We start from the raw sequence: 57203 nt of genomic DNA, 5'->3' as shown, positions 1-57203 counted from the left end.
CCGAACACCTGCGCCCAGTTGCCCGGCTGCTTGTTCAAGCGCTTGAGCAATGCGTCCGGTACCGGGCCGTCGAACAGTTTTTGCGCCATCGGCGAGAAATCGCGCACGCTGCCGTAGGTGCCCGGCTCGTTCTCCGGCTGGATCATGATCACGGTGTGTTGCGGGTCGACCTTCTTCAGGTGCTGCATGAAGGCGACGAACGCCTTGCGGTCGGCGTCCAGGGTGGCCTGTGCGTGTGGCGACAGCGAGCCGATCGCCTTGCCCTCGCGGGTGATCACGCGCGGGAAGCGCTGGTTGTCGGCCTTGACCCACAGCGGGGCATACGCCGGACCATTGTTCTTCCAGGTAGCGAACCACAGCAGCACCAGCCGCACCTTGTGTTCGCGCGCCTGGGCGAGCAGCGTATCGACGAAGGAGAAATCGAACTTGCCCTCTTCCGGCTCGACCTGTTCCCAGGCGATCGGCACTTGCACCGTGTTGGGACCCAGCACCTGCATGGCCGGCCACACCTTGTCCATCACGCCGGGGTAGTTGCTGGAATTGTTGACCTGCGCGCCCAGGATCAGGAATGGCGCGCCATCGACCATCAACGCATGCTTGCCGTCCTTGCTGACGAACTGCGGCATCGGTGTCTGCGCTGCCGGCGCCGCCGCAGTGGCAGGTGCCGTCGCTGCGGTGCCGGCAGCCGGTGCGGGGCCAGCAGGTTTGGCCTGTTCGGCCTGCTCGCCGGATTGGCATGCAGCCAGGGCCAGTGTCAGCGCGGACAGCAGCAGCGGACGCAGGCAGCGGCGTGCAGTGGAAGGAGTAATCACACGTGCAACGGGGGAATGCATGGACATAAGACTCCTGGTCACCAGGTATCGGTGCGGAAGGGGGAAACAGGAAGTGCGTCGCGATTGATCAGGTTGGCGTCGTCGGGGTTCTCGCTCCAGCCATAGCGCACGGCAACCGGTGCAGGCACCGCATCGCTGCGCACGATCACGCGGTCGCCCTCGATCTGCGCGGTCGCCGGATGAAAGCGCTGATCGGCACCGGCGATGCGCAAGCCCTGCACCGCGCCACCACCACGGACCTGCAGCGCACTGCCCTGCAGATCGAAGGTCAGCACCGCCTTGCCGCCTTCAAAGCTCGCGCGCTTGAATACCGGTGCGCTGTAGACGAGCGTCTGGCCGTAGGCCACGTGCCGCGCGGCGAGCGCCAGGCGGTGGCCGACATCGCGCTTGTTGGTGGGATGGATGTCGGTGGGGTTGCCGATATCGATGATCACTGCCTGGCCAGTCGCCGGTAGCGCCAGCGTCTTGGACTGCGACTCGCGCAACAACGCCCACGGGCTCAGCTCGCCCTTGTCGCCACCGGCCTTGAAGTTGGCCAGCTGCACCCACAGGAACGGCAGCGTTTTCGCCCCGCGTTCGGCGCGCCATTGCTGGATCATCGCGGCAAATTGTTCGCGGTACTTCACCGCGCCGGTGTCGCTGGCATTGGTTTCGCCCTGGTACCAGATCACGCCCTTGACCGGGAACGGCTGCAGCGGATGGATCATCTGGTTGTACAGCAGCGTGGGCAGCTGGTTCTTGTTGTCGGTCAGCGACACGCGCACGGCGGCGGGACGGAACTTCCAGCCGCCCAACGCGCGCTTGGCACCGGCGCTGGTCTGCACGAAGCGCTGCTCGTCCGGGCCATGCATGCCGCCGCCGCCACTGAGATCTTCCACCCGCACCGCGATGTGGTTGACGCCTGCATGCAAGGCAGAGGCAGGCACCTGGTAGACGCGCGGCAGGTTCCACTGTTTTTCGGTCGTGCCGACCTGCTGGCCATTGACGTAGGTGATGTCCGAATCGTCGATCTGCCCCACGCCCAGCGTGAGGCCGGCCTTGGCCTCGGCCGCGCTCAGTGTCACCGTGGTGCGGTACCAGGCGATGCCGTCCATGCCGTCGTACCCGCTGGATTCCCACTGCTGGGTGGTCGGGATGCTGTCCCAATCGCGGTCGTCGAACGTCGGTTCGCGCCACTGCGGCATGTCGCCATCCACCTTGGGCCAGCGCGCGATGCGCTTGCCGGTGGCGGCCTGTGCGGCAGCGTCGCGTTGCTTGATCGCCTCGATCGCGCCCTGGTTCTGCTCGGCATTCAAACCCAGCGACGCGGCGTCCATCCACGCCTCGATCGAACTGCCGCCCCAGGTGCTGTTGACGATGCCGATCGGCACGCCGGTGCTGGCGCGCAGCTCCCTGGCGAAGAAATACCCCACCGCGGTGAACTCGCCGGCAGTGTCCGGCGTGGCCGCTTTCCACGCGCCACCGGTCAGGCGCGTTTCCGGCTGCAACGACCACGACTTGGGCACCTTGAAGTGGCGCAACTGCGGGTCGTTGGCGGCGGCCATCGCCTGCGGACCATCGCTGGCCTGCGCCAGTGGCCATTCCATATTCGATTGCCCGCTGGCAAGCCAGACATCGCCGACCAGTACATCGCGCACCTGCAGCTGCCCGCCATCGCCCTGCACGCTCAACACGTACGGGCCGCCGGCGGTGTGCGCCGGCAGTGTGACCTTCCATGCGCCCTGCGCGTCGGCCCTGGCGGTGGCGCGCTTGCCATCGAAGCTGACGGTGATCGCGGCATTCGGCGATGCCCAACCCCACACCGGCATGGGCTGGTCGCGCTGCAACACTGCGCCATCGGCAAACAACAGCGGCAGGGTCGGCTGGGCCAGCGCGAGTGGGCTGGCCAGCGCCAGAGCCAGCAGGCAGGCGCGGCAAACGAGACGTGCGGTCATACGGTGATCTCCGGCAGCGGCGCGGCCAGTCGGCGCGCAGCGAGGCGATGGGGGATAAAGCGGGTCAAGGTACGGCAGCGCGATGCCGCGCGCAGGCACGCAGCGCTCATCGTGGGTCGCCATAAAAGATGCCACGGCCACCGGTGGCGAAGTAGACGCGACCAGCAAGTCGCGGGTCGCCGGTGACGCTGTAAGGCTTGCCGAAACGGTGCGCGTCGTCGTTGATGCGCAGCCACTGCGCGCCCTCGTCGTCGGAACGGAACACACCATCCACACCGGCCACCCGCCCGGCCAGATACAACGCCGGCGGTGCACCCGCGCGCAGCGGCTTGCCGATGCCCAGCGAGCGCGCTTCATCCGGCTTGGACACGGTCTGCATGCGTGCGTCCTGCCAGCGCAGCACGCCCAGCGATGGACTGGCCAGATACACCACGCCGGCACGCCAGGGGTCGGGCCGCAGCTGCGGACGCGCGCGCTCATCGCGCGCAGGGTTGCCTACCTGTTGCCCGGTATCGCGGAAGCTGGCCGCGCCGTCGGTACTTTCATAAAAGCGTCCGCTGACGGTGTCGGCGGCATACCAGCGCTGTGCATCGACACGGTCGGCCACCACCACCGCAGTATCAGGAAGCCCTTGCACGCGCTGCCAGCGCTTGCCGAAATCGGCCGTGCGCCAGTTGCCGCCGTTGGCGGGCGCCCAGACCACCTGCGATGCATCGGCTGCGATGGCAATGGTGCCCGCACCCTGCCCGGCCGGCGGTTCGCTGGTGAAGGCGCTCCAGTGCGCGCCGCCATCCTGCGACACCAGCGCGCGGATCTCGTTGTTGCGACGATCGCGCACGGTGCCGCTACGCACCACGGTCAGCGGCGCCTGCCCCGCAGCATCGATGCTCTCGCCGTTGGTCAGACGCGGGCCACCATACTGCAGCTGCGCGGTGTCCAGCACGTCGTGGCGGAATCCATCGATATCGCCCAGCGCGCTGAGCAGATGCGCACCGCCCATCGGGCTGAGCAGGTCCAGGGGCACGGTCTCTTCCAATCCACGGTCCTGGAACCACCACTGCAACGGCTGCCGCTTGACGGCGAAATCGCGCAGGTTGCGCGAGGCCCAGATGCCGTAGCCGGTGACGAACAGCGCGTGGTTGCCGTCAAACGGATCGATCGCCAGCGCGCCCATCCAGTGCGGTGTGGCATGCGCGGTCCACGGCGCGGCGCTGTGATCGAACACCGCATCGGCCAACAGCGGCGTCCAGTGCTTGCCGCCGTCGACGCTGCGGAACAGCTCATCGCGCGGCGCACGCCGGCGGAAGGTGCTGGCCAGCAGCACCTGCGGATCCTGCGGGTCCACCGCCACCGCGCCCCAGCCGAAACCATCGCCATCGGCCGGTTGCGGAATCGGGCTGATCTCGCTCCAGCGCCCCTGCGCCGGGCTGTACTTCCACAACGCCCCCCCGGCCATCAAGTCCGGGCCGGGCTGATCGCCATAACTGAGATACCACTGCCCATCGCGGCCGCCGTCCATATGGCTGGGGCGCAAGCCCTGCGGCTGCCCGGCCACCGCCGACCAGGTGCGACCGGCATCGTCGGAGACATACAGGCTGGTCTGCGCGGTGGAGACGCCGACGTAGATCCGTGGCGTGGGACTGCCAGCTCGGCCGCTGGCGGGGTCGAACACGACAAAGGCGATCCCCACCGCCTGCTCGCGTCCGACATGGTTGCGCGCAGTGGCAGCGGCCAGCGCCTCGGCAGGAAATCCTTCCACCCGCGCCCAGTGCGCGCCGCGATCATCGCTGCGCCACAGGCCTGCATCACGTGAGCCCAGCAACAGCACCCGGCCATCGTGCGGGTCCACCGCCAGCCGCTCGCCATTGGCGCGGCCAAGCTGATTGCCACCAAGCTTGAACGGCAGCTCGGCGCGCTCGAAGTTTTTGCCGCGATCGAACGAACGCAGCACCGCCGCAGTGCCGGCGCGCGTGTGCATGTAGGTGCCCGCCGCCAGATAGAGGGCATCGGGATTGCCGGGGTCGATGGCGAACGCATCGATGCCCATCAGGTTCCAGTCGTCGGCGCCCAACCAGTCGGTCAGCGCCACCCACTGCTGCACATGCGCATCCCAGCGATACGCACCACCGACATCGGTGCGCGCATAGGCAAGATCGCGTTCGGCGGGATGAAACACTACACCGGTGACAAAGCCGCCACCGCCAATGGCCACGCTGCGCCAGTGGTAAGGCCCCTGCGTGACGGGCTCGGCCGCGTACACGTGAGACGTCATGAAGAGCAACACCAGCGTCAGGCAAACGGCAGTCGGCCACGCGTGTGCTGCGAAAAAGCGGCGCTTAGTAGGCGGATCGATCATGGCGATCATTCCTCCGGCTCCCTTCGCGATCGACGGCAACCCCATCGATAGGAAAAACACCGGCCCAGCGAACTGCCTGCACAGCTCGCCGGACCGGCGACGCACTTCCTACGGCGCGTTCTACAGGCTGGCCCGCAAGGTCAGGCCATACCGACGATCGTTGATCACGAAGTCGCGGTAGCGCGACTCGTTACCCAGGTAGCTTTCACGGCGGGTATCGAGCAGATTCACGCCATCCAGCGAAATCGACCACACATCATTGATGTTGAAACGCAGCGAGGCGTCCAGCTGGCCGAAGCCCTTGTTGTAGACCGGCAGATTGCCGGTGCCGTTGCCTGCGGTGGTCACCAGCCAGTCGCTGCGCCAGTTATAGGCCACACGGCCCTGGAAGCGCGAGGTTTCGTAGCTCAGGATCGCGTTGTAGCTGTTCTTGGACAGGCCTTCCAGCGGCACCGTCAACGACTGGCCGTTGGTGTCGGTGGCAGTCGGGCTCGGCGCCTCGCTGTCGACGTAGGTGTAGTTGGTCTGCAGGCCGAAGCCGCTCAGCCAGCCCGGCAGGAAGTCGAAGAACTGCGTGTAACCCAGTTCCGCACCGCGGATCTTGCCCGAGTCGCCATTGACCGGACGGGTGATCTGCCACACCTGGCCGTCGTACACCTCGTTGAAGACGGCATTGGCGATGAAGCCTTCGACCTTCTTGTAGAACAGGGTGCCGTACATCATCGAGCCCTGACCGAAGTACCACTCCAGCGCGGTGTCGAACTGGTCGGCCTTGACCGCTTCCAGGTTCGGGTTACCTGCGGTGCCGGTGAAGGTCGAGGCGCCGTTGGAGGTGCCGGTGCTCAGGCTCAGGTTGGGGTTGAGGCGATCGAAAGTCGGGCGCGAAATACCGCGCGAGGCCGCAAAACGCCACTGCAGCTGGTCGCTCAGCATCCAACGCAGGTTCAGGCTCGGCAGCACGTCGGTATAGGTCTGCTGCGCGTCGACCGGAATCAGGCCGCCGCCTTCGGCGTCGGTACCGGTACGCACGCCCTGCGAGCCGACTTCGGTCCGCACCACGCGCACACCGATGTTGCCGTCGAACGGGATGTCGCCGTCCACGCCGAAGCGCAGCACGCCGTATGCCGCGTAGGTCTTTTCGTTCTGCGTATTGATGTTGTTGGGCGCAAATTCCAGCGGAGTGCCGCCGAAGGTGGCCAGCGTCTCCTCGTAGTTGGCCACGGCCGCATCGGAGGCGGTCAAGGTCGGGCCGAAGGTGCTGCTCTTGCCGCGGAAGAAGTCGGTGATCGGGTTGGTCACCACGCCCACTGTGGGGAACTGCGAGAACGGCGTGCCGGCGCAGCCATTGATGCACATGAAGCGGTAGACGTTGCCCTTGGTCTCGGCATCGCGGTCGGTGTAACGCACGCCAGCCTTGAAGCTGCGCACGAAATCGCTGTCGAACGCCAGATCCATGTCCGAACGCCAGGCGAACTCGGTGCCCTTGTTGTCGTCCTTGTTGTCCAGGTGCCAGCGCCAGCCGTTGTAGTTGTTCTGGTCGGCCAGGAAGCCCTCTGCCCCGCTGGCGTCGGTCACCGACAGCTTGGGCAGGTCGCCACGGAAGTCGACGTTGAAGAACGGCGTGTTGTTCAGGCCGGTCGCCACGATGTAGCGCGTGCCGGTGGTGGTGGCGTCGACGTACTGGAAGTCGGTGCTCAGGGTCAGCTTTTCGTTGACCGTCCACTTGGCGCCCAGCGAGTAATCGGTGGTCACCGAATGCCGCTCGGTCAGGCTGGTATTGGAGTCGGCCGGCACGTTCTGGAAGGTGCCGTTGACGAACTCGTTGCGGTCGTTGACCTGGATGCCGGGCGTGCCCTGCATCGGGTTGGCGCCGGTCAACGCGAAGAACGAATAATCGTGCCAGCTGAAGTCGTAGTCCGAACGCAGCACCTGCGTATAGACCTCGACCGCATCGTTCGGGCGCCACTGCATCGCAAACGCGCCGGTCTTGCGCTCGCGCTCGCCGACGGTGGTGTTGATGCCGGCGCCATGCGGCACCGAGATCTCCTGGCCTTCATAGCCGGGCAGATCGGTCTGGGTGTACCACGGTTCGATCGAGATGGTGTCCTGGCGGAACGGGCTCTTTTGCTGCGAGTAGTTCACCAGGATGCCGATCTCGCCGATCCCGGTCTGCCAGCGATCGCTGAACAGGCCCGAGAACGCCGGCTTGCCGTCGTCTGCCAGGTCGTAATAGTTGTACTGCACGCTGCCGGCGATCTTGCGGCCGTCGTAATCGAACGGCAGACGCGTGCGCAGGTCGACGGTGCCGCCCAGGCCACCTTCGATCATGTCGGCAGACGGATTCTTGTAGACATTGACGCCGCCGAGCAACTCGGCCGACACGTCTTCGAAGCTCAGGCCACGGCCGTCGTTGGCAGTGAAGATGTCGCGGCCATTGAGTTCGGTACGCACCTGGGTCAGGCCGCGGATGGCGATCGAGCTGCCTTCGCCGTAGTTGCGCGAAATCTGGATGCCGGAGATGCGCTGCAGCGCCTCGGCCACGTTGTTGTCGGGCAGCTTGCCGATGTCTTCGGCGACGATCGAATCGACGATCTGCTCGGCGTTCTGCTTGACCAGCTGCGCCTTGGTGACGCTGCTGCGCGTGCCGGTGACCTGCACGGTGTCCAGCTGCTGGGTCGTCGCGTCCGATGCGGGCGCGGCAGTGGTGGTCGCATCCTGCGCATAGGCCTGCGCGCTCAACAGCGTGGCCACACTGATGGCCATCACGGAGCGGCGGAAATCACGGATCGAACGCTGACCCACAGCCCGGCCTGCCGGAATGTGGCGATTTTGCACTGACATGGTGCTCCCTCCCAGGACGCATGTACTACTCGTTTTAGCGGGCCGGTGCGCGAACGCCCTGCCCGTCGTTGTTGCTGGCCCGCATCCGCCACCGGAAGACCGGCAGGTGTGGATGCGCGGTCGCCCTGGCGGGCAGACCTGCGGCTGCGGCGGGAGCATAGGGCGCTGCCGTCATGCCACACCAATGAAATATTCCTGGAAAGGTATTCGTTAAAACTATATCAAGCACGGCAAACCCGGTAGGTCCGGCATTACAGGCCAGACCTACCGAATCCCGGGCAACGGGCTCGACCATGCCGATCAGCGCACAGCCGGGCCGTGACCGGGCGCACTTACCAGTTCATGCGCAGCACCAGCGAATAGCGGCGGTCGTTGACGAAGGACGAGCGCGTGTAAAGGCGCGGGTCCACTTCGCCATCGGCGTACGAGGTCGGGCCCATCAGCACCTTGGTCACCGTGTTGGTGAGGTTGTTGGCCTGCACGCCCAGCTGCAGATGTTCGTTGAAGCGATAGAAGAACGAGCCGTCGAGCTGGCCGTAGTCGTCGGCCCAGGTCGGCAGGCGCGTGGCCGCGTCGCTGGTGGTCAGCAAATACCGTGAGCGCCAGTTGTAGGCCAGACGCAGCGACAGCGGGCCTTTTTCATAGATGCCGGCCAGGTTGTAGCTACGCCGCGACAAGCCTTCCAGCGGCAGCTCGACGCCGGTCACCGTGGTGCGGGTGTACGGGTCGATGGCGGTATTGGCCCCGCCCTTGCTGTCGACGAAGGTGAAGTTGGCATTGATGCCGAAGCCGCTCATCCAGCCCGGCAACTGGTCGAAGAACTGCGTGTAGCCCACTTCGGCACCGCGGATGGTGCCTTCGTCGGTGTTGTAGGGGCGGGTCACCAGCCACTCGCGGTTGTCGTAGGTCTCGCTGCGGGTCTGGGTGGAGAAGTAATCCTTGACCTTCTTGTAGAACAGCGTGGTGTACAGCATGTCGCTGGTATCGAAGTACCACTCCAGTGCGGTGTCGAACTGGTTGGCGGTCATCGGCTTGAGGGTCGGGTTGCCCGCAGTGCCGACGAAGTTGGTCGCATTGCCGGCGTCGTCGGTTTCCACGTTGAGCAGCACGTACGGCTGCAACTGGGTGTAGTCCGGGCGCGCCATCGCCTTGGACGCGGCAATGCGCCACTGCAAGGTGTCGGTGAAGCGGAAACGCATGTTCAAGCTCGGCAGCACGTTGGTGTAGCTGCCCTGCGAGTTGTTGTCGAAGTACTGGCCGGTGTAGCGGGCCTGCAGCTCCGGCGACACGTTCAGACCGGACAGATCCTGAAACTGACCGAAGCCTTCGGCCTGGGTCTTGGTCTGCACGATGCGCACGCCGATATTGCCGTCCACCGGCACGCCCCATGCTTCGTCGTTACCAAAATACAGCGCAGCGTAGGCGGCCTGGGTGCGCTCGAACTGGCGGTTGGTGTCCTGCGGCTGGTAGCTATCCGGCGCCCAACCCCATCCACGCAATGCCACGATCTGCTGCTGCAGCAGCTCCGATGCGCGCCGGTAGTTCTTGACCAGCCCACCGTTGGGCACCACCAGCGTGGTGGGCACGTTCACCCCGCCACGAAAGAAGTTCTTGAAGGTGAACTGCGACGACTCGTCGGGCAGGTACTGCGACATGTCCGCCAGCCCCGTGGCGCTGCCGGGGATCGCCGCCCAGTTGTCCGACAACACGCCCCAGTTGTAGCCGGAGTTCTTGTTGGTCTGGTTGCGGTCGGTGGCGCGCATGCCAAAGCGCGCAAACCGCAGCCAGCTGCTGTCCTGGAAGGTGTATTCCAGGTCCACCCGCGTGGAGAGCTGACGTCCACGGTTCTTGCCCAGGTGATCCATCGCCGCCGCCCAGAAATAATTGGACGGGTCCTGGGGGAAGCCCTGGTTGGCGATGTCCACGCGCGGGTACTTGCCCGACACGTCATAGGTCAACCCGGGCAGGTAGGTCGCGCTGAACACGGTGAAGTCCAGCTGGTCGTTGTCCGACTGCACCAGCTGCACATCGCCCTTGATCTGCAGGTTGTCGTTGAAGTAATGGCTGAAGCCCACCGACAGATCCGAGGTGGTGGTCTGCTGATCGGAGTAGCGGTTGTCGGTATTGAAACGCACGCCATCGCCGGTCAGCACGCCGCGCCAGGAATTGGACACCGGCGAACCGCGCTGGAATACGCCGTCCTGGTCGTACTGGAAGGTGGTGCCCGGTGCCGGACTGATGCTGTTGTTGCTGTCGTTGAAGAACGCCGCGCGCTCCTGCCAGTTCATGTCGTAACGCGACCGCAGGTATTGCGCGTAGATCTCGGTCTGGTCGCTGGGCTTCCACTGGAACGCTGCGGCGATACCGTCGCGCTTGCGTTCGAAATCCAGCTGACGCCAGTTGACGCCACCGGGCACGTAGACCTCGGTACGCCCGCTGCCGGCCAGCACCGCGTCGTCGGTGCGGCGCACATACGGCTCCACCTGGATGCCGTCCGAGCGCGTGGCAAGTTCCGAATGCGCGATGTCGATCATGAAGCCCATTTCGCCGACGCCGGTCTGCCAGCGATCGCTGAACAGGAACGAGGCCGAGGGCTTGTACTTCTTGCTCATGTCGCCGTAGTTGACGTCGACATTGCCGCCGACAATGCGGCCCGGATTGTCGAACGGCATGCGCGTGCGCAGATTGACCGTGCCGCCCAGGCCGCCTTCGATGATTTCCGCCGAGGGGTTCTTGTACACGTCCACGCCGGCCATCAACTCGGCCGGCACGTCTTCGAAACTCAGGCCGCGGCCGCTGGCGGCGCTGAAGATGTCGCGCCCATTGAGTTCGCCGCGCACCTGGGTCAGTCCGCGGATCATCACCCCGCTGCCTTCGGCGGAGAAATGGTCCGGATCGCTGCGTGCGGCGAAGTGGTCGATGGTCACGCCGCTGACGCGCTGCAGGGTTTCGGTGACGCTGCGGTCGGGCAGCGCGCCGATGTCTTCGGCGCTGACCGAATCCACGATCTGGGTGGAGTCGCGCTTGATCACCTGCGACTTGATCAGGCTGGCGCGCACACCGCGCACTTCCACCGTATCCAGATCCACCGCGCTGGCGCCGGCGTTGGTGGCGGGAGCGGTCTGCGGGGACGGCGCCCGTTGCGCGTACGCAGGGGCGGCGAGCAGCAACCCGATGCTGACGGCCATGGCCGAATGACGCAAACGCGGGGTACGACGTGCGTGCACGCCCGTCCCTGCCGAGGCATGGCTTGAAAACTTGTACATCCGAATCCCTCCCAGGACGCTAGACGACTGAAGACTGGTTGTCGCGGCGCCGTGGCGCGGCCCGCGGGATCATGCGGGAGCCGACGCGAACGCCCGCCCCCGCTCTCTCTGGCGGTTTGCCCGCCGATCACCTGCCCGACTTCACGTGCGCTTCAGCGTGCGATCTGGCGCACAGATATAGGCGCACGGTCTAGCGCCAGCCAATGAAAAATTCACGGACTGGTATTACCTCAGGGAATACAAATGGAAGAGCCCGCTAGCCAAGGGATTCCGGCCCACGCAGACCGGGGTACAAACGCCGTGCGGTGGTCCGCAGCGCCTGCAGGATGCGCTCGGCGCCGGGCGGCAGGATGTAATCGCGCCGACGGATGATGCCGAACGATTCCATCCGCACCCCCAGTTCGATCGGCAGCACCGTCAGCAACTTGGCCTGGATCAGCGGCGCCACCGACTCCACCGGCAACGCGGTCAGCATGTCGGTGCCACGCAACAGGGTCGAGGTCACCGGCAACGACGAGGTTTCGATGGCATTGGTCGGCGTCTGCACGCCGTGCTCCATGAACATCGAGTCCAGCCGTGCGCGCAAGACGCTGTCGGCCGGCGGCAGGATCCAGCCGTGCCGTACCAGGTCCGCATGCTGCAGACCGACCCGGCTGGCCAGCGGGTGGCCGGCACGTGCGATCACCGAATGCGGCTCATCGGCCAGCGGCTCAAACTCCAGCTCGCCCACGCCTTCCGGGCCCAGGATGCGGCCGATCACGATATCCAGCTGACCATCGAGCAATTTCGCCACCAACGGCCGGCTGTAGTCCATCTCCACCCGCACCAGGATGTCCGGGAACTCGCGTTTGACCTCGGCGATCGCCTGCGGCACCAGGTTGGTCCCTGGATTGACCACGGTCCCGATCGACGCCTGGCCCATGCGGCCGGCGCGCAGCGCGGCGATTTCTTCCTGGGCCCGGCCGATCTCCGACATCGCCGCGCGGGCGCGCCGGATCAGCACATGACCGTACCAGGTGGGCTCGACACCGCGGGCATGCCGCTCGAACAATTTCACCCCCAGCATGTCTTCCATCTCGGCCAGCAGCTTGGAGGCGGCCGGTTGGGTCATGCTGGCGGCCTCTGCCGCGCGCAGCACCGAGCGTTGTTCGTGCAGATGCAGCAGCAACAGGAGTTGGCGGGTCTTGAGGCGGGCTGCGTTGAACCAGGGAGTACCGGAATTTGCCATGGGTTGCGGTTACGGCCGTGTATTCGTCGGAGGAATAGAATATGCCGAAAATTTCATTTGCAGCACATATCTCCCCGGGCGAGGCTAGCGCTCGCCGCAGCAGGAGCCCCTACCTCCCGGGCGCGGCCAGAACCAGACGTGACCGCCTCTGACCGGGTGGCAGCACGCACGCCATGACTGCGGAGGTGGACGACGATGACGGCATCTTGCCGGCCACTTGCGGGCCGTAGCGCGAAGCATGCAGCTTGGGCATGCGCTGGCGGCCCAGCCATACGTCCGCTCTTTCACCCTCACTCTACTTTGCGGATCGCGCATCGGCAGCACCTGCTTGCCGCCCGCCGTTGCGCAAGTTCCCCCGACGCTGCCGGCCTTCGGGCCACCGACGGCCGCTTTCCGCTCTATCGCGAGTAACACCATGACTTCACAGACCACCGCCAGCCTGTTCGCCTTGCCGCTGATCGCCATCCTGCGTGGCATCACCCCGGAAGACACGCTCGCCCATGTCGGCGCGCTGATCGACGCCGGCTTCGATGCGATCGAGATCCCGCTCAATTCGCCGCGCTGGGCCGAGAGCATTGCGCTCGCGCAGCAGACCTACGGCGAGCGCGCCTGGATCGGCGCCGGCACGGTGCTGCGCAACGAAGATGTCGACACCCTGGCCGGCATCGGTGCGCGCTTCATCGTCACCCCGAACACGCGACCCAGCCTGATCCGCCATGCGGTGTCGCGCGGGCTGACCGTGGTGGCCGGCTTCGCCACCGCCAGCGAGGCGTTCGACGCCATCGATGCCGGCGCAACGATCCTGAAGCTGTTCCCGGCCGCAACTTATGGCGCTGCGCATGTGCGCGCGCTGCGCTCGGTGCTGCCCACCCACATCCCGGTCTATGTGGTCGGCGGCGTCAGCCCGCAGACCCTGGCCGGCTTCATCGCCCAGGGCGCCGCTGGCGCCGGCATCGGCGGCGAGCTGTACAAACCCGCGCAATCACTCGAAACGACCCAGACGCATGCACGCAGCTTCGTGCAGGCCTACCAGGAACTGCAAGGATGAAGATCACCCGCCTCACCACCTACCACGCCGCACCGCGCTGGTTGTTCCTCAAGGTCGAGACCGACGAGGGCATCACCGGCTGGGGCGAGCCGGTTATCGAGGGCCGCGCGCGCAGCGTGGAAGCGGCCGTGCACGAACTGGCCGGCTATGTCGTCGGCAAGGATCCGGCGCGCATCAACGACCTGTGGCAGACCATGTACCGCGCCGGTTTCTACCGCGGCGGCGCCATCCTGATGAGCGCCATCGCCGGTATCGACCAGGCGCTATGGGACATCAAGGGCAAGGCGCTGGGCGTACCGGTGTACGAGCTGCTGGGCGGGCTGGTGCGCGACCGCATGAAGACCTACCGCTGGGTCGGAGGCGACCGCCCCGGTGCCATCATCCAGCAGATCACCGACTACCGCGCGCTGGGCTTTGACACCTTCAAGTTCAACGGCACCGAAGAGATGAAGCTGATCGACAGCGCGCGCGCCGTGGATGCCGCCGTGGTCAAGGTCGCCGAAATTCGCGAAGCCTTCGGCAACACCATCGACTTCGGCATCGACTTCCACGGCCGCGTCGGCGCGCCGATGGCCAAGGCGCTGCTGCGCGAGCTGGAACCGTTCAAGCCGCTGTTCGTCGAGGAACCGGTGCTGGCCGAACAGGCCGAGTACTACCCGCGCCTGGCCGCCAGCACCTCGATCCCGCTGGCCGCCGGCGAGCGCATGTTCTCGCGTTTCGAATTCAAGAACGTGCTGTGCGCCGGCGGCATCGGCATGGTGCAGCCGGACCTGTCGCATGCCGGCGGCATCACCGAGTGCGTCAAGATCGCCGCGATGGCCGAAGCCTACGACGTGGGCTTCGCCCCGCACTGCCCGCTCGGCCCGATCGCGCTGGCTGCGTGTCTGCACGTGGACTTCGTCTCGCACAACGCGGTGCTGCAGGAACAGAGCATCGGCATCCATTATAACGAAGGCGCCGACCTGCTCGACTACGTCATCAATAAAGACGATTTTCAGTGTGTCGATGGCAGTATCGCCGCCCTGCCCAAGCCCGGGCTCGGTGTGGAGATCGACGAAGACATGCTCAAGCGCGCAAACGAAAATCCGCCGGACTGGCGCAACCCGGTATGGCGTCATGCCGATGGCAGCATCGCCGAATGGTGAGCACGCCCGAACACACCGCCGTGCTGGCGGTCGACAGCCGCTGCACGCATGGCGAAGGCGTGCTGTGGTGCGAGCAGCGCCAGGCGCTGTACTGGGTCGACATCGTCGAGAAGCGCCTGTGGCGGCATCATCCGGCCACGGCGCAATCGCGCTACTGGACGCTGCCCGACCGCCCGGGCTGCCTGGGCCTGATGGACGACGGCCGCCTGCTGATCGCATTGGCCAAGGCCATCGGCATCGTCGACCCGGACAGCACCGAAGACGAGCTGTTGCCGTTCGAGAAGCTGGCCGATATCGAAGCAGACAACCCGCTCACGCGCAGTAACGATGGCCGCGTCGACCGGCACGGCAACCTGGTGTTCGGCACCATGGACGAGCACGACAGCAAGGCTGCGCGCGGCGCGATGTATCAGTTCTCGCTGGCCCATGGCTTGCGCGCGTTGCCGTTGCCGGGCGTATCGATCCCCAACTCGATCTGCTTCAGCCTCGACGGCCGCACGCTGTATTACTGCGATTCGGTGCGCCCGCAGATCCTGTGCTGCGACTACGATCCGGACACCGCGCAGACCAGCAACACGCGCGTGTTCGCCACGCTGGATCGCGATGATGCCGAGCCGGATGGCTCCATCATCGACAGCGAAGGTCATCTGTGGAATGCGCAGTGGCGCGCCTGGCGCGTGGTGCGTTATCGCCCCGACGGCAGCGTCGAGCGGATCGTGCAGCTGCCGGTCAAGCACCCCACCTGCAGCGCGTTCGGCGGCGCGGCGCTGGACCGTCTCCATGTGATCTCCTCGCGCCTGGACCATAGCGCCGAAGAACTCGCGGGCATGCCCGAAGCCGGCAGCCTGTTCGTCTGCGACCTCGCCATCACCGGCCTGCCCGAAAGCCGGGTGGCCAGCGCATGATCGCCGTCGACTGGGGGACCAGCAGCCTGCGCGCCTACCTGCTCGACGCCACCGGTGCCGTGCTCGAACAGCGTCGCGGCAGCGACGGCATCCTCGCCTGCCAGGGCCGCTTTGGCGAGGTGCTGAGCGCCTTGATCGACGGCTGGGAAGGTCCGGTCGTCCTGTCGGGCATGATCGGTAGCCGCAACGGCTGGGTCGAGCAAGCCTACCTGCCCTGCCCGGCCGATACCGCCGCACTGGCTGGCGCCATGCGCCGCTACGACGACCTGCTGCCCGGCCGCACGCTATGGTTCGTGCCCGGCGTCAGCACCGGCGCGCAGCACGGCGTGCCCGATGTCATGCGTGGCGAAGAAACCCAGCTGGTCGGGCTGATCGCCGCACTCGGCGACGGCGACCACATCGCCTGCCTGCCCGGCACACACAGCAAATGGGCGACGATTGCCGACGGCCAGCTGACCGACTTCGCCACCGTGATGACAGGCGAGCTGTACGCGGTGCTGCGCCAGCACAGCATCCTCGGCAAGCTCATGTCCGACGATCACGCCGACCTCGATGAAGCCGCGTTCCTGTCGGGCGTGGATCGCAGCGCAGACCCCGGCGGCCTCAGCCACCACCTGTTCGGCACCCGCACGCTGGGCTTGTTCGACCGCCTCAGTGCACAGGCCCTGCCCTCGTACCTTTCGGGCCTGCTGATCGGCCACGAGCTCGGCGAGCATCGCGGCAGCCACGCCACCGTGCACCTGGTCGGCAGCCCGGCGCTGGCGCAACGCTACGCCCTGGCGCTGACGCATCTAGGCGTGGCCACCCAAGCGCACCCGGAAGACCTGGCCGCCGCCGGTCTGTTCGCCCTGGCCCGGCAACACGGCCTGACCTGAGCTGCGCCCTACGGAGACAGCATGCCAAGCCGTCTCCTGCGGGGCGGGAAGGCAAGGATCGCGCGCGCCGCAAGCGCGGGTTGGGGTGAGGGTGCTGCGGAAGACAGCCAACCCGGAAAGATCCAGGCATGTCCCGCACACGAGCGACACATCCAACAACTGCGCAGCACACAATCCGCATCCCACCTCACACCCATCACCGGACTGCTTTAGAATTACCGGGCTAAACGCCGGATTCCGCCATGCCTTTTGTTGTCACCGAAAACTGCATCAAGTGCAAATACACCGACTGCGTCGAAGTCTGCCCGGTGGATTGCTTCCACGTCGGCCCGAACTTTCTGGTCATCGACCCGGACGAGTGCATCGACTGCACGCTGTGCGAGCCCGAATGCCCGGCCAATGCGATCTATCCGGAAGATGACGTCCCCGCCGGCCAGGAAGGCTTCGTCGCGCTCAACGCCGAGCTGGCCAAGGCCTGGCCGGTGCTGACCGTGCGCCAGGAACCGCTTCCCGATGCTGCGGACTGGGACGGCAAACCGAACAAGCTGCCGCTGCTGCAGCGCTAAGGCGCTATCCCGCGCGCGACACCAACGCCGCCCGCAGCCACACCGCACAATGCAAAACGGGCGCCTTGAGCGCCCGTTTTGCTGTCCGACAGCGTTTTGAACCCACTCAGCCGCCGAGCTTGCCCTTCAGTGCGCTGATCACCGCCACCGGTGCAGCGGCCGTGGCCGGCATGCCGCGCGGATCCACTGCCGACACGTAGCTGCCCGCCTCGACCTTGACCACGCGCACCAGGAAGCTGGAACCCTCGTAGCTCACGTCGTAGGAACCGAGCATCTGCGCCTTGCTGGCGATGGTTAGGCCGGGAATCTCGGCCAGCGCCGCACCGACCTTGGCAAACACCTCGTCGCGCTCGCCCGGCACGGTGAAACCGCTGTTGGCGCTGGCAGACGGCGGCGTGTTGTTCTGCTGGGTGGTCGATGCCAGCGTCGGCACCTTCATCGCACCGGAGGTATCGGGCAGGTTCAGATCCGGCGGCACTTCCAGCGGGCGGGCTTCCGGGGCCAACGCATAGTCGCCGCGCGCGCCCTTGTGAAACCAGCTGCAACCACTCGTGGCGGCGACGGTGGCGGTCGCCAGCAACGCGAGCGACAGCACGCGGACGGGGGAAACGGAATGACGCATCGATAAATCTCCTGGGTCAGGCCGCGAGCATTTCGCGGCTGGAAAGTGCTTCCAACGCAATGGCGTCGGCGGCAAGGCGGTCGGCGGCAGGCTGGTGCGCCGCAGAAAGTGGCAGCAGCGGCAAGCGCAGGCCGTGGCCGATCCCGGCGCGCTGCAGCAGCGCCTTGACCGGGATGGGATTGGATTCGATCCCGCAGAAGCTGTGATATTCGCTCAGGCGCGCATCCCAGGCGGTGGTCGCGTCGCGCTGGCCCTTGCGGGCCAGATCGCACAGGCGCCGATACGCCGACGGCAATGCGTTGGACGCCACCGAGATCAGGCCCTCAGCGCCGGACAGCATCGATTGCGCGGCGCTGCCGTCATCGCCGCTGAGCACCACGAAGGAGTCGCTGCGCAACGCGACCAGCGCAGCAACGCGCTCGGGTTCGCTACGCGCTTCCTTGATGCCGACGATATTCGGGTGATCGACCAGGTCGGCCACCGTCTCCGGCAACAGGTCGCAGCCGGTGCGGCCGGGCACGTTGTACAACACCACCGGCAGCCCGCCGTTGTCGGCCACGGCCAGAAAATGCGCCTTCAACCCTGCCTGGGTCGGGCGCACGTACGGCGGCGTCACCACCAGCGCGTACTGCGCGCCCAGCGCGGCGGCGCGGCGCGTCTGCGCAATGGTTTTTGCGGTGCCGGACAGGCCGGTACCGGCCAGCACCGGCACCCGGCCGGCAACCTGGGCAACGGCTGCGCGCAGCAGCGTGTCGTATTCGTCGTCGCTCAGCGCGGCGGCTTCGCCGGTGGAGCCGGCGACCACGATTCCCTGCACGCCACCGTGCAGCTGCTGCTCCAGCAGCCGCCGCCAGGCATCCAGGTCGAGTGCGCCGTCCGGCCCGAAGGGGGTCGCCAGCGCGGTGATGATGCCGGAAAGGGACAAGATTCTGCTGCTCTTACGTGACAGGGGAGGCCCGCGCGCACGCGGGTTGCGACCGCCTGCATGTTACTTGCGGCGCGAAACCACGGGCAAGTATGCTGGTCACCGCCAGGGCGCCTGCCCGGGCGGCCATTCAGCCTGATGCAATGCCGGAAGCCCCTTTGACCGACTCTACACCCCGGCCTTCGCCGACCGAAAATCACCTCCTGATCAACGCCTACACGACGCATCCGGAGTCCCCCCTATTGCCTGTCACCCGCCGCATCGCCGATAGCGGCTGCAATCTCGTGGACGCCCGCCTGGCCACGGTGGGGCGCGATGTCTCGGTCACCGCGCTGGCCACAGGCTCCTGGGATTCGGTCGCCAAGCTCGAAGCCATGCTGACCCGGCTGGAACGCGAGGAAGGCCTGAAGCTGGTCTGGTACCGCACCGGCCCCAAGCAGACCCAGTCCAACCTGCTGCCCTACATCGTCGAAGTCATCGCCGCCGACAAGCCGGGCATCCTGTTCCAGCTGGCCGATTTCTTCGACCGCCAGGGCATCACCATCGAGAACCTGCAGAGCACGCGCTACCGCGCAATGCAGACCGGCGCGGAGATGTTCTCGGCGCAGGTGACGATCGGCGTGCCGGCCAATATGCACATCGCCGCGTTGCGCGATGATTTCCTGGAATTCTGTGATCACCTCAATCTCGACGCGATCATGGACCCGATGAAGTTCTAAGGCAGACGCACCGATGGCCATCGCCCAATCCGCGCTGAAACAGATGTTCGACCATATCCGCTCCGAGACCGACTGGAATCTCGACGGCCCCTTGCGCTGGGAGTATTTCTTCGCCGACCCGGCGCAGGAACCGCTGCAGAAACTCGCCGAGCAACTCACCCAGGACGGCTACCGCGTCATCGACATCTTTCTCGGCGAACGCGACGAAGATGACGGCGACGACGAGGAGTCGTATTTCCTGCACGTGGACAGGCGCGAACACCACACCATCGAATCGCTGAATCAGCGCAATGCGCAGTTCGACGCACTCGCCAAACGTTTCCATGTGGCTGCTTATGATGGGATGGACGTCGGGCCGGCCTGATCGGCCGCCGACCGCCTCTCCCCTTCAGGCTGAGCAACGATGACCGACGCTGTACTGGAACTGCCCGCTACCACCCTCGACCTGCCACTGGCGCTGTCCGGCGGCACCCAGGCCACCCTGCGCGGCTATGCCGGCAAGTGGGTGGCGCTGTACTTCTACCCGAAGGACAGCACGCCCGGCTGCACCACCGAAGGCCTGGATTTCAACGCGCTGCTGCCGCAGTTCTCGCAGGCCGGCGCGGACGTGCTGGGCGTCTCGCGCGACTCGGTGAAGTCGCACGACAATTTCTGCGCCAAGCAAGGATTTGCCTTCCCGCTGGTCAGCGATGGCGACGAGGCCCTGTGCCGCGCCTTCGACGTGATCAAGGAAAAGAACATGTACGGCAAGCAGGTGCTCGGCATCGAGCGCAGCACCTTCCTGCTCTCGCCCGAAGGGCGCGTCGTGCAGGCCTGGCGCAAGGTCAAGGTCGCCGGCCATGCCGAGGCCGTGCTGGCCGCAGTCAAGGCGCACGCCAAACAGTGACGCCCCTGAGTTCCCGTGTCCTCCATCACCCTGCACCTGCAGGCGTGATGGCTCGCCCCTGCTCCATCACTTGGAAGACCCAATGACCCGAGGCAAGCGCATCTACGTGCTGGACACCAACGTGCTGATGCACGATCCCACCTCGCTGTTCAAGTTCGAGGAACACGATGTGTTCCTGCCGATGCAGGTGATCGAGGAACTCGACAACGCCAAGAAGGGCACCTCCGAAGTCAGCCGCAACGCGCGCCAGGTCAGCCGCTTCCTGGACGAACTGCTGGAGAACACCAACGCCGAGCAGATCCAGGCCGGCATCCTGCTCAGCCATCCACAGGGCATCCAGCTCAAGGGCCAGGCGGCGATCGGCCGGCTGTATTTCCAGATCCATCCGATCGACCCGGGCCGCACCTTCGGCGCGATGCTGCCGGACAACAAGATCCTGGCCTCGGTGCTGGCGCTGCGCGAAGAAAACCCGGATGTGCCGGTCATCCTGGTGTCCAAGGACATCAACCTGCGCATCAAGGCCTACATCAGCGGCCTGGTGGCCGAGGATTACCAGAACGACCGCGCGCTGGACGATTTCAGCCTGCTGTTCACCGGCGCCATCGAGCTGCCGGAAGACTTCTGGCAGAAGCACAACGAAGACCTGCGCAGCTGGAACGAGCGCGGTCGCACCCATTACGAGATCGTGCTGGCCGACGACGAAGACTGGTACCCGAACCAGTACCTGTATCTGCCCGGCGAAGACGACGTGGAAATGCGTGTGGCCAAGGTCGGCGGCGGCAAGGCCACGCTGTGTCTGGTGGATGATTTCCGCCACACCCAGCACGCGGTCTGGGGCATCGCCGCGCGCAACCGCGAGCAGAACTTTGCGCTCAACGCCCTGATGGACCCGGAAATCGATTTCGTCACCCTGCTCGGCACCGCCGGCACCGGCAAGACGCTGCTCGCGCTGGCCGCCGGCCTGGCGCAGACGATGGACCAGCAGCGCTACCGCGAAATCATCATGACCCGCGCCACGGTCAGCGTGGGCGAGGACATCGGTTTTCTGCCCGGCACCGAAGAAGAAAAGATGACCCCGTGGATGGGCGCGCTCACCGACAACCTGGAAGTGCTCACCCACAACCAGGATGGCGGCTCCTGGGGCCGTGCGGCCACCAACGACCTGCTCGCCAGCCGCATCAAGATCCGCTCGATGAACTTCATGCGCGGGCGCACCTTCCTGTCGCGGTATCTGATCCTGGACGAAGCACAGAACCTCACTCCGAAGCAGATGAAGACCTTGATCACCCGTGCCGGCCCCGGCACCAAGATCGTGTGCCTGGGCAACGTCGAGCAGATCGACACGCCCTACCTGACCGAGACCACGTCCGGCCTGACCTACGCGGTGGATCGCTTCAAGGCCTGGCCGCACAGCGCGCACATCACGCTGCGCCGTGGCGAACGCTCGCGTCTGGCCGACTTCGCCTCGGAGGTGTTGTGATGCGAACGCTTCGCAGCGCCACTGCGCTTGCGATGCTCGCGCTGGCCGGCTGCGCGACCACCCAGGCGCCATCGACGGTGCCGACCAACCTCAAGAGCGGGCAGTCGTGGATCATCACCCGCCAGAGCGTCGCCGAGCAGGTGCTGGACACCTGTTCGCGCGATAGCCCGGCGCGTCATCCGGGCCAGATCGGCGGCTACTGGGAACCGAGCCATCAACAGATCGAGCAGCTGGAATCCCGGCAGGATGCGTTGACGCCGACCATTGCCGAGCCGCGCGAGTTCGACCGCCAATACGTGGGCGTGGTGATCCAGGGCCAGCAACTGATCTACATCAATGCGTTCAAGCTGCCCAACGACCCGCCGGTGAAACCGGCACGGGAAGCGATCAGGGTTTGCGACGGCGGCAGCGCTTTCTGGGGGGCGCTGTACGACCCGCAAACCGGCGCGTTTTCGCAGATCGCCGTCAACGGCAGCCCCTGACCCGCGATGGGCCTGCTGCTGCCGCGCTGGGTCTGGATTGGCGCGGTGGCATTGTCGAGCGTGGCGGGCATGGTCAACGTGGTCGGCTACCTGGGTTCCGAGCATCAGGTGGTCAGCCACCTCACCGGCACCACCAGCCTGCTTGGCGTGGCCCTGGTGCAAGGCAGCGCGCCGGAGATCGGCTTCCTCTGGGGCGTCCTGATCGCCTTCTGCGCAGGCGCCATGCTCAGCGGCCTGATCATCCAGGACGATGCCTTGCGGCTTGGACAGCGCTACGGCGCGGCGCTGCTGATCGAGGCACTGCTGTTGCTGGCCGCGATTCCGCTGTTCAAGCTGCATCATGTCGGCGGCGCTCTGTTCGCCGCTGGCGCCTGCGGCCTGCAGAATGCGATGGCGACCACCCTCAGTGGCGCGGCGGTCCGCACCACGCATGTGAGCGGCATGTTCACCGATCTGGGCATCGGCCTGGGGCACCTGCTGCGCGGACGCCCGCTGCAGGTGCGCCGGCTCACGCTGAGCGGGCTGATCATCGGCGGCTTTCTTGGCGGCAGCATCCTGGGCACTGTGCTGTTCCAGCGCTGGCAGTACGACGCGCTCTACCTGCCGGCCATCCTTACCGGATTGACCGGTGCCGGCTATGTCGCCTATCTGCAATGGCGTCGCTGGCGTACAGGATGATGCGCACATCCTCCAGGCAGCAGTGCAGAATCGGCGTATGACCACGCCCAGCACGCTGTCCGCATTGACCATCGCCGGCTCCGATTCCGGCGGCGGTGCCGGCATTCAGGCCGATCTCAAGACCTTCGCCGCGCATCGCGTGCATGGCTTGTCGGCGATTGCCGCACTAACGGCGCAGCACACGCGCACCGTCACCGCCGTGCACATCCCGCCCATCGCATTCTTGCGCGCACAGGTGGACGCCTGCTTCGCCGACTTCCAGATCCAGGCCGTCAAACTCGGCATGCTGGCCAATGCCGAGGTCATCCACTGCGTGGCCGATCTGCTCGAAGCCCATCGCCCGCCTTTCGTGGTGCTGGACCCGGTCATGGTCGCCACCAGCGGCGCTCGCCTGCTCGAGGATGCTGCGCTGGATGCGCTGCGCTCGCGCCTGCTGCCGCTGGCAACCTTGATCACGCCCAACACGCCCGAAGCCGAGCTGCTGACCGGCCGCCGCATCGACACTGCCGATGCCGCCGAACATGCCGCCGCCGCGCTGCTGGAGCTTGGCGCGAACGCCGTGCTGCTCAAGGGCGGCCACCTGCATGAGGGCGCGCGCGTCATCGATCGCTTCGATGACGGCGTCACCCAGGACGTGTTCATGCATCCGCGTGTCGACGTCGACGCGCATGGCACCGGCTGCAGCCTGTCGGCGGCGATCGCCGCGCAACTGTGCCAGGGTCTGTCGCTGCTCAATGCCTGCGAGGCCGCGATCGACTACGTGGCGCGCGCCATCCGCCTGGGGCAGCGCCCGGGGCAGAGCGAGGTACTGGTGCTCGACCATTTCGGCGCCGCTCCTGGCGTATGAGCGTGCACAGCCAGGCGCCGACGGCCAGCGCAGCGGACGGACATCGCTGGGAAGTGATGCGCATCGCACCGCTGCAACCGATCGCCACCTTGCTGTGGCTGCCCGCACTGGGCGTGGCGGCACGACATTACCAACCGTTCGCCCATGCCTTGGCCACTGCCGGAATTGCGGTGTATCTGCACGAATGGCGCGGCAATGGCAGCAGCACGCTGCGCCCATCGCGTCGACACGATTGGGGCTATCGCACCCTGCTGGCCGACGACATTCCGGCCAGCCAGGCACTGATGGACCGGCTTGATCCGCAGCACCCGCGCATCGTCGGCGGGCACAGCCTGGGCGGTCAGCTGGCCTGCTGCCATGCCGCGTTGCAGGCTGGGCGATTGCCATCGCAACCCGACTCGCCTTTGACGCAGCTATGGCTGGTTGCCAGCGGCTCGCCGTATTGGCGTAATTTTCCGCGTCCCATGCGTTACGGACTGCCGCTGGTGTATCGCGCCCTGCCCTGGCTTGCACGCGTACAGGGCGTGCTGCACGGGCGATCGCTCGGCTTCGGCGGCACCGAGGCACGCAGCCTGATCGCCGACTGGGCGCGGGTCGGCCGCAGCAATCGCTATCGCGCTGCAGGCAGCGACTGGGAGCTGGAGCGCGCGTTGGGCGCGTTGACGGTACCGATCAAGGCGCTGACCTTTGCACACGATCACTTCGGCCCGGCTGCGGCGCTGCATGCACTGCTGCACAAGATGCCGCACGCGCATGCCGAGCTGCAGCAGCTGGACGATGCGCAACTGGGCGTGCGCAGCGATCACTTTGCATGGATGAAGGCACCCGCCGCTGTGGCGGCTGCGCTGCATCGCAGGCGTGCCGATACAGTCAGTGGCGATCGAATTTCACAAAGGGATTGACGAGCACGCCGGGCATCCGCATAATTCCGCTCCTGACGAGGCGCCCGTAGCTCAGTTGGATAGAGTACCTGGCTACGAACCAGGCGGTCGGGAGTTCGAATCTCTCCGGGCGCACCATCTTCAGGAACAAAAAAGACAGCATTGAACCGCTGTCTTTTCAGTTAAACGTCCGGCTGCAGTGCATCGGATTGCAAGTCAAAACAAGATATGCGCCCGTAGCTCAGTTGGATAGAGTACCTGGCTACGAACCAGGCGGTCGGGAGTTCGAATCTCTCCGGGCGCACCAATCTTGAAGAAAACGACCAGCTTGCTGGTCTTTTTTTTGCCTGTCGTTTTGACTGCATTGCCTGCGGGCCCGGCTTGCGCAGCGTACCGATCGTGCAGACGCACCGAGCGAATGCGCTGCGACGCCTGTTACCGAACCAGACGCAGAACGCTCACGTTGTCGCGCCAACAGCATCCGATTTAGCGACCACCACCACCGGCACCAACGAGGTCACCGGATGTCCGGCATCGCGCCATGCATCCAGCCCGCCAAGCAACGGACGCACATCGCGATATCCATGCTCGCGCATCCGGCCCGCCAACCAGGCCGCAGACACTTCATCCGGGCACGCGCAATAAATCACCACACTGCGATCGCGCGGCACGCTGGCCAGAATCTGCGCAAGCTGGCGTTCGTCGGCGAAGACCGCGCCAGGAATCGTGTACGGCTGCAGCTCGCGGTATCCGGGTGCCCGGATATCCAGCACCGTCGGCCGCAGGCTCTCGTCGCCATCCAGCAGCGGCACCAGCTCGTCCACCGCAATACGCGCGCGCTCCAGCGACCGCAGCAGCGTGTGACGCCGCCACCAGCGCCACCCGACGTAGCAAGCCAGCAGCGCGGCCACGATCACCACCGCACCGGAACCGAGTCCGGACAAGAACGCGAGCACGTCCTGCACCTGATTGGCGAACATCGCCCCGAGGCCCAGCCCGACCAATGCCCACAGCGAAGCGCCGAATGCGTCGTAACGCAGGAACGCGCCCGGCCGCACCCGCATCGCACCGGCCATCGGAACCGACACCATCGACAGGCCAGGCACGAATTTGGCCACTGCCAGGACCCGCACACCCCAGCGCGAGAAGAACCGCTCGGTCTGCTTCATGCAGGTATCGCGCGACAGGGATAACCGGCACAGCGACTGCAAGGTGCGATTGCCGAAGCGGCGACCCGCCAGATACCACGCCAGATCGCCAAGCAGACTCGCCAGCACCGACACACCCCACGCTGCAAGACCCGCCAGCCACGCTTCGCTGCCACCGCGCAGTGCGTAACCGGCGCCGACCAGCACCAGCGTCGGCAACGCCGGCACCGGCAGCCCGAGCGACAGTGCCAGCACGTTGGCAAACACCAGCGCCAATCCGTACTGTTCAATCAAGCCTTGCATGCGAGGATCCTGCGCGACGGCAAGCGGCCATTATCCGCTCTTGATCACGCTTGCGACTGCCCGGCAGCAGCGAAACGATACGTTTCGGCAAGCGCCTGCAACCATCGCTCGAACAGCCCATCGGCACGCAAGGCGCGCCGCCACCAGCCAAGCGCCTCGCCCTCTTCGCCCGGCCGCCACGCCAGATAGAAAGTCTCGTCGGCCTTGTGCGTTTCCACCGGCACCTCGCGCAAACGACCATTCAGCAGCGCGCCCTGCGCATACGGCTCGGGCAGAAACCCGTAACCTGCCCCGGCCACCTGCAGCAGCAACTTGGTGTGCATGTCCGGCACGGTCAGCACGTCGCGGCCGGACAACAAACCGACCGTGCGCGGTAGCAGACGCCGCGCAGAATCGGCCACGGCAATCGCGCGATGGTCGGCCAGCTCGGTCGCACCCAGCAGCTTCGCGTCCGCCAGCGGATGCCTCGCCGCCACGACGAACACGAAGCGCACGGTGCCGATCCGTTCGGCGACATAACCGCCGCCGCTGGGCCCCTCGCCCGCCGCCACGATCAAATCCACGCGCCGGTCCAGCAACGCCTCCCAGCTGCCGGACAACGACTCGCTGAGCACACGCAGCCGAGTGCTGTCGGCCACTGCGTAGAAGTCCAGGATCTGCGCCTGCAACAGCGCGGCCGGCAACATCGCGTCCAGCCCGATCGCAAAGTCCGATTCCCAGCCGGAGGCCACCCGCCGCACCCGCACCTCCAGCTCCTGCGCGGCACGCAGCAGGCCTCGTCCTTCGCGCAGCAGCTCGCGCCCGGCCTGGGTCGGCGTTGCCTTCGGCCCCACCCGCTCGAACAGCTGCACACCCAGATCGCCTTCCAGCTTGGAAACCGTGTACGAAATGGTGGACGGCACCTTGAACAACACCTTGGCCGCGGCGGCGAACGAACCGCGGCGGTCGATCGCATCCAGGATCTGCAAGGCTTCCAGGTTGATCTTCATTGTTCGAATTTTTCGATGGTATCAGCCAAATCTACTCGCTTTTTCTCTGCATTGCAGGAGTGGAGACTACGCATCAAGCCGCTGGGACACCGATTCGTCCCCTAGCGCCAAATCGAACCTTTCAAGGAGAAGCAGCATGTTGAATGTCCGCAAGAGCGAAACCCGTGGCCGCGCCGAGCATGGCTGGCTGTCCTCGCGCCATACCTTCTCCTTCGCCAGCTACCACGACCCGCGCCATATGGGCATCGGCCCGCTGCGGGTGATCAACGAGGACAAGGTGACCCCGGGCGAAGGCTTCGGCACCCACGCCCACCGCGACATGGAGATCATCTCTTACGTCCTGGACGGCGCGCTGGAGCACAAGGACAGCATGGGCACCGGCTCGGTCCTGCACTACGGCGATGTGCAGCGCATGAGCGCCGGCAGCGGCGTGACCCATAGCGAGTTCAATCATTCGTCCAGCGAGCCGGTGCACTTCCTGCAGATCTGGGTGATGCCCGAGCGCAACGGTATCGAGCCAAGCTATGAAGAAAAGCATTTCGATGCCGACAGCAAGCGCAACCAGCTGCGCCTGATCGCCTCGCCGGCCGGTGACGACGGCTCGCTGCGCCTGCACCAGGATGCACGGCTGTATGCATCGATCCTCGATGGCGACGTGCGCCTGCAACAGCCGCTGGCCGAAGGCCGCATCGGCTATGTGCAGGTGGCCCGCGGCAGCCTGAGCGTCAACGGGCAGGCGCTGTCGGCCGGCGATGCAGTGCAGGTCATCGGCGAGCCGGAGATCGTGCTGGCTGACGCAAGCGACGCGGAAGTACTGGTGTTCGATCTGCCGAAGTAAGCCGGTTGCAAGCCTTGCAGCGCATGCGATGCGCACGCGCTGCAGGGGCGCTGATCGCAATGCACAAGGCCCGCTTTGGCGGGCCTTGTGTTGTGCGCAGGACATCGTCGCGACGCTGCACGCATGCCCTGTACGCTTGCCGCCCTGCTGCGAGAGCAGGTGCCGCACACGCGCAGCCACACGGCACGGCGTACGACGCCAGCGACGAAAGCAACCACGTCGCAGCCGCTCCCACCCGACCGTGGAATCGGCGCGGGCGTCGGTTATGCGGCCTGCGACTTGACCTGCGGGTCGAACGGCGCATCGGGCTGCGCAGATCCGTCGGCATCGCCGTTGACCAGCGCAAACAGGGCGTCCGCATCGGCCTCCAGCACACGTGCCGACCGCGCCAGGTCGTCGACCATCTGCGCCTGGTCGCGCGCCTGCACGCCGATGGACTGCAGCGCCGTGTTCGCCGTCGAAATATCCTGCGCCTGCTCGTGGCTGGCAGCGGCGATCTGCTCCACGGTCGCGGTGACACGCAGCACCGAGGTCACCACGTCCTGCATCACCACACCGGCCTGCTCGGCCAGGCGCGAGCCGTCGCCGACCTGCCCGGTGGCATTGTCGATCAGCGAGCGGATCTCCCTGGCCGACACGCCGCAGCGCTGCGCCAGGCTGCGCACCTCGGTGGCGACCACCGCGAACCCACGCCCCTGCTCACCGGCGCGCGCCGCTTCCACTGCCGCGTTGAGCGCCAGGATATTGGTCTGGAACGCGATCCCGTCGATCACTTCGATGATCTGACCGATGCGGTCGGTTGCCGAGCGGATGCCGGCGGTGGTCTTGACCACATCGGCGATGACGTCGGCACCGCGCCGTGCCACCGCAGCCGAGTCTTCGGCCATGCGGCGTGCCGAGCCGGCGTTTTCGGAATTGGCGCGCACGGTGGCCGCCAGTTGATCGATCGTGCTCGAGGTCTTCGCAACTGCGCCGGATTGCGTGGACACCCGGCTGACCAGCTCCTGATTGCTGGCAGAAATATGATGCGACTCGCGCTGCACGTTCTGCGCGATGCTCATGGTCTGCCGCATCAGGTCGCGCATGCGCTCGGCCGATCGCACTTGATCGGTTACGTCGGTGGCGTACTTGACCACCTTGTACGGGCGCCCGGAGACGTCCAGGATGGGATTGTAGGAGGCCTGGATCCACACCGAGGTGCCGTCCTTGCGCAGCCGGCGATACCGTCCCGCGTCGAACTGACCACGCGCCAGCTTTGCCCAGAAATGCCGGTACTCGTCGGAGGCGCGGTAGGCAGCATCCACGAATATCCCGTGATGCTGGCCAACCGCCTCTTGCGCCGAATAGCCAATAATCGCCAGGAAATTCTCGTTGGCATTCAGCACACGGCCGTCCAGATCGAACTCGATCACGCCCATCACCTTGTCGATGGCCTGCATGCGGCCATCCGCGTCGGCCGAATCGATGACCTGACGGGTGACATCGGTGGCGTACTTGACCACCTTGTAAGGGCGACCGAGCTCGTCGAGGACTGGATTGTAGGAGGCCTGTATCCACACTTCCCTGCCATCCTTGCCGATGCGCTTGTAGCGACCCGCATCGAATGCACCACGCCCCAGCGATTGCCAGAACGCGCGATACGTAGCCGATTGACGCGTCTGCGCATCCACGAACATGCCGTGGTGCTTGCCGCGGATCTCATCGAGCCGATAGCCCATCACCTGCAGAAAATTCTGGTTGGCATCGAGCACCGTGCCATCCAGCGAAAACTCGATGACGGCCATGACCTTGTCGATCGCATCGATCCGCCCTTCGAAATCGGCGGTTTGACGTACCTGTTCGGTGATGTCGGTGGCGTATTTCACCACGCGGTAGGCCTTGCCCGTGCGATCCAGCAACGGGTTATAGGAAGCATTGATCCAGACTTCGCGGCCTTGCTTGTCCAGCCGGCAAAAACGCCCGGCATTGAAGTCGCCACGCCGCAGCGCATCCCAGAACTGGCGGTAGCTCTCGCTGTCGCGATCGCTCGTGGTCACGAACATGCGGTGATGCTGGCCGACGACCTCGTCACGCCGGTATCCCATCAGCGACAGGAAATTCTCATTGGCCTCAAGGATGCGGCCATCCAGATCGAATTCGATCACCGCCATCACCCGGTCCACCGCATTGGCCTTGTGTTGCAGCCCACGGCTCCACGAAGAGAACAGGCGTCCAAGCAACGGTAGGCGCATCACGTCGAAATCCGAGTTGTGGTTCACGTTGTTAGCGACACGCATGCGGCTTACTTGACCCCCATTCGCACGCCACGGAGCCGAGCGATTCAGGCGTCGCACGGCCCGCCTTGATCGGCCTGGTCAGGCGCGGCCCATCTCCGAAATCCAGACGCTGTTTCCGGGTAGACGAAGAAGACCAGGCCTTCTTACCAGATGCGACAGCCAGGGGGCGGATACTGTAAATCGACCGCCAAGGCGCGCGCTTAGTCAGCACACCTGCAATCGCGTGCGATGGATGCTGCCGGGCCTTGCATCAAGGGTGCGCGGCATAGACACGCTGGCCAGAAACCACACGCAAAAGCTCTGAAGCTTCAGATCCAGGACCGATGACACAATGTCTTACACGTTGGATTGCAAGGCGTGCAGCAGGCGGCTGCCTGGTTGAACGCAGAAATCTAGCCCTGCAGATAGCTGTTTGCTCGTTCGCTGCAATCAGCGTCGGCCAACAGCTGCAAGCCACAGCTGCAAGCGAAGATAGTTTGCAGTCTGCCAAGCCCATTCTCCAACCGCCTGTTTTCCAGCATCAGAGAAGAGAAAGACGCACGAAGGCAGCAAGCAGCAAGCAGCAAGCAGCAAGCAGCAAGCAGCAAGCAAAGGACAGCATACGGACCGACCCGAGTGGTAGCCGCAACCAACTTAGGTTGCTTCGAAAACGCCATTCGGTGCCAACATAGGCAGCAGACGGGACCGATCAGACCGAGCAACCGCATGTCGGTCGCGATCGATGGCTGCTCGCAATGCGCGGCAGCAGTGCCAACACCACAAACCGATCGTCCTGCGACCCGTCTTGCCATCGCTCAGGTCACCAAACAGTCACCACACAGCAAGGGACACTCGCCAGCAGCGCCGCGCGGCGGCGATCAGTCATTCCAGTCAAACACTTCTTACCAAAAGCGAGCGCTGCCATTCACAGCATTGGGCGGACTGGACGTTTCGCCGCATGCCGGGACTTCCCGCAACCAGGTTGCGATCGCATCCCTGCGCATCGTCGACGCACACGCTCGTGCGTGCACTCCACCGGCAAGCTCGCACATCCGGGCATCGTGGGCCCATACCCACCATGCAACGCGTCCGCGCCACGTGACACCGGCAATGCGCGATGCAACGACCCGGGCGGCGCAGACCGCGGCAGACAAACCGATCAGGACATATCGGCACACCGAAGACATGAGTGCCGAGAAGTCCCCGACCACAAGCAACGCGTGATATTCGCAGGGCCCTCGACTGCGAGGCAGTGGTGCTAACTGGACCACCGGCAAGCGACGATCGACTGGTGCTGACCGCGTCAGTTAGCCAAATAAAAACGCCCGCAAATCAATGATTTGCGGGCGTTTAGAACACTGGCGGAGCGAGAGGGATTCGAACCCTCGATAGAGCTTTTGACCCTATACTCCCTTAGCAGGGGAGCCCCTTCAGCCGCTCGGGCATCGCTCCAGTTTTTGCGTCCTGCCGCGATGTCCGTGGCAGGCCGCGAAGAATACCGGGTAACAGGGGCTAACGTAAACCCTTTATGACGATCAATTCGAAGAATCGTCGCCGTGGTGATGCGCGCCAGAAGCAACCGGCTCGTCCCCACGCTGGATGCGCTGATAAATCTCTTCGCGATGCACAGCCACATCTTTCGGTGCGGTGATGCCAATACGCACCTGATTGCCCTTGACGCCGAGCACGGTAACAGTGACCGAGTCGCCGATCATCAAGGTTTCGCCTACCCGGCGAGTGAGGATCAACATTTTGCAAATCTCCTGGAACCGGTGGGTTTCCCACCAGCATCGACGGCCTCCTGAGTGAGACGCGCCCTAGGTAAAGGGAATAGACCAGAAATGGTAGCGGGACATCCTGCCAGCCAGCAAGGCATAGCAGGACAAGTGTTCAGCCCAAGTGTTGCTTGACCCAGGAGGGCACACCGTCGAGTGCGGTCGCAAGGGCGGGCCCGTCCTCGCCACCACCCTGGGCGAGATCCGGACGGCCACCGCCCTTGCCTCCGATTTGACTGGCGATATGCCCAAGGAGTTCCCCCGCCTTCACCTTGCCAGTTGGGCTTCCATTCACGCCGGCGACAAGTGCGACCTTACCCGCCGAGGCACCGGCCAGCACGATCACCGAATCGCCGAGCTGCTGCTTCAAGCGATCCATCGCCTCGCGTAGCGCCTTTGCATCGAATCCTTCCAGACGCACCGCAATCACCTTGACCCCGGCCACGTCGACAGCACTGCTACCGAGATCTGCCGTCGCGCCGGAGGCCAGCTTGGCCTTCAGCGATTCCAGTTCGCGCTCAAGCCGCTTCTGACGCTCTGTCAGTGCACGCACCTTGTCGACCACCTCGGCGGCGTTGCCACCGAGCAGACTTGCCGCCTCGGACAAACGGCGCTCCTCATCGGCAACGTAATCCAGCGCGCCCTGCCCGGTCACTGCCTCGATTCGGCGCACGCCCGAAGACACGCCGCCCTCGGAGGTGATCTTGAACAGACCGATGTCGCCGGTACGGCCGACGTGGGTACCGCCACACAGCTCGGTGGAATAATCGCCCATCTTCAGCACGCGCACGTGCTCGCCATATTTCTCGCCGAACAAGGCCATCGCGCCGAAATCCAGCGCTTCCTGCATCGCCATGTTGTGCACTTCGACACTATGGTTGGTGCGCACCTCGGCATTGACCTTGCGCTCGATCACCGCAAGCTCTTCCGCGGTGATCGGCTGGAAATGCGAGAAATCGAAACGCAAGCGGTCGGGTGCCACCAACGAGCCCTTCTGCTGCACATGCGTGCCCAGCACTTCGCGCAACGCGGCATGCAGCAAGTGCGTGGCCGAGTGATTGAGGATGGTCTTGCCGCGGCGCTGCACATCGATGCCGCCGGCCAGCACATCGCCCAGCGCAAGCGCGCCTTCGGTGATGCGTCCGACATGCCCATGGAACTGGCCGGCGAACTTCTGGGTGTCGGTGACGTCGATCGACACATCGGTGTTGCTCAATTGCCCGCTGTCGCCGACCTGGCCGCCGGATTCGGCGTAGAACGGCGTGCGATCGGTGAACACGATGACCTCATCGCCGGCTTCGGCACGCTCGACGGGACGGCCCTGCTTGAGCAGCGCGACAACCTTGAGTGCGTCGGCGTCATGCGCCTCATAGCCCAGAAACACCGTCGGCGACATGGTCGCAACCAGATCGGCCGGTAATGCGACGCCGCCACCGAACTTGCCTGCCGCACGCGCGGTCTCGCGCTGACGCTCCATGGCGAATTCGAAACCCTCCATGTCCACACGCAAGCCGCGCTCGCGTGCGATGTCGGAGGTCAGATCGACCGGGAATCCATAGGTATCGAAGAGGCGGAAGGCATCGGCGCCGGGAATCACCTCCTGCGAGCGGGCGGCAACCTCGTCGAAGATCTTCATGCCGGCGTCCAGCGTCTCGGCAAAGCGCTCTTCTTCGGCCAGCAACGCGCGCGCGACGGTCTCGCGTGCGACCACCAGTTCGGGATAGGCCTCGCCCATCAGCTCGACCAGGGTCGGCACCATCTTGCTGAAGAACGGCTGGCGCACGCCCAGCATCCAGCCGTGCCGCAGCGCACGCCGGATGATCCGGCGCAATACATAGCCGCGCCCTTCGTTGGAAGGCAGTACGCCATCGACAATCAGGAACGAGCACGCGCGAATGTGGTCGGCGATCACCCGCAGCGACTTGTTTTCCAGATCGGTGATACCGGTCAGGGCACTGGCCTTGCCGATCAGGGCCTGGAACAGGTCGATTTCGTAATTGGTATGGACGTGCTGCAGGATCGCGGCCAGCCTCTCCAACCCCATGCCGGTATCCACGCATGGCGCCGGCAACGGCACCAGGGTGCCGTCGGGCTGTCGGTCGAACTGCATGAAGACCAGGTTCCAGATCTCGATGAAACGGTCGCCATCTTCGTCCGGCGAACCGGGCGGACCACCGGCGATGTGATCGCCATGATCGAAGAAGATCTCGGTACACGGGCCGCAGGGGCCGGTGTCGGCCATCTGCCAGAAATTATCCGAGGCGTATGCCGCGCCCTTGTTGTCGCCGATACGCACGATGCGGCTTTCGGGAACGCCGATCATGTCCCGCCACAGCGCGAAGGCTTCTTCGTCGGTGTGGTAGACGGTGACCAGCAGACGGTCGGCCGGCAGCTTCCAGACCTGGGTCAACAGTTCCCAGGCCCAGGCGATGGCGTCCTTCTTGAAGTAGTCGCCGAACGACCAGTTGCCCAGCATTTCGAAGAAGGTGTGGTGGCGCGCGGTGTAGCCCACCGAGTCCAGATCGTTGTGCTTGCCGCCGGCACGCAGGCAGCGCTGCACATCAGCGGCCCGCACATAGCTGCGCTTTTCCGCCCCCAGGAACACGTCCTTGAACTGGACCATGCCGGAATTGGTGAACAGCAGGGTCGGGTCGTTACCCGGCACCAGCGGCGCGGACGGCACGATGGTGTGGCCCTTCCCCTCGAAAAACGCGAGGAAGTCACTACGAATCTGGGAAGTGCTGAATTTGGCAGGTGCGTTCATGAGCTGGCATTGGGCGGGCGGCAGTCCCGGTCACCCAATGACATGTGGGCGCAGATGAGCGGAACAACCTGAAACCACAAAGGGTAGCAGGCCTGACGCCCTCAGTCCTCAAGCTCGAAGCGGGTGGCGCTACGAATACTGTTGCCGTCGAAACCACGCCGGGCCAGCAGATCGGCCGCCTTGCGTCGTTGCGGCAGATCTACCGGGCCTTGCTCGCCAAACCGGCGCCGGACCAGATCGCGTGCGTTCTCGGTCCAATCGCCTTCAAATGTCGCCATGGCAGCACTGATGGCCTCGCTATCCAGGCCATGCGTTCCGAGTTCGGCGCGAATATGCAGGGGGCCATAGCCCGAGCCGGCGCGATTGCGCACCACCGCAGCAGCGAACCGGGTGTCGTCTTGCCAACCCTCCTCCGCCAGCCGCTCAACCGCCGCCTGTGCGGCATCTGGCTCGATTCCGCGCGCCAGCAGCTTGCGGTTCAATTCCTTGCGCGAGTGCTCGCGCCGCACCAGTAGCCCCAGTGCGCGTTGGACCGGCGTCTGCTCCTTGAACCGGCGTCCCCGCTTGGGTGCGGGCTCGTGCTCGTCCATCGTGACGTGTCCCCGATCACTGAATCAATGCGCCCTCCATGGCGCCTGCCCTCCTGGCCTTCGATAGATCTATCGCGAGAAGCGACGGCACTGACTCCGCCGTCCCCGCGATAGAAAAACTTGCTGCATTACCGCTCGCGCTGCAGTGGGCTGTCGCCAAGCGCTTGAGTCCGTCATGCTCTACGAGCACCTGACGGATGGTGCGCAGCGTCGACCGACTCGACCGCAATCGCTCACAGCCGGCGGCGTTTATTCCTTATCGGCGTCTTCGCCTGCTTCGGGCGGGGCTTCGGTAGGCTGGAACTTCTCACGCAACTCGGCTTCGAGCTTGGCCGCCACCTGCGGGTTATCGCGCAGATAACCACGTGCATTGTCCTTACCCTGACCGATGCGTTCGTCGCCATAGCTGTACCAGGCGCCAGCCTTGTCCACCAGCTTGGCCTCCACGCCCATGTCGATCAATTCGCCCTCGCGGCTGATGCCCTCGCCGTAGAGGATTTCGGTCACGACCTGCTTGAAAGGCGGCGCCAGCTTGTTCTTGACCACCTTGATCTTGGTCTGGTTACCGATGATTTCGTCGCCCTTCTTGATTGCGCCGATACGACGGATATCCAGGCGCACCGAGGCGTAGAACTTCAGCGCATTGCCGCCGGTGGTCACTTCCGGGCTCTGGCCCGGCATCATGACGCCGATCTTCATGCGCAGCTGATTGATGAAGACCACCAGGGTATTGGACCGCTTGATGTTACCGGTGAGCTTGCGCAGCGCCTGGCTCATCAGACGCGCCTGCAGACCCGGGAGCTGATCGCCCATTTCGCCTTCGATTTCGGCCTTCGGCGTCAGTGCCGCCACCGAGTCGATCACCACGATATCCACCGAGCTGGAACGCACCAGCATGTCGGCGATTTCCAGCGCCTGCTCGCCGGTATCGGGCTGCGACAGCAGCAGATCGTCGACATTGACACCCAGCTTGGCGGCATAGATCGGGTCGAGCGCATGCTCGGCATCGATGAACGCGGCGGTCCCGCCCTTTTTCTGGCATTCGGCGATCGCCTGCAGGGTCAAGGTGGTCTTGCCCGAGGATTCCGGTCCGTAGATTTCCACCACGCGGCCCTTCGGCAGGCCGCCGATCCCCAGTGCGATGTCCAGCATCAACGAGCCGGTCGGAATGACTTCGACGGCCTCGATCACGCGGTCGCCCATGCGCATCACCGAACCCTTGCCGAATTGCTTTTCGATCTGGCTCAGTGCGGCGGAAAGGGCGCGCTTCTTGTTCTCATCCATCTGGGTGATCCTTGTCAGTGATTTCGGTGTAGGGCTAATGTAGCGGCGGTGTATCGCACAGGCTGAGACTGGCTGCGACACATCTAGATTAATGTTGCGAACATTGTGCTGGCAGCGGCGAATCCTGCAGCGCCAGCTGAGGAAAACGCCGGCGCGCGCATCGGTGCAACCCTCAGCGATTTGGCCTCAGCAGCCCGCAATACAGGCCTTCGATGGCGAAATCCTGATCCGGCAATACTTCGATCGGGGCGTAATCGGGGTTGCGCGGCAGTAACCGGATCCGGTCCTTGCCGATCTTGAGCAACTTGACGGTGATCTCCTCGTCGATCCGTGCCACCACGATCTGCCCCGAGCGCGCATCGCGGGTGCGATGCACGCCGATCAGGTCGCCATTGAAGATGCCTTCGTCGCGCATCGAATCGCCCTGCACCTTGAGCAAGTAGTCCGGCGACGGCGAGAAGAACACCCGGTCGAGCACGACGAAGTCGTCCGAGCCGATATCGGCGCCGATCGGCAGGCCCGCTGCCACGCGACCCAGCACCGGCAGCCGCAGCACGTCGTCGCGCAATGGCTCGGTGATCGGCGGCGTCCGCGACTGCGCGCCCTGCCCGGCCAGCCGGATGCCACGCGCCTGTCCCGGGACGCGGCGGATCGCACCCGCCTGCTCCAAGGCCTCCAGGTGATACTGCGCGGCGCGTACGCCCTTGAAGCCGAAGGCGCGGGCGATCTCGGTCTGCGACGGCGGGACGCCGTCGGCGTCGATGCGGTCGGCGATCAAGGCCAGGATTGCTTGCTGGGTATCGGTCAGGTCCATGGTTAGTAGTATTACTACTAACACTGTCATGTGCAATAGCGCCGAAGCAAAGCCCGCTGACGATCGCTAACGCCGGCTGCGCCAGATCGAGAACAGGATCCAGATGCCGCATAAGCCTGCGCCGATAAAGCCGCCAACGCCCAACGCCAGCAGCCAGCGGCTGGCGCTCCCGCCGACGCTGTTCATGACGATCGACGAACCGATCACCAGGGCCGCGGTCACGATCCCCATGGTGAGCCGGTTGGCGGCGCGGTCGACCTGCTCGCCGAATTCGCGCAAGGCGCGCGTTTCCACGTGCAGCTGCAACTTGCCGCGCCGCGCCGCCTGGATCAGGCGCTTGAGATCGCGCGGCAGATCGCCGATCAGATCGATCGCCCCGGTCACGGTGCGCCGGCTGCGACGCAACATCGCGCTGGGCGCATACCGCTGCAAGACCACCCGCTCCAAATACGGCCGCGCTTCGGTGGCCATGTCGAAATCCGGGTCGAGCTGGCGACCCATGCCTTCCAGCGTGAGAAACGCCTTGATCATCAGCGCCAGATCCGACGGCAGGGTGAGCCCGTGGTCGCGCAGGATGGCGGTGACGTCGCCAAGCATCGCGCCGATGCGTAGCTCTTTGAGCGGCACACCGCGGTATTGGTCGACGAATGCACCGATGTCCTGCTGCAGCCGCGCCTCATCGATCTCCAGGCTGGTGCCGGCCCACTCCAGCAGCACGTCGATGACGGCGTCGGCGTCGTAGCTCACCATGCCGTGCAGCAGTTGCGCCACCTGGAAACGGCGTTGTTCGGAGACGCGCCCGACCATGCCGAAATCGATGAGCGCAATACGCCCGTCGCGCAGATAGAAAATATTCCCCGGATGCGGGTCGGCGTGGAAGCAGCCGTCCTGCAGCACCATCTTGAGCACGATACCGGCACCGGTGCGCGCAAGCGCCTTACGATCCAGCCCCGCCGCATCGACCGACACCAGGTCGCGCCCGGGAATGCCGTCGATGAATTCCTGCACATTGAGTGACTCGCAGGTCCACTGCCAATACACCGTCGGCACCACCACCTGCGGGTCGTGCGCGAAGTTGGCAGCGATGCGCTCGGCATTACGGCATTCGGCGGCGAAGTCGAGCTCGCGCCGCAGCGAAACGGTGAATTGCTGCACCACTTCAGCCGGGCGATAGCGCTTGAGATCGGGTGCGCGCGTTTCGACGATGTCGGCAAGCCGTGCCAGCAGGCGCAGATCGGCATCGATGGTATCGCCGATGTCCGGACGACGGATCTTCAAGACCACCGGTGTGCCGTCGGCCAGCCAGGCAGGGTGCGTTTGCGCCAGCGACGCAGCGGCCAGCGGCTGTTCGTCCAATCGCGCAAACACGCTTTCCGGCTCAGCGCCCAATGCGGCGACCAATTGCGGGCGGATCTGCTCGAACGGCAATGCAGGAACCGCGTTTTGCAGTTCGCTCAGTTCTTCGATCCATTCCGGCGGCAGCAAGTCGACGCGCGTCGCCAGCACCTGCCCCAGCTTGACGAAGGTTGGCCCCAGTTCCTCCAGCGCACGGCGCACACGCACAGCGGCCGACATCCGCAAGCGGCCCTCGGCGTTGCTCCAGTGCAGTAGCCTGCCGGCGCGTTCGAGCACGTCGGCCAGCCCGATGCGGCGCACCACATCGCCGAAGCCGTACCGAATCAGGACCGAGGCGATTTCCTGCAGACGCCCGAGATCACGCACAGTGCCAAGCGCTTCCCACATCAGTGCACCGCCTGTGTTGCTTCGCAACCGGCGCCGGGCCTGCTGCACGCCTGCGGGCGGGCCCAAACGTGAGCGATCGCTCGATGCGGCCGCACTGCCTCGCGAGCCGACCGCCGCGTTACCCCAAGTCCACCAGCATCGCGTGCCGGCAAGACAACCGCATGACGCCACGCCTCACGCCACACGAACCGGCGCGCATGCGCAGCGACAACGCACGATGCACCAGGCGGACTGCGCGAGGTGAAGAGGGATGGCAATGTCTCGAACACGGCAGCGGAAAACGCGAACATCGGCACACAGGCTGGCAAGGAGACTCTAGTTTGTAGCCGATCTCTGCGCCGCTGTCGCGCTTGTGCCGGCCTCGGGCTTAGCGCAGAGCGTGGTGCGCGCACACGCCGACGCATCGATTGCGCAACATGCAGTGCGGCGCAGTGGCTTCAATACCGAAGGCGCAAGGTCAACCCATAGGTCCGCGGCGCGCCGAGAAATGCGTTCCAGGAACCGGTCTGCAGCGGCGTATCGATGACAATCTGTCGATAGGTTGCGTTCCCCAGATTTTCTGCCCACGCCTCCAGCAGCCAGCGTTTGTCATCGGCACCGACGCCCACGCGTGCGTTCAGCAGGGTGTAGCCCGGCTGCGCCTTCTGCGGATCCAGATCACTGCCGGCGTTGTACTCGGACGTGTGTTTGGCGCCGACATTGACACGGCCGGTCAGGCGATTGCCGATGGCATGTTCGTAGGTGACCGACAGATTCGCCGACCAGCGCGGCGCAAAGCTCAGGCGGCTGCCAGGCAGCAACGCCAACTCTGCATCCGGTAACGGATCGTCGCCATAGCTGGTATCCGCATAGCTGAGCCCGCCTTGCAGCATCAGTCCCGGCAGTGCGCCCTGCCACAGCACTTCGGTGTCGATGCCGCGCGAGACCACGGTCGGGATGGCGCGCACCACGAAGCTGGTGCCGAGGAAATTGTTGAGCTGGAAATCGCTGAAATTCTGGTAGAACAGCGTCGCGTTCAACAGCAGGTTGCCGCCGAGCGAGGTGGTCCTGGCGCCGAGTTCGTAACTGTCCACGAACTCGCCCGGAAATGCGGTGTCATCGACAGGCAGGATGCCTTGCACGCCACTGGACAGACCATCGGACGACTGCACGCGATCCAGATTGAAACCACCGGCCTTGTAACCGCGCGCGGCCGACGCATAGGTCATCAGCGCATCGTTCCAGCGATACGCCAGCTTTGCGGTACCGGACCACTCGCGCTCGGTGAGACGTTGTTCGGTCACGCGACCGGCATGGACACTATTTGCCCAGGGCAGGCAGGTGAAGCCGATCACCTGCGGCGCGATGGCCGGCACCGCGGCCGCGGGCACGCCACGCGCAGTCAACGCTGCGACAATGCGTCGCAGCGCTGCCGGACTCACGCTTCCATTGGGTGCGAAATAACTGGCGCACGCCGGACTGCCATCTGGATTTTCGAACGCGGATCGCAGCACCTTGTGCTCGTAGGTATAGCGCAGGCCCACGACCACATCCAGCGCATCGGTGGCATGCCAGGTGTTGTTGGTGAAGAGCGCCGCGCTGGTGCCATCCTGCCGAAAGCGGTCCTGGCTACCCTGCCCGCGAAACAGGCTGCCTGTAGGCAGACCGGTGGCATCGGCCAAAAACCGCGTCGTATCCGCACGCGCGGCCAACGCCGGATTCACCCGGGCCAACAGCACGCTGGACAGATAGGGTTCGTATGCACTGCCGAAACGGTAGGACTCGTTGCGATGCAGGGTTTCATCGGCGTAGAACGCGCCCACCAGCCAATCGATGCTGTCGGTGGCTCCGGCCAGGCGCAGTTCCTGACTGAAGGTGCGGAACTTGGTAAGCATCTCGTTCTCGCGCGGTTCGCGATAGAGGATGTCGGCCGCGCCATAGTCGAAATCCAGGCCGTTGACCGACTTCCAATCGCGCAGCGCGGTGATCGAGGTCAGCACCGCCTGGTTCAGCCATGGCGTCGCCCAGTCGACCTGTGCCGAGACGCCGCGGTCCTGGATGTTCTGCGCGGTGCTGCGATTGCTATAGGCACGGCGGCGAGCCGGCTCCGCACGCGGACTGGTGCCCTGCCCACCCGCGGCCAGTGCATCGATCAACGCGGCAGTCGGGCCGCGCTCGGTGGTCACGGTGACGCAGCAATTTTCCTTGCGGCTGGTGGCATCGGCTGCGAGGTTGATATCAAGATCGTCGGTCGGCTCCCACAACAACTGTACGCGTGCGGTGCGCAGATTCTGATCGCCATCATCGGTGGCGGTGCGTGGGCCCGCGCCGGTCACCACCTGCTCGAACCCATCGCGACTGCGCCTGGCCGCGTACACGCGCAGCGCACTGGTTTCGCCCAGCGCATCGTTGAACGCACCGGCAACTCCCAGCGCACCGTAATTGCCGGCAGTGAATTCGGCATCGGCGCTGCGGGTAAAGCTCGGCCTGCGCGTGACCACATTGATGACGCCCGCCGAGGTATTTTTACCGAAGACGGTGCCTTGCGGTCCCTTCAGCACTTCGATGCGTTCAAGCTCGCCCAGGTCGGCGAAGCTCACGCCGTTGCGTGCACGCGCCACGCCATCGATGACCACGCCGACCGAAGATTCGAGCCCGGCGTTATCGCCGACTGTGCCGATACCGCGGATGCGCGCAGTGGTCTGCGCTGCGCTTTGGCTGCTGGTGACGATCAGGCCGGGCACCAGCACCTGCAGTTCCTTGATGTCATGCACGCCGCTGTCCTGCAGCAGTTGCTCGGGCAAGACCGAGACCACCACCGGCACATTCTGCAGCGATTCTTCGCGTTTTTGCGCGGTGACCTTGAGTGCAGACAGCGTCGTCGGCGCGGCGGCCGCTGCGCTCTGTGCATGGAGACCAGGCGCAGGCAGCGCTGCCGAGAGTGCTAGCGCCAGCAAGGCGCAAGGTTGCCGTTCCATTTCCATGCGTGCCCCCCGGCTGACGTGCGCGCGATGTACTGCAGCCAATGCCGCAGCTGGCGCCAAGCCTCACCTTACCGGTCGAGCTTCAATACATGGCGCACGGAGCGGAATGCACGGCGCGCAGGACGAATGCCGCGCCGCTGTGCATGCATGCCAGCCATGCATCGCACGCGTCATTACTCAGCAGGCGCGGAGACTTGACGCGTTGGCGATCACATGAGGATCTGAAACCGCGACAAGGAGGATCCGGATTGCCCGCGCAAGTCAGTTACAGCAGAGCACTCAAACCACGCAGCGCCGCGACCACGGTTTGACGTCGGACCGCATCGCGGTCGCCATCGAACTGGAACAACTGCGCCGTGGCGTAGCCGCCGCGCCGCTTCCAGCCGATCCACACCGTACCCACCGGCTTGTCTTCGCTGCCACCGCCCGGACCCGCAATACCGGTCACGGCGACCGCAATGCTGCCACCGGACGTCACCAATGCACCGGACACCATTTCGATCACGGTCTCTCGACTGACCGCGCCATGCACCTCCAGCGTCTGCGGCCTGACCCGGAGCAGCGCTTGCTTGGCTTCGTAGCTGTACGCCACCATGCCGCAATCAAACCAGTCCGAGGAGCCGGCGATGTCGGTCATTGCCTTGGCGATCCAGCCGCCGGTACAGCTCTCGGCCGTCACCAGCCGCTCGCGCGCAGCGCGTAGTTGGGCGCTCAGCGACTCGGCAAGCTGCAAAAGGTCGTGATCAGTGGGAGACGTCATCGCCAGGGTCAGGATTGGACAGCGGTCACTTTTATCCGAATTTGCCCGCGCTGTCTTGCGCCAGGTGACCGGTCAGCGATCGGTTGTCGGACCGCTCGCCTGTCTCGGCGAGCGCCCCCCGCGCAACGCGGATCACCACACAGCTGCCGTGGGATATCGCCACGTGCTTGACCGTTTGCGCTGATCCGCACGAGCTTGATGCTCGATCCTGGCACCGCGCGCGGCACCACGTCATGGCATCTCTGGCAATCTAGCTTTCGCTCATCGCATCGCATCGCATCGCAACGCCACGTCCGCTGCGTCATGACGCGTGTCATCGGCGGACGGGGCCTGCACTCCGCCGCTGGCGCGCAGCTGGCTGCGCCCAGCTCCGTCGACGCGCGCGTCAGGTTTCCCAGTCTTCCCGACGGTCAGGAAGCATCGCGCGCAACGGTGCGCCATCCTCTCCGGCGGCAAGCCGTTCGGCTTCGACCATCGGCAGATCGACCTCAAGCAACCAGCCGTCCTCGTCGGACTGCTCGTTGCGCACCACTTCCAGCTGATGCAGCTTGGACCGCAGGCGACCGGCCGACGACGGCAGTCGCAGCTGTCCGGTCAGATGACGCAGATCCAGGCGTTGACCGAGTGCTTGCTGCAGTTCCTGCAAGCCACGCCCGTCGCGCGCCGAGACCCACACGCGTTCGCGCCGCGCCTGATCAGGGATGCCATCCTGGGCGTCGTGACGAACTTCGGCGCCGTCGATCTTGTCGATCTTGTTGAACACCAGCAGCTGCGGCAGATCGCCTGCGCCGACCGCCTGCAACACCTCATCGACCTGCTGGATGCGTTCTTCGCGCAGCGGGTCGGCGGCATCGACGATGTGCAACAACAGGTCGGCGTCGCGCGCTTCGGACAAGGTCGAACGGAACGCGGCAACCAATTGATGTGGCAAATCTCGGACAAAACCCACCGTATCGGCAAGAATCGCGCTGCCGCCCGGCAATGCGATACGGCGCACGGTCGGATCCAGCGTGGCGAACAACTGATCGGCCACATAGGCCTCCGCACCGGTCAGCGCATTGAACAACGTCGACTTGCCTGCGTTGGTATAGCCGACCAATGCGATACGCGGCAGCTCGCTGCGCATGCGCGCACGGCGCATCTGGGTGCGCTGTACCTCGACTTTTTCCAGCCGCTGCTGCAACTGCTCCACGCGCTTCTGCAGCAGCCGGCGATCGGTTTCCAGCTGGGTTTCGCCGGGGCCGCGCAGGCCGATCGAACCGCCGCGCTGACGCTCCAGGTGGGTCCAGCCGCGGACCAGCCGCGTGGCCATGTGCCGCAGCTGCGCCAGTTCCACCTGCAGCTTGCCTTCGTGGCTGCGCGCGCGTTGCGCAAAGATGTCCAGGATCAGGCCGGTTCGGTCGATCACGCGCCGCTCCAGATAGCGCTCGAGATTGCGCTCCTGACCCGGCGACAAGGTGTGGTTGACCAATACCAGATCCGCGCCGGTCGCCTCGGCGGCGGCCTTGATCTCTTCCAGCTTGCCGCTGCCGATCAAGGTCGACGGGCTGGGTTTGTCGATGCGCGCGGTGAGCGTTGCCGCCACCGTGGCGCCCGCCGACCTCGCAAGGTCGGCGAACTCCTCCAGCACATCGTCTTCGGCAGGCCCACCTGCGTGGGTCTGAATCAACAGCGCGTGCTCACCCTTGCGGGAACGATCAAACACGCGTTACTCCATTACTGCTCGACGTCGTCATCTTCCGCTTGATTACCTTCATTGGATTGCACATACCCACCACCCGGCCCCACGCGCACATTGCGCGCCGGCACGACCGTGGAGATGGCGTGCTTGTAAACCATCTGACTCACGGTGTTGCGCAGCAGGACCACAAATTGGTCGAACGACTCGATGGTGCCCTGCAGCTTGATGCCGTTGACCAGATACACAGAGACCGGCACTCGCTCGCGCCGCAGCGCATTCAGGAATGGGTCCTGCAAAGATTGCCCCTTAGCCATCGAAAAATCCTCTTCATTCTTGTTCTTATTGTCCCGGTCGACACCTGCCATCCCCAGCCGGCCCCGGAAACGGGATGTTACACGCCTGAAGCCTGCTGCACAGCGGGACGATGAGCGAGGAAGCCGACAAGTGCGTCGTCCAATTGATGCCGATCACGCTCCGGGTCGAACCAACGTGCGTCGAGCTCGCCACGCAGCCAGGTGAGCTGCCGTTTGGCCAGTTGCCGGGTCGCCTGGATCGCCTTGTCGCGGAACTCGGCCAGGCTGCCGGCACCCTCCAGATACGCCCACGCCTGCCGATAGCCGACCGCGCGGACCGCGGGCAGGTCCAGCGGCGCAGCCACGGCGCGCATCTGCGGCAACTCCCGCAATCGCGTCACCTCGGCGAGAAAATCCTGCGCCAGCATCGCATCCAGCCGCTGCGCGATGCGTGCGTGCAGTACCGCCCTATCTTGCGGCGCCAGCACGATTTTCAAGACCCGCAACGGCAGGCGCGGTCCCGGCGCCAGCGCCTGCCAGTCGCTGATCGGCCGCCCGCTGAGGCGGTACACCTCCAGCGCACGCTGGATGCGCTGCGGGTCGGTGGCATGGATACGCGCGGCAGCGATCGGGTCGACCTGCGCCAGTTGCGCGTGCAATCCGGCCCAGCCCACCTGCCCGGCCTCGGCGGCGATGGCGGCGCGCACCGCCGGGTCGGCTTCGGGCAACTGCGACAGCCCTTCGAGCACGGCACGGAAGTACAGCCCGGTACCGCCGGCCAGGATCGGCAACTTGCCGCGCGCGACGATGTCGTCGATCGCCTTGCGTGCATCGGCGGCGAACTCCGCGGCCGAATAGATCTGCCAGGGGTCGCGCAGGTCGAGCAGATGATGCGGTACCGCTGCGCGCATCGCGGCATCGGGCTTGGCTGCGCCGATCTCCAGCCCGCGGTAAACCAGGGCCGAATCGACGCTGACGATCTCGCCGTTCCAGCGTTGCGCCGCCTCCAGCGCCAGCGCGGTCTTACCGCTGGCGGTGGGGCCCATCAAGGCGATCGCAAGCGGGCGTCGGTCGGCGGGCATCAGTCCTCGTCCGGCCAGCGAATGGTCGGCGCGGCCGGCGTGTTGACCCGCGGGGTCGGAATCGCCGCCAACGCGTTCCAGACCTTCAACGCATCCACGGTCGCTGCCACATCGTGCACACGCAACAGCAGTGCGCCATGCTGCGCGGCGATCAAATGCGCGGCAACCGAACCGTGCACCCGTTCGGCGGCAATCTCGCGCCCGGTCACTTCACCGATGCTGCGTTTGCGCGACAACCCCGCCAATACCGGCAAACCGAATTCCTGCAGGCGCTGCAGTTGCGCAAGCAAGGTCAGGTTATGCGTGGTGTTCTTGTCGAAGCCAAAGCCCGGGTCGAGGATCAACCGGCGCTTGTCGATGCCAGCCATCTCGGCGGCGAAAATGCGCTCGGCCAGGAAACGATGCACCTCGGCCACCACGTCGTCGTACTGGGGCGCATCCTGCATGGCGTACGGTGCGCTGCGTGCGTGCATCAGCACGACCGGCACGCCCAGGTCGGATGCTGCGTCCAGTGCGCCGGGCGAACGCAACGCGTAGACATCGTTGATCATGCCGGCACCGGCCGCGACCGCCGCGCGCATCACCTCCGGCTTGAAGGTGTCCACGCTGATCGGCACGCCGGTCTGCTGCACCAGCGCCTCAATCACCGGGATCACACGCTGCAATTCGTCGTCCAACGAAACCGCCGTGGCACCGGGACGGGTGGATTCGCCGCCGATGTCGAGCACCGCAGCGCCCTGCTCCACCAGCCGCAGTGCGTGTGCGATCGCCGCTTCGCAGGTCGCGTGCTGGCCGCCATCGGAGAACGAGTCCGGGGTGACGTTGACGATCCCCATCACCTGCGGCGCGTCCAGTCGCAAGCTGCGACCGGCGCAATCCAGCTTGAGCGCGGTATCGAACATCGGTGGTTTCTCCTGAAGCGGATGAAAGAATGATTGACCGAGCGGGTTGGTGCCCACGCAAGCGATTGCCAATCGATTGGGTTGCGCGCAGAACCTCGCTATCGACTACAGCGGCTGCGCAAACCCGGGGAACGACCGGAGCAAGCGGATGCTGCCTGTTGCCACGACACCGCGCATTGTCGCGCAGCCCGTCGCGTGTCGCATCCGGTGCGTTGAGGATTCAATGCCACATCCGACAGCGGACTGCTGCACCGGCGGCGTCCGGCGACTCGACACAACAACACGTCGCCGATTGCATCCGACGACGCCACACACACCACGCCCATCGCTCGCCGCCGGCAGATCGATCACCTCGTCGACGCTGCGCAACGCAACGGGGCCAGGAATCGCTTCCTGGCCCCGCCGGATCATCTGCAATCGCCAATCGTCGGCTTAGATCTGCTCGGCCGGTCCTGCGATCGGCGGCAACGGACGCGGGCTTCCCTTGTCGTTGTTGTTGCCACCGTCCTTGTCGGACTTGCCCCAACCTGCCGGCGGCGGCGGCTCGCGGCCTTCCATGATCGCGTCGATCTGCGGCACGTCGATGGTTTCGTACTGCAGCAGCAACTGCGACATCGCATGCAGCTTGTCGAGATTGTCGGTGAGGATGGTCTTGGTCTTGCTGTAGGCCTTGTCCAGAATCGAACGCACCACCTCGTCGATTTTGCGCGCGGTTTCATCCGAGACGTTCTTGTGCTGGGTCACCGAACGGCCCAGGAACACCTCGTCCTCTTCCTCGCCATAGGCAACCGGGCCGAGCTCGTCGGACAGGCCCCACTTGGTGACCATGTTGCGTGCCATCTTGGTGGCACGCTCGATGTCGTTGGACGCACCGGTGGTGACCTTGTCGCCGCCGAAGATCAATTCTTCGGCAACGCGGCCGCCATACAGCGAGCACAGCTGCGATTCGATCGCGACACGATTCATCGAGTAGCGGTCGCCTTCCGGCAGGTACATTGTCACACCCAACGCGCGACCGCGCGGAATGATGGTGACCTTGTAGACCGGGTCGTGCTCGGGCACCAGACGACCGACGATGGCGTGGCCGGCCTCGTGATACGCGGTCAGCGTCTTTTCGTCCTCGCTCATGGCCATCGAACGACGTTCGGCGCCCATCAGGATCTTGTCGCGTGCACGGTCGAAGTGATCCATACGGACTTCCTTCTCGCTGCCGCGCGCCGCAAACAACGCGGCTTCGTTACACAGATTGGCCAGATCGGCACCGGAGAAACCCGGCGTGCCGCGCGCGATGACCATCGGCACCACGTCGTCGGCCAGCGGCAGCTTGCGCATATGCACGCGCAAGATCTGCTCGCGACCCTTGACGTCCGGCAGCCCGACCACGACCTGGCGGTCGAAACGGCCCGGACGCAGCAGCGCCGGGTCCAGCACGTCGGGACGGTTGGTGGCTGCGATCACGATCACGCCTTCGCCGCCTTCGAAACCGTCCATCTCGACCAACAACTGGTTCAGGGTCTGCTCGCGCTCGTCGTGCCCGCCGCCCAGGCCGGCACCGCGATGACGGCCCACCGCATCGATTTCGTCGATGAAGATGATGCACGGCGCATGCTTCTTGGCCTGCTCGAACATGTCGCGCACGCGGCTGGCGCCGACGCCGACGAACATTTCGACGAAGTCCGAACCGGAGATGCTGAAGAACGGCACCTTGGCCTCGCCGGCGATCGCCTTGGCGAGCAGGGTCTTGCCGGTACCCGGCGGGCCGACCATCAGCACGCCGCGCGGGATCTTGCCGCCCAGCTTGGTGAACTTGGTCGGGTCGCGCAGGAAGTCGACCAGCTCGCTCACTTCTTCCTTGGCCTCGTCGCAACCGGCAACGTCGGCGAAGGTGATCTTGACCTGGTCCTCGCCCTGCAGCTTGGCGCGCGACTTGCCGAAGCTCATCGCCCCCTTGGCACCGCCGCCACCGCCCTGCATCTGGCGCATGATGAACAGCCAGAAGCCGATGATCAGGATGACCGGCAGGAAGTTGAGCACCAGCGACCAAAAGCCCGGCCCGGTGGACGGCTTCTGGCGGGTCATTTCGATGTTCTTGCTGTACAGCACGTCGACCAGCTTGTCGTCGCGCGGACCGTAGACGGTAGCTTCGCTGCCGTCGGTACGCTTGAAGCGGATCGCGTTGACCGCGAGGTTGGTCTCATCGGTGTAATCCACCGATTTGACGCGCCCGGAGTCCACTTCTTTCAGAAACTGGGTATAGGTGATCGAGTCGGCACCGACGCCACCCGCCATCCGCGGCGAGAAGCTCTGGAAGACGACCATCAGCACAACCGCGACGACCACCCACAGCAGCAGATTCTTGGTCAAGTCGTTCATCCTCATTGGCTCCGGTGCCCTCTACTCTTTAATTCTTGAAACACGGTGGTCATTGGCAGCTTACTTGATCTGGACACGCTTGCCCTGACCGAGCGCATAAACTTCCGGGGAGCGCTTGCGCGAGGCCGCCGGCTTGCGAATCGTCACCTTCTCATAGCGGCGGCGAAGCTCACGAATGTAGTCGTCGGACCCGACACCCTGGAACAGCTTGATCAAAAACGCCCCACCCGGCTTGAGGTGAGTGTCGGCAAATTCCATCGCCAGTTCCGCCAGGTGCATCATCCGCGGTTGGTCGACCGCATCCATGCCACTCTTATTGGGGGCCATATCGGACAGCACAAGGTCCACCGGCACATCGCCCAACATCGCTTCGAATTCCGATAGGACCGCTTGTTCCCTGAAGTCGCCGTGAAGGAAGTCCACGCCCGCCAGGGCCGGCATGTCCAGGATATCCAGCGCCAGCACGCGCCCGCTGTCGCCCATGGACTTGCGCACCTGCTGCGACCAGCCGCCCGGCGCGGCCCCCAGGTCGACCACCACCATGCCCGGTTTGAGCAGGCGATCGCGCTGCAGCAGCTCTTCCAGCTTGTAGGCTGCGCGCGAGCGCATGCCTTCGGCCTGGGCCTTCTTCACGTAAGGGTCGGCGAAGTGTTCCTTGAGCCAGCGCTGGCTGCTTTTACTACGGGAAGGCATTGGCGACGGGGGTCGGAACGGGCCGCCATGATACCCTGAACACCCTTTGCTGCCTTTCGATCCTGCATGTCCATTGTTCTCACCTCCGCCCAGACCCGTTTCCTGCGCGGCCAGGCCCACGATCTCAAGGCGCTGCTGCAAACCGGCGGCAAAGGGGTCACGCCGGCATTTCTGGCCGAACTCGAGGAAGTGCTCGAGCGCCACGAATTGATCAAGGTGAAGGTGGCCTCCGAGGATCGTGAGACCCGCGATGCGCTGATCGCCGAACTGGTCGGACAGACCGGTAGCGCCCTGGTGCAGCGGATCGGCCACGTCGCCATCCTGTACCGCCCCAGCAAGGAAAAGCGCCAGATCGTGCTGCCGCGCGGCTGACCCACCGAGTCTGTTATGCCTTTAAGCCAGGAACACCCCGACTACACCTATGCGCTGCGCGCGGCCGATGGCCGCCATGCCAAGGTCAACGACCAGATCCTGCAACAGAGCTTCATCCTGATGCCGGATGAACTGGTGGAACGCTGGCCGGTGCAGCATCTGGACCATCTGCAGGCAAGCCACATGCACGCGGTGCTGGCGCTGGCGCCAGCGGTCATCCTGCTGGGCACCGGCGAGCGCCAGCGCTTTCCGAACGCACAAGTGCTTGCCGCCTGCCTGACCCGTGGCATCGGCCTGGAAGCGATGACCAACGCCGCTGCCGCGCGGACCTATAACGTGCTGGCCAGCGAAGGCCGCCGGGTGGCGCTGGCAATGATTCTGGAAAGCCGGGATTAGGGAGTCGGGATTGGGGATTCGCAACTGCGGGCTGGAGCAGATGTCGCTCTCATGCCAACAGCAGTAGCGACACCTCAAATTTCCCAGCCGCTGTCAGCGTCTTGCAAGCAGCGCTGACAGCTCAGCGCCGTTGCCAATCCCAAATCCCGAATCCCGAATCACTTCTTAGGCAGATACAACAGCGGATCGACCGGCTTGCCGTTGTAGCGGATCTCGAAGTGCAGCATGTCGCGGGCGGCGCCGCTGCGGCCCATTTCGGCGATCTGCTGGCCGGCCTTGACGCTCTGGCCCTCGTTGAGCAGGCGCTTGCGGTTGTGGCCGTACGCCGACAACCACTGGTCGTTGTGCTTGATGATGATCAGCTCGCCATAGCCGACCAGGCCGGCACCGGAGTACACCACCACACCATCGGCGGCCGCGCGCACGGCCTGGCCGCTGGCGCCGGCGATATCCACACCCTGCTTGGTGGTTTCGCCGCTCACGAAGGTACCGACCACCACGCCATCGGCGGGCCAGCGCCAGGAGAAGCCGCTGCTGACCGGGGCGGCGACCGGCGCTGCCGGACGCGGCGGCACCACCGTGCCGGCGCCGGCCACCGGTGCGCTGGCTCCCGGCTTGCCCGCACCGGGCGGATACAGCTTCAAGGTCTGGCCGGGATAGATGGTGTTGGGCGAAGAAAGGCCGTTCCACGCCGCCAGGTCAGGCGCGGTGATATTGGTGCGACGCGAGATCGCATACAGGGTATCGCCGCGCTGCACGGTCACCGTCACGCCGGGGCGTGGCACCGACGGTCGTGGCGCTGCGGTGGTCGGCCGTGACGACGAGCCGCCACTGGCGCCAGGCGAACGCACCACGGTGGCACTGCTGCAGGCGGTCAGCCCGATCGCCACCAGGAGCACGACTGCTGTCTTGCGTACCGAATTCATCTGCGTCTTGCTCATCCGTTCGTTGTCTTCCACACCAGCCAGCCTGCGCCCGCCGCGAGCACCGCCATCGCGACCCAGCCCAGCGGTTCGATCCAGCGATGCAGCGCCGCTTCGGCCCGTGCGCCACCGAGGCGGATCGCACCGGCGACCAGATACACGCGCTTGCCGCGGCCGACCAGCATGCTGGCGATGAAGGGCAGGATCGGCACGCCGACCACGCCCGAGGCCCAGGTAAAAATCTTCAGCGGAATCGGGGTGAAGCCGACCAGCACCAGTGCCCAGAACGCCTTCCACGGCGAATCGGCGACCAGCGTGCGCAGGGTTTCGATCTGCGCCTGGATCTTCGCGCTCCAGCCCAGCCACTCGATCAGCGGCTGCAATGCGGCAAAGGCGAAATGGCCCAGAAGATAGCCGACCAGCGCGCCGCAGACCGAGCCGATCAGGCTCAAGGTGGCGAACCACAGCGAACGCCTGGGTTCGGCCAGCGACATCGGCGCCAGCATCACCTCCGGCGGCACCGGAAAGATGAAGCCCTCCACGAAGCTGAGACCGGTCAGCAGCGCTGGTGCGCGGCGGTGGCGTGACCAACGGATGGCCACGTCGTACAACGGCCCGAAAATCTTCATCGAGGAACTCTCATGGGATCAATCCAGCATGCCCGACAACAGCGGGACGAACGTGACCGGCGCCAGAACCTGCTGCTCGATATCGCCATCGGCAGCGCGGGTGAGCTGCACCAGCGACTGCGAGGAGGCGCCACCGACCGGGGCGACCAGGCGCCCGCCGACCGCCAGTTGATCGACCAGCGCATCCACCAGGGCCGGCGCAGCGGCGGTGACCACGATGGCATCGTAGGGGCCGTGCTCGGGCCAGCCGATGCGGCCATCGTCGTGCTTGCTGCGCACGTTCATGCCCAGATGGCGGAAGCGCTTGCGCGCCTGTCGCAGCAGGTCGCCGATGCGCTCGACGGTGTAGACCTCCAGGCCCAGCGCGGCCAGGATCGCGCCCTGGTAGCCGGAGCCGGTACCCACTTCCAGCACCTTGGTCGGGCCGACCTGCAGCACTGCCTCGGTCATGCGCGCGACCACCCACGGCTGCGAGATGGTCTGGCCATGGCCGATCGGCAATGCAGTGTCTTCATAGGCGCGCGAGGCCAGCGCTTCATCGATGAACAGATGACGCGGGACGGTGCGCATGGCATTGAGGGTGGCTTCGTCCTGGATGCCGGCCTCGCGCAGGCGCTCGACCAGACGGTCGCGCACGCGCTGCGAGGTCATGCCGATGCCGACCGACTCCGGTTGCAGCATGCGCAGCCTCGGTGTCATGCCGGGCCGTCCAGCGCAGCAGTCAGCCCGCCTACCCAGCCGGCCACCGTCTCCAGCGCCTGGTAACGGGTGAGATCGACATGGATCGGCGTGATCGAGATATGCCCGGTGCGCACGGCATGGAAATCGGTGCCGGCGCCGGCGTCCTGCTCCGGACCGGCCGGGCCGATCCAGTACACGGTGCGGCCGCGCGGGTCCTGCTGCGGCACGCAGGGCTCGGAGCGATGCCGGTTGCCCAGCCGGGTGACTTCGAAACCGAGCACATCCGACCACGCCAGATCCGGCACGTTGACGTTGAGGATGGTGTCGGCCGGCAGTGGGTCGGCCTTGAGCCGCGCGACGATTTCCACTGCGGCGCGCGCGGCGGTCTCGTAGTGATCCGCTTGGTGATTGTGCGTGACCAGCGACACCGCGACCGCAGGCAGGCCGAGGAAGCGGCCTTCCATCGCGGCAGACACGGTGCCGGAATAGATCACGTCGTCGCCGAGATTGGCTGAATTATTGATGCCGGAGACCACGATGTCGGGGTCGTAATCCAGCATGCCGGTGAGCGCCAGATGCACGCAGTCGGTGGGTGTACCGGCCACCGCGCAGGTCTGCGCGTCGATGCGGCGGGTGCGGATCGGCACATCCAGCGTCAGCGAATTGCTGGCGCCGGAGCGGTCGCGATCGGGCGCGACCACCATCACTTCATGACCGGCGTGCCGCAACGCCTCGGCCAGGATCTGGATGCCGGGGGCGTCGACACCGTCGTCGTTGCTAACCAGTACGCGCATGAGACTCCTCGGAAAACCCGGCCATGATACCGGATGCGTCCATGCGCTTGCCGCTTGATCTTCGCGCGTGTCTGGGGTTGGAGCGGTTACGCTGTACCGATGTCACACCCTGAAGACGAAGACGACGGCGCGCTGTTCCGCGCGGCGATCGGCACGGTCAAGCCGATCCGCGAAGTCGCGCCACCGGCCAATGCCAAACCGCGCCCGAAGCCGCGCGCGCGCATGGCCGAGCGCGACGAGGCGCAAGCGCATACCGAATTCGCACGATTGCTGCGCGACAGCGCGCCGCTGGAAGCCGGCGACACGGCCAGCTATCGCCGCGAGAATCTTCCCACCCGTCTGTTCCAACGCCTCAAGCGCGGGCAGTTTTCGGTGCAGGACGAACTGGACCTGCATGGCGCCACCGCAGCGCAGGCCGAAGCGTTGCTGCGGCAATTCCTGCTGGAGGCGCATGCGCACGAACATGGCTGCGTACGCATCATCCACGGCAAGGGCCTGCAGTCGGACAACGGCGCGCCAGTCCTCAAGAACCTGATGGACCGCCTGCTGCGCCAGCGCAACGATGTGCTGGCATTTCATTCGGCACCGCCGACCCAGGGCGGTACCGGTGCGTTACTGGTGTTGTTGGCGCGGCGGTAGTGGCGATGCATGGGGCAGGCGCTGGCGACCCTGCCGTCTGGCAGGCAGAGATCGTGCCGAGACGAGTCGCGATCCATGCGCATGCAGCCCTGACGCCTGCTTTGCGACGCCCATCTTCCTTCCCCGGCGTTCGCTGCGCAGGTCGTCGTGCTTCGCAGGCAACGGCACCTGTGTGCGTCTGGCAGGCTGTCGGCAGCGCGGGTCGCGGCCGGGCCCGCTGCTGCGGGAACGCGCACTGCTGTTGTGCGTGCGGGATTTGACGACTTGCCTGAGGACGCTTAGTCGTCGGCGCGCGTGGTTGCCGCGGCACGACCGGCATCGCTGACATCGCCGAGTTCCCACAGCACTGCAGTGGCGTAGCAGCCTGGCGGCAGAGCGAATTCCACCTGCAAGGCCCGCCCGTCCAGCCAGCGGTATTCCAGATCCTGCGGACGCAGACGCAACGCGCGGCGCTCCTGTTTCAGTCCGGCCGCTTCCAGCCCCTGGCGCAACACCTCCGATTGCCTATCCGATAACGCGCCCTGCTCCACCGCCGCGGCCTGATCGGTACAACGCAGCTCGCCCGCGCCCCACAGCGGGCCACTGGGGTGGATGTCGAAGCGCGCCAGCCGCTCGGCCAGCACCTCGCTCCAGGGTTCGGGGCCGAACACGCTGCGCGAGCCATCCAGCATCCACGCCTCGCCATCCAGCGCCGCATCCCAGCTGCCCTGCTCCACGCGCGCGGTCAGCACGCGATTGAACAGCGCCGAGCGCGCCGCAGACAGCAGGATCGAGCGCTGATCGTTGCGCAGACGCCGCTTCGGCGTCGGCACCAAGGTGCCGTCGGCCTCCTGCAGGTAACCGAACATCGCCAACGCAGAAGCCACGTTGCCGCCATCGCGCCCGAAGCGCTGTTCGCCGAACCAGTTCGGAATCCCGCGTGCGGCGATCGACTGCAAGCGTTTCTCGATGGCGTCGCGCTCGCCCTGCACCTGACGCAAGGTCAGCACGAAGCGATTGCCCAGCAGCGCGCCGCGCTGCAGCTTGCGGTTATGCCAGGTGCTGTGGACCACCTGCATCTGCGCATCGTCGAGCGTGGCGAGGTCCGGCGCGATGCGCTTGGGCAGGTGCACGCTGAAACGTTGCGTGGTCACTGCATGACGATCCTTCAGCCCGGCATAACTGACGCCCATCTCCGCGATGCCCGCCCACTGCGCAAGCTGTCTGGCGATATGGGCGGTGTTCTGGCCGCGCTTGCGAATGGTGAGCAACAGGTGCTCGCCTTCGCCGGACGGCTCGAACGACGGCAGTTCGTCGACCTGGAAATCTTCCGGCGTGCTGCGCATTGCCGCGCCAAGGACCGCAGCGCCGTGCGCGCGTGGCAGGAGGGACGTCTCGCTCATGGTGTGGTTTGCCTCGCGCCGACGCATCGTGCGCTGTGTGCCGGGAGTGCGGCGTCGAATGTGGTGATGCGCGCCGGCGACCCCGGCATGCAGAAGTGCAGTTTAGTGCAGCCGGCAAACCGGCTGTGGTGGCCGACAGACGGCCGCGACCGGCGCTGGATGCAACAGAAGCCGCTCATGCGATCGTTGCACCGGGCGCCCGCTGCGCACGTCCAACTGAAGCATGTTCGCCAGATCTTGTTCGTAACGCCTACATAGCGATCTTGCCCAGCAGCACCGCTGCCTGCGCGGCAATGCCTTCGCCGCGACCGGTGAAGCCGAGCTTTTCGCTGGTGGTGGCCTTGACGCTGACTGCATCGAGTTCGATGCCGAGCAGCCCGGCGATGCGTTCGCGCATTGCCAGTGCATGCGGGCCAACCTTGGGTCGCTCGCAGATCACGGTGATGTCGGCATTGCCCACGCGCCAGCCGCGCTCGCGCAACAACTGATCGCAATGCTGCAGAAACTGCGCGCTGTCGGCGTCCTTCCAGCGCGCGTCGGACGGCGGAAAGTGCTGGCCGATATCGCCCAGCGCCAACCCACCCAGCATCGCATCGCACAGCGCGTGCAACACCACGTCGCCATCGCTATGCGCAAGCACGCCCTGGCTATGCGCGACGCGCACACCGCCGAGCATCACGTGGTCGCCATCGCCGAACGCATGCACGTCATAGCCCTGGCCGATTCGGAAATTGAAGGACATGGAAAACCTGTGGTGATTTAAGAGGCGTCGTTGCCGTCGTTGGCAACGACAGCCAGCCCGGCATCGCCGCGCGCGGATGGCGCAGCCTCATCGGCGGGCGCAGCGGCGGGGTCGGCATCGACCGCAACGCCGCGGCGTACAAGTTCGAACTCGAAGCGCGCCAGATCCGCCGGCGTGGTGATCTTGAAGTTGTCCTCGGCGCCCTCCACCAGCAACGGACGCAGCCCGAGCCGCTCCATCGCCATGGCCTCGTCGGTGACGTCGACGCCGGCAGCCGATGCTTCATTGAGACCACGGATAAGCTGATGACGCCGAAACAGCTGCGGTGTCAGCGCACGCCACAAGCGCTCGCGTGGCTCGGTGCCGTCGATACCGCCATCGTCGCCGGCACGCTTGAGGGTGTCGCGCACCGGTGCGGCCAGGATCGCACCGACCGGGTCGCCGCGACCGATTTCCAGCAGCCGGTCCAGATCTGCCAGCGCCAGATTCGGGCGCGCGGCATCGTGCACCAGCACAAAGTCGTCGGCCCGCACGCTCTCCGGCAGGGCCAGCAAGCCCGCCAGCACCGAGGCTGCGCGCGTGGCACCGCCCACGCAGGTCACTACGGGCTTGGACTGCACCGACGTCCAGCCCGGCCAGTCGGCATCGCCCGGTGCAATCGCCACCAGGATGCCGGCGACCGCCGGATGCGCAGCTAGCGCTGCCAACGTGTAGGCCATCAGCGGTTGGCCCGCTGCCGGCAGATATTGCTTGGGAAGCGCAGCACCAAATCGCGTGCCGCGCCCTGCGGCCGGCACGATGGCCCAGATCGAGCCGGTCATGGATGCGGTTCCGTTGCGGATGCAGGATCGGACGTGGCCGGCACAGGTGTCGCTTCG

General features: G+C 65.3%; 50 protein-coding genes and 3 tRNA genes (2 of these 53 only partly in view). 19 read left to right on the top strand and 34 right to left on the bottom strand.

Features of this window, described 5'->3' with window-relative positions:
• The 6 genes from galD to FHY18_RS10350 all read right to left on the bottom strand — a co-directional run.
• A protein-coding gene (gene galD, locus FHY18_RS10375; protein WP_276577235.1) for a GH35 family beta-galactosidase GalD crosses the window boundary here: on the bottom strand, window positions 1-767 show its beginning. Its footprint begins 904 nt before the window's first position; only the first 767 of its 1671 coding nucleotides appear in the window; the start codon lies at window positions 765-767; its stop codon lies off the left edge, out of view.
• Window positions 768-850: 83 nt separating this feature from the next.
• Window positions 851-2767 carry a sialate O-acetylesterase gene (locus tag FHY18_RS10370; RefSeq protein WP_259153926.1) on the bottom strand — a complete coding sequence of 639 codons (1917 nt, stop codon included), beginning with the start codon at window positions 2765-2767 and terminating at the stop codon, window positions 851-853.
• 106 nt (window positions 2768-2873) lie between these two features.
• Window positions 2874-5132 (bottom strand): cellulase, encoded by a 2259-nt coding sequence (locus tag FHY18_RS10365; protein WP_259153925.1) that lies wholly within the window; start codon window positions 5130-5132, stop codon window positions 2874-2876.
• A gap of 111 nt (window positions 5133-5243) precedes the next feature.
• A complete protein-coding gene (locus tag FHY18_RS10360; protein WP_259153923.1) occupies window positions 5244-7964 on the bottom strand; it encodes a TonB-dependent receptor in 2721 nt (906 codons plus the stop codon).
• A 332-nt stretch (window positions 7965-8296) separates the two neighbouring features.
• On the bottom strand, window positions 8297-11230 hold the full coding sequence (locus FHY18_RS10355; protein WP_259153922.1) for a TonB-dependent receptor: 2934 nt from the start codon (window positions 11228-11230) through the stop codon (window positions 8297-8299).
• A 256-nt stretch (window positions 11231-11486) separates the two neighbouring features.
• Window positions 11487-12458 (bottom strand): LysR family transcriptional regulator, encoded by a 972-nt coding sequence (locus tag FHY18_RS10350; RefSeq protein ID WP_259153921.1) that lies wholly within the window; start codon window positions 12456-12458, stop codon window positions 11487-11489.
• A 415-nt stretch (window positions 12459-12873) separates the two neighbouring features.
• On the opposite strand from FHY18_RS10350, the gene FHY18_RS10345 reads away from it, so the two are divergent.
• The 5 genes from FHY18_RS10345 (at window position 12874) to fdxA (ending at window position 16997) form a co-directional block, all read left to right on the top strand.
• Window positions 12874-13506 (top strand): 2-dehydro-3-deoxy-6-phosphogalactonate aldolase, encoded by a 633-nt coding sequence (locus FHY18_RS10345; RefSeq protein ID WP_259153920.1) that lies wholly within the window; start codon window positions 12874-12876, stop codon window positions 13504-13506.
• Window positions 13503-14651, top strand: a complete 1149-nt coding sequence (gene dgoD, locus FHY18_RS10340; RefSeq protein ID WP_039404273.1) for a galactonate dehydratase — start codon at window positions 13503-13505, stop codon at window positions 14649-14651. Before FHY18_RS10345 ends, dgoD begins: the two co-directional genes overlap by 4 nt.
• A complete protein-coding gene (locus tag FHY18_RS10335; protein ID WP_259153917.1) occupies window positions 14645-15556 on the top strand; it encodes an SMP-30/gluconolactonase/LRE family protein in 912 nt (303 codons plus the stop codon). The genes dgoD and FHY18_RS10335 overlap by 7 nt, the downstream gene beginning before the upstream one ends.
• Entirely contained in the window at window positions 15553-16431 is an 879-nt protein-coding gene (locus FHY18_RS10330) for a 2-dehydro-3-deoxygalactonokinase (protein ID WP_259153916.1), read from the top strand. Before FHY18_RS10335 ends, FHY18_RS10330 begins: the two co-directional genes overlap by 4 nt.
• A 242-nt stretch (window positions 16432-16673) precedes the next feature.
• Window positions 16674-16997 (top strand): ferredoxin FdxA, encoded by a 324-nt coding sequence (gene fdxA, locus FHY18_RS10325; RefSeq protein ID WP_005994928.1) that lies wholly within the window; start codon window positions 16674-16676, stop codon window positions 16995-16997.
• Between the two features lie 106 nt (window positions 16998-17103).
• Here fdxA and FHY18_RS10320 read toward each other — a convergent pair whose 3' ends face one another.
• Together FHY18_RS10320 and dapA are read right to left on the bottom strand one after the other, a co-directional pair.
• Window positions 17104-17619: a hypothetical protein gene (locus FHY18_RS10320; RefSeq protein WP_104611331.1), complete on the bottom strand. Its 516-nt coding sequence runs from the start codon at window positions 17617-17619 to the stop codon at window positions 17104-17106.
• Between the two features lie 16 nt (window positions 17620-17635).
• Window positions 17636-18544 (bottom strand): 4-hydroxy-tetrahydrodipicolinate synthase, encoded by a 909-nt coding sequence (gene dapA, locus FHY18_RS10315; protein WP_259153914.1) that lies wholly within the window; start codon window positions 18542-18544, stop codon window positions 17636-17638.
• Between the two features lie 92 nt (window positions 18545-18636).
• On the opposite strand from dapA, the gene FHY18_RS10310 reads away from it, so the two are divergent.
• From FHY18_RS10310 to FHY18_RS10265, 10 genes are all read left to right on the top strand, one after another.
• Window positions 18637-19263 (top strand): glycine cleavage system protein R, encoded by a 627-nt coding sequence (locus FHY18_RS10310; RefSeq protein WP_002813792.1) that lies wholly within the window; start codon window positions 18637-18639, stop codon window positions 19261-19263.
• 13 nt (window positions 19264-19276) lie between these two features.
• A complete protein-coding gene (locus FHY18_RS10305; RefSeq protein ID WP_259153906.1) occupies window positions 19277-19627 on the top strand; it encodes a ribonuclease E inhibitor RraB in 351 nt (116 codons plus the stop codon).
• A gap of 39 nt (window positions 19628-19666) precedes the next feature.
• A complete protein-coding gene (locus FHY18_RS10300; protein WP_259153903.1) occupies window positions 19667-20149 on the top strand; it encodes a peroxiredoxin in 483 nt (160 codons plus the stop codon).
• Window positions 20150-20231: 82 nt separating this feature from the next.
• Window positions 20232-21629, top strand: coding sequence for a PhoH family protein (locus FHY18_RS10295; protein WP_259153902.1), 1398 nt, complete (start codon window positions 20232-20234; stop codon window positions 21627-21629).
• Complete coding sequence (locus tag FHY18_RS10290; protein ID WP_259153896.1) at window positions 21629-22111, top strand: hypothetical protein; 483 nt, start codon at window positions 21629-21631, stop codon at window positions 22109-22111. The genes FHY18_RS10295 and FHY18_RS10290 overlap by 1 nt, the downstream gene beginning before the upstream one ends.
• Window positions 22112-22117: 6 nt before the next feature.
• Entirely contained in the window at window positions 22118-22789 is a 672-nt protein-coding gene (locus FHY18_RS10285; protein ID WP_259153895.1) for a YoaK family protein, read from the top strand.
• Between the two features lie 37 nt (window positions 22790-22826).
• Window positions 22827-23636 carry a bifunctional hydroxymethylpyrimidine kinase/phosphomethylpyrimidine kinase gene (thiD, locus tag FHY18_RS10280; RefSeq protein WP_259153894.1) on the top strand — a complete coding sequence of 270 codons (810 nt, stop codon included), beginning with the start codon at window positions 22827-22829 and terminating at the stop codon, window positions 23634-23636.
• Window positions 23633-24538, top strand: a complete 906-nt coding sequence (locus tag FHY18_RS10275; protein WP_259153893.1) for an alpha/beta fold hydrolase — start codon at window positions 23633-23635, stop codon at window positions 24536-24538. The genes thiD and FHY18_RS10275 overlap by 4 nt, the downstream gene beginning before the upstream one ends.
• Window positions 24539-24578: 40 nt before the next feature.
• Window positions 24579-24655, top strand: a tRNA-Arg gene (locus FHY18_RS10270).
• 92 nt (window positions 24656-24747) lie between these two features.
• A tRNA-Arg gene (locus FHY18_RS10265) sits at window positions 24748-24824 on the top strand.
• Window positions 24825-24975: 151 nt separating this feature from the next.
• Here the strand turns inward: FHY18_RS10265 and FHY18_RS10260 are convergent.
• Together FHY18_RS10260 and FHY18_RS10255 are read right to left on the bottom strand one after the other, a co-directional pair.
• Window positions 24976-25968 (bottom strand): DedA family protein/thiosulfate sulfurtransferase GlpE, encoded by a 993-nt coding sequence (locus tag FHY18_RS10260; protein WP_259153892.1) that lies wholly within the window; start codon window positions 25966-25968, stop codon window positions 24976-24978.
• 44 nt (window positions 25969-26012) lie between these two features.
• On the bottom strand, window positions 26013-26957 hold the full coding sequence (locus FHY18_RS10255) for a LysR substrate-binding domain-containing protein (protein ID WP_259153891.1): 945 nt from the start codon (window positions 26955-26957) through the stop codon (window positions 26013-26015).
• Window positions 26958-27093: 136 nt separating this feature from the next.
• Here FHY18_RS10255 and FHY18_RS10250 point away from each other — a divergent pair, with 136 nt between their 5' ends.
• Window positions 27094-27795, top strand: a complete 702-nt coding sequence (locus tag FHY18_RS10250) for a pirin family protein (RefSeq protein ID WP_259153890.1) — start codon at window positions 27094-27096, stop codon at window positions 27793-27795.
• A 263-nt stretch (window positions 27796-28058) separates the two neighbouring features.
• Here the strand turns inward: FHY18_RS10250 and FHY18_RS10245 are convergent, their stop codons facing one another.
• The 16 genes from FHY18_RS10245 to rlmE all read right to left on the bottom strand — a co-directional run bounded on the left by FHY18_RS10245 (window position 28059) and on the right by rlmE (window position 49767).
• Window positions 28059-30002 (bottom strand): methyl-accepting chemotaxis protein, encoded by a 1944-nt coding sequence (locus tag FHY18_RS10245; protein WP_259154076.1) that lies wholly within the window; start codon window positions 30000-30002, stop codon window positions 28059-28061.
• 1407 nt (window positions 30003-31409) lie between these two features.
• Window positions 31410-31502, bottom strand: a tRNA-Ser gene (locus FHY18_RS10240).
• 83 nt (window positions 31503-31585) lie between these two features.
• Window positions 31586-31801 (bottom strand): carbon storage regulator CsrA, encoded by a 216-nt coding sequence (gene csrA / locus FHY18_RS10235; RefSeq protein ID WP_104611342.1) that lies wholly within the window; start codon window positions 31799-31801, stop codon window positions 31586-31588.
• Between the two features lie 139 nt (window positions 31802-31940).
• A complete protein-coding gene (gene alaS / locus FHY18_RS10230; protein ID WP_259153888.1) occupies window positions 31941-34589 on the bottom strand; it encodes an alanine--tRNA ligase in 2649 nt (882 codons plus the stop codon).
• Between the two features lie 101 nt (window positions 34590-34690).
• A complete protein-coding gene (gene recX / locus FHY18_RS10225; protein ID WP_259153887.1) occupies window positions 34691-35179 on the bottom strand; it encodes a recombination regulator RecX in 489 nt (162 codons plus the stop codon).
• Window positions 35180-35428: 249 nt separating this feature from the next.
• Entirely contained in the window at window positions 35429-36463 is a 1035-nt protein-coding gene (recA, locus tag FHY18_RS10220) for a recombinase RecA (protein ID WP_259153886.1), read from the bottom strand.
• Window positions 36464-36635: 172 nt separating this feature from the next.
• Complete coding sequence (gene lexA, locus FHY18_RS10215) at window positions 36636-37277, bottom strand: transcriptional repressor LexA (protein WP_259153885.1); 642 nt, start codon at window positions 37275-37277, stop codon at window positions 36636-36638.
• Between the two features lie 66 nt (window positions 37278-37343).
• Window positions 37344-39020, bottom strand: a complete 1677-nt coding sequence (gene ubiB, locus FHY18_RS10210) for a 2-polyprenylphenol 6-hydroxylase (protein ID WP_259153884.1) — start codon at window positions 39018-39020, stop codon at window positions 37344-37346.
• Between the two features lie 437 nt (window positions 39021-39457).
• Window positions 39458-41983 carry a TonB-dependent receptor gene (locus FHY18_RS10205; protein WP_326521205.1) on the bottom strand — a complete coding sequence of 842 codons (2526 nt, stop codon included), beginning with the start codon at window positions 41981-41983 and terminating at the stop codon, window positions 39458-39460.
• 265 nt (window positions 41984-42248) lie between these two features.
• Window positions 42249-42743, bottom strand: coding sequence for a CinA family protein (locus FHY18_RS10200; RefSeq protein ID WP_005992383.1), 495 nt, complete (start codon window positions 42741-42743; stop codon window positions 42249-42251).
• A gap of 385 nt (window positions 42744-43128) precedes the next feature.
• Complete coding sequence (gene hflX / locus FHY18_RS10195) at window positions 43129-44448, bottom strand: ribosome rescue GTPase HflX (RefSeq protein ID WP_104611349.1); 1320 nt, start codon at window positions 44446-44448, stop codon at window positions 43129-43131.
• An 11-nt stretch (window positions 44449-44459) separates the two neighbouring features.
• Window positions 44460-44738, bottom strand: coding sequence for an RNA chaperone Hfq (gene hfq, locus FHY18_RS10190; protein WP_005915027.1), 279 nt, complete (start codon window positions 44736-44738; stop codon window positions 44460-44462).
• A gap of 77 nt (window positions 44739-44815) precedes the next feature.
• Window positions 44816-45799: a tRNA (adenosine(37)-N6)-dimethylallyltransferase MiaA gene (gene miaA, locus FHY18_RS10185; RefSeq protein ID WP_259153879.1), complete on the bottom strand. Its 984-nt coding sequence runs from the start codon at window positions 45797-45799 to the stop codon at window positions 44816-44818.
• Window positions 45799-46701, bottom strand: coding sequence for a dihydropteroate synthase (gene folP / locus FHY18_RS10180; protein WP_259153878.1), 903 nt, complete (start codon window positions 46699-46701; stop codon window positions 45799-45801). Before folP ends, miaA begins: the two co-directional genes overlap by 1 nt.
• A 432-nt stretch (window positions 46702-47133) precedes the next feature.
• The gene (gene ftsH, locus FHY18_RS10175) at window positions 47134-49074 is read right to left on the bottom strand and encodes an ATP-dependent zinc metalloprotease FtsH (RefSeq protein WP_259153877.1); all 1941 of its coding nucleotides are present in this window, start codon (window positions 49072-49074) and stop codon (window positions 47134-47136) included.
• Between the two features lie 60 nt (window positions 49075-49134).
• On the bottom strand, window positions 49135-49767 hold the full coding sequence (rlmE, locus tag FHY18_RS10170) for a 23S rRNA (uridine(2552)-2'-O)-methyltransferase RlmE (RefSeq protein ID WP_259153876.1): 633 nt from the start codon (window positions 49765-49767) through the stop codon (window positions 49135-49137).
• Window positions 49768-49833: 66 nt separating this feature from the next.
• Between rlmE and yhbY the strand changes: the two genes are divergently transcribed.
• Both yhbY and FHY18_RS10160 read left to right on the top strand, forming a co-directional pair.
• Window positions 49834-50139 carry a ribosome assembly RNA-binding protein YhbY gene (gene yhbY, locus FHY18_RS10165; RefSeq protein WP_005992396.1) on the top strand — a complete coding sequence of 102 codons (306 nt, stop codon included), beginning with the start codon at window positions 49834-49836 and terminating at the stop codon, window positions 50137-50139.
• 15 nt (window positions 50140-50154) lie between these two features.
• Window positions 50155-50535: an Mth938-like domain-containing protein gene (locus FHY18_RS10160; protein ID WP_259153871.1), complete on the top strand. Its 381-nt coding sequence runs from the start codon at window positions 50155-50157 to the stop codon at window positions 50533-50535.
• Between the two features lie 158 nt (window positions 50536-50693).
• On the opposite strand, the gene FHY18_RS10155 is transcribed toward FHY18_RS10160, so the two are convergent.
• From FHY18_RS10155 to surE, 4 genes are read right to left on the bottom strand one after another with little or no spacing between them, the layout of a single operon-like run.
• Window positions 50694-51476: a peptidoglycan DD-metalloendopeptidase family protein gene (locus FHY18_RS10155; RefSeq protein WP_259153870.1), complete on the bottom strand. Its 783-nt coding sequence runs from the start codon at window positions 51474-51476 to the stop codon at window positions 50694-50696.
• Window positions 51473-52087, bottom strand: a complete 615-nt coding sequence (locus tag FHY18_RS10150; RefSeq protein WP_259153869.1) for a YqaA family protein — start codon at window positions 52085-52087, stop codon at window positions 51473-51475. Before FHY18_RS10150 ends, FHY18_RS10155 begins: the two co-directional genes overlap by 4 nt.
• 18 nt (window positions 52088-52105) lie before the next feature.
• Window positions 52106-52786 carry a protein-L-isoaspartate(D-aspartate) O-methyltransferase gene (locus tag FHY18_RS10145; RefSeq protein ID WP_259153868.1) on the bottom strand — a complete coding sequence of 227 codons (681 nt, stop codon included), beginning with the start codon at window positions 52784-52786 and terminating at the stop codon, window positions 52106-52108.
• Window positions 52783-53562 carry a 5'/3'-nucleotidase SurE gene (surE, locus tag FHY18_RS10140; RefSeq protein WP_259153867.1) on the bottom strand — a complete coding sequence of 260 codons (780 nt, stop codon included), beginning with the start codon at window positions 53560-53562 and terminating at the stop codon, window positions 52783-52785. Before surE ends, FHY18_RS10145 begins: the two co-directional genes overlap by 4 nt.
• 99 nt (window positions 53563-53661) lie before the next feature.
• On the opposite strand from surE, the gene FHY18_RS10135 reads away from it, so the two are divergent.
• Window positions 53662-54201 carry a Smr/MutS family protein gene (locus FHY18_RS10135; protein ID WP_259153865.1) on the top strand — a complete coding sequence of 180 codons (540 nt, stop codon included), beginning with the start codon at window positions 53662-53664 and terminating at the stop codon, window positions 54199-54201.
• Between the two features lie 278 nt (window positions 54202-54479).
• Here FHY18_RS10135 and truD read toward each other — a convergent pair whose 3' ends face one another.
• From truD to ftsB, 4 genes are all read right to left on the bottom strand, one after another.
• The gene (gene truD / locus FHY18_RS10130; protein WP_259153864.1) at window positions 54480-55583 is read right to left on the bottom strand and encodes a tRNA pseudouridine(13) synthase TruD; all 1104 of its coding nucleotides are present in this window, start codon (window positions 55581-55583) and stop codon (window positions 54480-54482) included.
• A gap of 250 nt (window positions 55584-55833) precedes the next feature.
• Entirely contained in the window at window positions 55834-56325 is a 492-nt protein-coding gene (gene ispF / locus FHY18_RS10125) for a 2-C-methyl-D-erythritol 2,4-cyclodiphosphate synthase (RefSeq protein ID WP_259153862.1), read from the bottom strand.
• A 17-nt stretch (window positions 56326-56342) separates the two neighbouring features.
• A complete protein-coding gene (gene ispD, locus FHY18_RS10120) occupies window positions 56343-57146 on the bottom strand; it encodes a 2-C-methyl-D-erythritol 4-phosphate cytidylyltransferase (protein WP_259153861.1) in 804 nt (267 codons plus the stop codon).
• A protein-coding gene (gene ftsB, locus FHY18_RS10115; RefSeq protein WP_259153859.1) for a cell division protein FtsB crosses the window boundary here: on the bottom strand, window positions 57143-57203 show its end. Its footprint extends 305 nt past the window's final position; only the last 61 of its 366 coding nucleotides appear in the window; the start codon falls outside the window, past its right edge — the gene reads right to left on this strand; the stop codon is at window positions 57143-57145. Before ftsB ends, ispD begins: the two co-directional genes overlap by 4 nt.

It is taken from the genome of Xanthomonas sp. 3793 (genome assembly GCF_024806835.1).
GTDB classification, from domain to species: Bacteria; Pseudomonadota; Gammaproteobacteria; order Xanthomonadales; family Xanthomonadaceae; genus Xanthomonas; species Xanthomonas arboricola_F.
The sequence above is the reverse complement of the archived record's forward strand: the minus strand, read 5'-3'. Positions and strand labels throughout refer to the sequence as shown.

What these genes read in the sequence shown, in the direction of transcription:
- FHY18_RS10370 (WP_259153926.1), bottom strand. Translation starts at nt 2,767, where the DNA reads ATGACCGCACGTCTCGTTTGCCGCGCCTGCCTGCTGGCTCTGGCGCTG.
- FHY18_RS10365 (WP_259153925.1), bottom strand. Translation starts at nt 5,132, where the DNA reads ATGATCGCCATGATCGATCCGCCTACTAAGCGCCGCTTTTTCGCAGCA.
- FHY18_RS10360 (WP_259153923.1), bottom strand. Translation starts at nt 7,964, where the DNA reads ATGTCAGTGCAAAATCGCCACATTCCGGCAGGCCGGGCTGTGGGTCAG.
- FHY18_RS10355 (WP_259153922.1), bottom strand. Translation starts at nt 11,230, where the DNA reads ATGTACAAGTTTTCAAGCCATGCCTCGGCAGGGACGGGCGTGCACGCA.
- FHY18_RS10350 (WP_259153921.1), bottom strand. Translation starts at nt 12,458, where the DNA reads ATGGCAAATTCCGGTACTCCCTGGTTCAACGCAGCCCGCCTCAAGACC.
- FHY18_RS10345 (WP_259153920.1), top strand. Translation starts at nt 12,874, where the DNA reads ATGACTTCACAGACCACCGCCAGCCTGTTCGCCTTGCCGCTGATCGCC.
- dgoD (WP_039404273.1), top strand. Translation starts at nt 13,503, where the DNA reads ATGAAGATCACCCGCCTCACCACCTACCACGCCGCACCGCGCTGGTTG.
- FHY18_RS10335 (WP_259153917.1), top strand. Translation starts at nt 14,645, where the DNA reads ATGGTGAGCACGCCCGAACACACCGCCGTGCTGGCGGTCGACAGCCGC.
- FHY18_RS10330 (WP_259153916.1), top strand. Translation starts at nt 15,553, where the DNA reads ATGATCGCCGTCGACTGGGGGACCAGCAGCCTGCGCGCCTACCTGCTC.
- fdxA (WP_005994928.1), top strand. Translation starts at nt 16,674, where the DNA reads ATGCCTTTTGTTGTCACCGAAAACTGCATCAAGTGCAAATACACCGAC.
- FHY18_RS10320 (WP_104611331.1), bottom strand. Translation starts at nt 17,619, where the DNA reads ATGCGTCATTCCGTTTCCCCCGTCCGCGTGCTGTCGCTCGCGTTGCTG.
- FHY18_RS10310 (WP_002813792.1), top strand. Translation starts at nt 18,637, where the DNA reads ATGCTGGTCACCGCCAGGGCGCCTGCCCGGGCGGCCATTCAGCCTGAT.
- FHY18_RS10305 (WP_259153906.1), top strand. Translation starts at nt 19,277, where the DNA reads ATGGCCATCGCCCAATCCGCGCTGAAACAGATGTTCGACCATATCCGC.
- FHY18_RS10300 (WP_259153903.1), top strand. Translation starts at nt 19,667, where the DNA reads ATGACCGACGCTGTACTGGAACTGCCCGCTACCACCCTCGACCTGCCA.
- FHY18_RS10295 (WP_259153902.1), top strand. Translation starts at nt 20,232, where the DNA reads ATGACCCGAGGCAAGCGCATCTACGTGCTGGACACCAACGTGCTGATG.
- FHY18_RS10290 (WP_259153896.1), top strand. Translation starts at nt 21,629, where the DNA reads ATGCGAACGCTTCGCAGCGCCACTGCGCTTGCGATGCTCGCGCTGGCC.
- FHY18_RS10285 (WP_259153895.1), top strand. Translation starts at nt 22,118, where the DNA reads ATGGGCCTGCTGCTGCCGCGCTGGGTCTGGATTGGCGCGGTGGCATTG.
- thiD (WP_259153894.1), top strand. Translation starts at nt 22,827, where the DNA reads ATGACCACGCCCAGCACGCTGTCCGCATTGACCATCGCCGGCTCCGAT.
- FHY18_RS10275 (WP_259153893.1), top strand. Translation starts at nt 23,633, where the DNA reads ATGAGCGTGCACAGCCAGGCGCCGACGGCCAGCGCAGCGGACGGACAT.
- FHY18_RS10260 (WP_259153892.1), bottom strand. Translation starts at nt 25,968, where the DNA reads ATGCAAGGCTTGATTGAACAGTACGGATTGGCGCTGGTGTTTGCCAAC.
- FHY18_RS10255 (WP_259153891.1), bottom strand. Translation starts at nt 26,957, where the DNA reads ATGAAGATCAACCTGGAAGCCTTGCAGATCCTGGATGCGATCGACCGC.
- FHY18_RS10250 (WP_259153890.1), top strand. Translation starts at nt 27,094, where the DNA reads ATGTTGAATGTCCGCAAGAGCGAAACCCGTGGCCGCGCCGAGCATGGC.
- csrA (WP_104611342.1), bottom strand. Translation starts at nt 31,801, where the DNA reads ATGTTGATCCTCACTCGCCGGGTAGGCGAAACCTTGATGATCGGCGAC.
- alaS (WP_259153888.1), bottom strand. Translation starts at nt 34,589, where the DNA reads ATGAACGCACCTGCCAAATTCAGCACTTCCCAGATTCGTAGTGACTTC.
- recX (WP_259153887.1), bottom strand. Translation starts at nt 35,179, where the DNA reads ATGGACGAGCACGAGCCCGCACCCAAGCGGGGACGCCGGTTCAAGGAG.
- recA (WP_259153886.1), bottom strand. Translation starts at nt 36,463, where the DNA reads ATGGATGAGAACAAGAAGCGCGCCCTTTCCGCCGCACTGAGCCAGATC.
- lexA (WP_259153885.1), bottom strand. Translation starts at nt 37,277, where the DNA reads ATGGACCTGACCGATACCCAGCAAGCAATCCTGGCCTTGATCGCCGAC.
- ubiB (WP_259153884.1), bottom strand. Translation starts at nt 39,020, where the DNA reads ATGTGGGAAGCGCTTGGCACTGTGCGTGATCTCGGGCGTCTGCAGGAA.
- FHY18_RS10205 (WP_326521205.1), bottom strand. Translation starts at nt 41,983, where the DNA reads ATGGAAATGGAACGGCAACCTTGCGCCTTGCTGGCGCTAGCACTCTCG.
- FHY18_RS10200 (WP_005992383.1), bottom strand. Translation starts at nt 42,743, where the DNA reads ATGACGTCTCCCACTGATCACGACCTTTTGCAGCTTGCCGAGTCGCTG.
- hfq (WP_005915027.1), bottom strand. Translation starts at nt 44,738, where the DNA reads ATGGCTAAGGGGCAATCTTTGCAGGACCCATTCCTGAATGCGCTGCGG.
- miaA (WP_259153879.1), bottom strand. Translation starts at nt 45,799, where the DNA reads ATGCCCGCCGACCGACGCCCGCTTGCGATCGCCTTGATGGGCCCCACC.
- folP (WP_259153878.1), bottom strand. Translation starts at nt 46,701, where the DNA reads ATGTTCGATACCGCGCTCAAGCTGGATTGCGCCGGTCGCAGCTTGCGA.
- ftsH (WP_259153877.1), bottom strand. Translation starts at nt 49,074, where the DNA reads ATGAACGACTTGACCAAGAATCTGCTGCTGTGGGTGGTCGTCGCGGTT.
- rlmE (WP_259153876.1), bottom strand. Translation starts at nt 49,767, where the DNA reads ATGCCTTCCCGTAGTAAAAGCAGCCAGCGCTGGCTCAAGGAACACTTC.
- yhbY (WP_005992396.1), top strand. Translation starts at nt 49,834, where the DNA reads ATGTCCATTGTTCTCACCTCCGCCCAGACCCGTTTCCTGCGCGGCCAG.
- FHY18_RS10160 (WP_259153871.1), top strand. Translation starts at nt 50,155, where the DNA reads ATGCCTTTAAGCCAGGAACACCCCGACTACACCTATGCGCTGCGCGCG.
- FHY18_RS10155 (WP_259153870.1), bottom strand. Translation starts at nt 51,476, where the DNA reads ATGAGCAAGACGCAGATGAATTCGGTACGCAAGACAGCAGTCGTGCTC.
- FHY18_RS10150 (WP_259153869.1), bottom strand. Translation starts at nt 52,087, where the DNA reads ATGAAGATTTTCGGGCCGTTGTACGACGTGGCCATCCGTTGGTCACGC.
- FHY18_RS10145 (WP_259153868.1), bottom strand. Translation starts at nt 52,786, where the DNA reads ATGACACCGAGGCTGCGCATGCTGCAACCGGAGTCGGTCGGCATCGGC.
- surE (WP_259153867.1), bottom strand. Translation starts at nt 53,562, where the DNA reads ATGCGCGTACTGGTTAGCAACGACGACGGTGTCGACGCCCCCGGCATC.
- FHY18_RS10135 (WP_259153865.1), top strand. Translation starts at nt 53,662, where the DNA reads ATGTCACACCCTGAAGACGAAGACGACGGCGCGCTGTTCCGCGCGGCG.
- truD (WP_259153864.1), bottom strand. Translation starts at nt 55,583, where the DNA reads ATGAGCGAGACGTCCCTCCTGCCACGCGCGCACGGCGCTGCGGTCCTT.
- ispF (WP_259153862.1), bottom strand. Translation starts at nt 56,325, where the DNA reads ATGTCCTTCAATTTCCGAATCGGCCAGGGCTATGACGTGCATGCGTTC.
- ispD (WP_259153861.1), bottom strand. Translation starts at nt 57,146, where the DNA reads ATGACCGGCTCGATCTGGGCCATCGTGCCGGCCGCAGGGCGCGGCACG.